This window comes from Candidatus Eremiobacteraceae bacterium (assembly GCA_035295225.1).
In the GTDB taxonomy this organism is placed as follows: Bacteria; Vulcanimicrobiota; Vulcanimicrobiia; order Eremiobacterales; family Eremiobacteraceae; genus JABCYQ01.
The window spans coordinates 1-50,550 of the sequence record DATGJI010000003.1 but is presented as its reverse complement, the minus strand read 5'-3'; the positions used below and the strand labels follow the sequence as shown (position 1 = coordinate 50,550).

The window sequence follows — 50,550 nt, the reverse complement described above, 5'->3', positions numbered from 1 at the left end:
GGACGACCGCATCTTCAATCGTCTCGCCCGCTTCTTGGCGTCCACCGGGCAAGACCCAGAGCGCCTGCGGCTCACCGGCATAGTTGCAGCGGACCAAGAGCAATGACGTATCGCGTATGAGAAGGCCCGAGCACAGCTGCACCTTGACTAGCTCGGGGCGCGCGGTCAATTCCGAGATGGGGTCAGTGGAAGACCCAGTGACGCCACTCCCAGCCGACGGATATCGCAACCGGCGACATCAGAAATCCCACGTAAACCGCGATGGTCATCTGAAGGGCATTTGCGAGGTATCGCTTCACGGATCGCTCCTGATCGGCCGGTCGATCTCATCGCACCTTCGACCGTGATCCCCGTCACACCGTTGGCCGCCGGTCCTATTTCTCGGGGTCAAACGCCCGGGCTATGAGTGCAACGGGAATCGTGCCGAACGAGAGCAGCCGGTCATGGAACGACCGCAGATCGAAACGGGCGCCGAGCAGCGCTGCTTGGCTTTCCCGCAAGTCGAGGATCTGCTGCTTGCCGGTGAGATATGACATGGGCTGCGTCGGCGATTGGGTGTAGCGCCGCACCTCGCCGATGGCATTCGGACGTTCGAGACGCGCGACGTTCACGAGCATGTCGACCGCTTCGTCGAACGTCATGCGCTCCGTGTGCAGCTTGACGTCGATGACGACGCGGCACGCGCGCCATAGCTGGTCTTTGAGTTGGAAGAGCCGGTAACGCGGATCCGTGGTCATGTGCTCGTCGAGCATCATCTGTTCGCAATACAGCGCCCAACCTTCGCAGAAGACCGTACTGTCGAAGAGCGCGCGGATCTCAGACGGTGTGGCATTCGCGCAGACGAGCTGCAGGTGGTGGCCGGGGTAGGCTTCGTGGACGTTGGTCAACAGCATCGCGTAGCGGTTGTGGCCGAGGAGAGCCTCAGCGCGGTCCTCTGCATTCAGTTTGTCGCTCACCGGAGTGACGTAGTAGAGCCCTTCCTGACGCTTGTCAAACGCGCCCGGCGGCATGTACGCGGCATACGGCACGGTGGGCCGCAGAAAAGTGGGCGTCTCCACGACCTGCAGCTGTTCGCCGCTTGGAATCGTCGCCAGGCCGCGCGTCCGCACGAATTCGCGCGCTTCGGCAACGCCCTCGCGATAGTGCGCGAGCAGCGCATCGTGCGGCGGATGATCGGTGCGCAAGGCTTCGACGATCGCGCCCCAGTCGCTGCCGGGATCGATGCGCGTCGCTTCCTGGCGCAGCGCTTCCAGCGTCGTCGCGACCGCGCTTTCACCGAATGCGAGCAGCGACTCGCAATCGTATGGGAGCAGATGTTCGTCGCGGAGTTTGAAATCGAAGAGCTCGCGGCCGAGGGCAAAGCTCATGCCGTTGCGCGGCGCATGCGTTTCGCGCAAGAAGTTCTCGTAGCGCGTGCAAGCGGCGAGCGCGGCCTCGAGCGCTTTGCGCATCTGCGCGCTGTCGTGCGCGAGCGGAGCGACGACGCCGTTCAGAAAATCGGCCGCGCCTTGCGTCTCTTCGATCGCGATCTCCGTCCAGATCGCGGGCGACGATTTCAGATTCTTGATACCTGCGTCGAAGAGCCCCGGAATTTTCTCAAGTCGTGACTGGACGGCAGGCAGGCGATCGGCGAGCGGCGCGAATTCGCGCGCGAGCAGCGAGTAGACGCCGTTCACTGCTGTGTCGGCATAGAGCGACGGATCGTGATGCTGCGGTTCGAGCGCTTCAAGTTCTCGCGCTTCGGTCTCGAAACGCGCGAGCAGCATGCGATGGTCGATTTGGTCTTCCGGTGAGAGCGACTGCGGCGACCACGCCGCGAGGGCGCGCACGTTGTCGCGCGCGCGTTGCGCATCTTCGTCGAATCCGTCGGCGCTGAGGTCGGGCACCTCGTGATCGTGCTCGTGAAGACCGTTCCAGGTGGCGTCGATGGGATTGCGGCGCAGGGCGTCGAGCATCATGGCCCGTGCGGCTTTTTTGAAGTCGTTTTGCTGCATATCTTCCATTATACGGAACAAAAATGGGCCCTTGCAATCGAACGTGTGTTCGATTATACTGACCTCCCTAGCTACAACAACAGCCGTGTTTTTGGTATTTTTGCCCGATGCTCAAGCCGTCGGTCGCCGACCTCCGCACGCTCGTAGAACGCCGTTGGCACGGTGCGGTGGCGCGCGTCGGCGCGGCGCCGTTGCCCGGCGTGCCGACCGGGGACGCCGCTTTGGATGCTGCGCTCGGTTCGAACGGCATTCCGCGCGGACGCGTGACCGAAGTGTTCGGCGCAGCATCGTCGGGCAAGACCACGTTGACATTTGCCATGCTCGCCGCTTGCACGCGTGCGGGTGAGATCGCTGCATTCGTGGACATGCCGCGCGCGTTTTTCGCGCCGGCCGCAGCAGCCGCGGGCATCGATCTGCGGCGCTTGCTCGTCGTGCAGCCGTCGAACGGCGCAGCGGCTCGGCATGCGGTGGATGCGCTCGTGCGCGGCGGCGCGTGCGCGCTCGTCGCGCTGGATTGCGCGGATCGGCCCGATGCGCTTCGCGCCCATCATTGTGCGCGGCTCGTAGGGCAGGCGGAGAAGACGGGCACCGCGCTTGTCGTGCTGTCCGAGGGCCACATCTCCGCCGTCGCGTCGTTCGCGAGCGTGCGTCTGCGCGCCGAAGGGCTTACGCCATGCTGGCAGACGGGCAGCGCGGGCTCCGGCAGACTCGCGGGCTGTATCGTCTCGATCGCCGTGGCGAAATCGCGCACCACAGCGCCGGGAAAACACGTGCGTGTGGCGGCTTTCGTGCCCGACGTCGCCGGCACGTTCTTCGCAGAACCATCGGATCCGCGGCTCGCGCCCGCGATTCTCCATCTCGATGAAACGGACGAACGACATGATCGCTCCTTCGTCACCGCCTGACCGTGCGGCGCGCACCGCGTGCTTGGTCATCCCGCGCTTTTCCCTCGATGTCTGCCTGCGGCGGCATCCGAGTCTGCGCGGCAAACCCATCGCCGTCGCGGACGGCGTGCAACGGCGGGAGATCGCATGCGCATCGCTCGATGCGCTCGGCGTGCACGCGGGCATGACGCCGAAGCAAGCGCGCGCCGCATGTCCAACGCTTGCGGTCATCGCCCGCGATCACGCCGCCGAACGGACCGCCGGCGAAGAGCTGCTCGACGCGCTCGAAACCTGCAGCCCGGATGTGGAAGGCGCTGCTCCCGGACTCTACTATTTCGATGCAAGCGGTCTGCCGGCGGGTGAGGCCGGCGCGTTGGGTGCGGCGCTCGCGCTTGCCGAGGCGCTCGGCTACACCGGTGCTGCAGCGGCTGCAGCCGACGACAAGTTCACCGCGCGCTGCGCCGCGCTGGTGGCCGGCGCCGGCATCAGCATCGTGCCGCCTGGCGGTAACGCAGCATTCTTGGCAGCGCTGCCCGTGTCGCTGCTGCCCCTCGCTCCCGGCGACATCGAGCGCTTCGATCTGCTCGGGCTGCGCACGCTGGGCAGCATCGCGGCGCTGCCCACCGCGCCGTTGGCCGCGCGATTCGGCGAGCGTGCGCGCGCATATGCGCGTCTAGCGCGCGGCGATGATCGTGAAGCGCTTCGTCCGCGCCGCATCCAAGCGCCCTATGAAGAGCGCATCGCGTTCGATGGATCGATCGATAAGCTTGAAGCATTGTTCTTCGCATTGCGCGGCTGCATCGCCGCCGTGGCCACACGCCTCGCCGGCGCAGCCCAAGTCTGCGATCGCGTCGACATCATTCTCGAACGAGACGACGCGCATTCGTTCCCGGCCGCCTCACAGGCCATGCCTGCGGCGGTCATGCCTGCGCCGGGCGTCCGCACGGTGTGCGACGGGGACGCCTCGGCCGCCTCACCGGTCATGCCTGCGCCGGGCGTCCGCACGGTGTGCGACGGGGACGCTCTTTCGCTCGCATCCAGCTCGCTCAGTCGCTCGACTTCCTCGTCGCTCTCGCCATCCATGGCTCCGCTCCTCGTCAGACGCCCCGCTGCACACCGTGCGGACGCCTCGGCTGCAGAACCGGCCGTGCCGAAAGCCGGGGCGTCTGAGGCGGCGAGAGCCGCCAAAGTCGAGCGGCGGAGGGTGGATATCCCGAAGATCCGCCAAGTCCCCGGCGATGGCACGGCGGGTTCTGCAGCAGGTGGAGTCGCAGGTAAAATTATCATTCCGGTGATGCTGGCGGAGCCGACGGCTTCCGCGGCGACGATATTTGATTTGGCGCGGGTCGCGCTCGAGGCGCGCGCGGGTCAGGGCGCGGTGAGCGCAGTGACGGTGCGGGCATTGCCGTGCGCGGATCCTCCGCCGCAATTGAGCATCTTTGATGGCAGCAACGGCTCGCGGCGAGCGGCGCTTGCGGCCACGCTCGCGCGGCTGCAGGCCGCGTTGGATCGCGACGCGGTCGTGACCATGCTGCCCACGCCATCGCGTTCGCGTCTGCCAGAACGCATGCAGCGCGCGCAGCCGATCGCATCGCCGCGCGAGTTCGACAGAGCGGCAAGCGACGTGCGATGCAAAGCGGGCACAGTTGATAGCCGAGCCGCATGGGCGCCGGCGCTGCGCCTGGTGGATCCGCCGGCGCTCATGGAGCCGCCTGCGAGCGGCGTCGCCTGTGCCGGTCCGTTCCGTTTGAGCGAGTCCTGGTGGGAGCGGCCGGTCGAACGCGATTATTATCAACTCGCGGGCGGCAGCGAGCTGCTGCTCGTCTTCCACGACCTGCGCGATGGTCAATGGTACGTGCAGGGCGTCTTTGACTAGCGCGTATGCCGAGCTGCACTGCCGTTCGAATTTCTCATTTCTCGACGGCGGATCGCATCCGGAAGAGCTGATCGAGCGCGCGAAGGAGCTCGAGCTCGCATCGATCGCCATCACCGACCGCGACGGTCTCTACGGCGTGGTGCGCTTTTCACAAGCGGCGCGTGCCGAAGGCATCGAGGCGATCGTCGGCGCGGAACTCTCGCTCGACGACGACACGCGCATCGTCGCGCTCGCGCGCGACGCGCGCGGCTACGCCAACCTCTCACGATTGATCAGCCGCGCGCATCTCGACCACCCGCGCGGTGCGCCGCGCATCTCGTACGCCGAACTTGCGGGCGGCGCACACGGCTTGATCGCGCTCGCCGATTTCGAGAAGGGCCGGCCCGCGCGAGAATGCGCGCGCGGCGACATGGCAGCGGCGATCGCGGCAGCGGCGGCGCTGCGCGACATCTTCGGCCGCGAGAACTGCTTCCTTGAGATCCAGCGCCATCTGCTGCCCGACGACGGCCCGCGTATACGCGCGCTGCTCGAAGTGGCGAAGTCCACGCGGCTCGGCGTCGTGGCTACGGGCGGCGTGGCCTATGCCGTACCCGAACACCGCGACATCGCCGACGTGCTGGCATGCATCCGCGCCAAGACCGACCTCGATGCTGCCGGCACGCTCTTGCGCCCGAATGGCGAGTACTATCTGCGCTCGCCGCACGCGATGGCGGCATTATTCTGCGATCTGCCGCAAGCCATCGCGGCAAGCGCGGAGATCGCGCAGCGCTGCACGTTCCGGCTCGGAAAGTTGCACAACGAATTTCCCGACTTCCCCGTGCCCGCAAGCGAAACGCCGTTCTCGTATCTCTATCAACTCGTCCACGAAGGCGTACGCCGCCGCTATCGACCGGTCTCGCCGGAGGTGAGCAAGCAGATCGCGCACGAGCTGGCGGTGATCGAGAAGCTGAATCTCGCGGGCTATTTCCTCATCGTCTGGGATATCGTGCGCTTTGCCAACGAGCATGGCATCTTGGTGCAAGGCCGCGGTTCGGCCGCCAATTCGGCCGTCTGCTACGCGCTGAACATCACAAGCGTCGATCCGGTCGGACTGAAGCTGCTCTTCGAACGCTTTCTCTCCGAAGAGCGCGATGAGCCGCCCGACATCGATCTGGACACGCCGTCGGGCGACCAGCGCGAGAAGATCATCCAATACGTCTACGACCGCTACGGCCGCGATCATGCGGCGCTCGTCGCCGAGGTCATCACATACCGTGCGCGCATGGCGGTGCGCGATGTCGGCAAGGCGCTCGGCCTGTCGCTCGACCAGGTCGATGCGCTTTCGAAATCGCTCGATAGCCGCGTGCTGCCCGGTGCAGAAGAGACGGCCGAAGCGGGCAACGGCGAGGTCGCCCCGCATGAGGCGCTCGGCGTGACCAAACACGGCGATAAGACGCCGATGTCGGCGGCGGAAGTGGAGGCCGCGGTCGCCGCGCTGCCCGAAGCGCTGCGCGCGGATATCGGCGGCGATGTCGCGCTGCGGCTCCACGCGTTGTGCCGGCGCATCGACGGTTTTCCACGCCATTTGAGCCAGCATTCGGGCGGCATGGTGATCACGCGCAGTCCGCTCATCGAAGTGGCGCCGCTCGAGCAGGCGGCCATGCCGGGGCGCACCATCGTATGTTGGGATAAAGACGACTGCGCGGTGCTCGGGCTCATCAAGATCGACATCTTGGGTCTCGGCATGCTCGACGCGATCGAGCGCTGCATCGCCGAAGTGCGGCGCGTGCGCGGCATCGACGTGGATCTGGCCGACTTGCGCGCCTGCGACGACCAGCGGGTCTACGATATCCTGTGCAAGGCCGACACGGTCGGTCTCTTCCAGGTCGAGTCGCGCGCGCAGATGTCGTCGCTGCCGCGTATGCAGCCGCGCAAGTTCTACGACATCGTCGTGCAGGTGGCGATCATCCGGCCGGGGCCGATCCAGGGCGACATGGTGCATCCGTATTTCCGGCGCAGGCTCGGGCAAGAGCCGGTCACGTATCCGCATCCCGCGCTCGAACCGGTGCTCGCGCGCACGCTCGGCGTGCCGCTGTTCCAGGAGCAGGGCATGCGCATGGCCGTGGTGGCGGCCGGCTTCACCGCCGGACAGGCCGATGAACTCCGTCGCGCGATGGGGCACAAACGATCGCGCGAGAAGATGGAACGCCTGCGCGAGCGGTTGGTCGACGGGATGCGGCGCAACGGTATCGAGGGTGCGCTCGGCGAGCGCCTCTACCACATGCTGAGCGCGTTCGCTGACTACGGTTTTCCGGAATCGCACGCAGCATCGTTCGCGCTCATCGTCTACGTCTCGGGCTATCTCAAAGTGCATTACCCCGCAGAATTCGTCGCGTCACTGCTCAACGCGCAGCCTATGGGGTTCTATTCGCCTTCGACGTTGGTCAGCGATGCGCGCCGCCACGGCGTCACCGTATTGCCGCCGGACGTCAACCTCTCGCACTTCGAATGCACCGCCGAGCCCATCGCCCGCACGGCGGCGGATGAAGGGGCCGACGCCAATGAAGGGGCCGACGCCAATAAAGGGGCCGATGCCAATGAAGGGGCCGACGCCAGTCGGCCCTCTGCAAGACGACGGGAGATCGCGTTACGCATCGGGCTGAACCAGGTACGCGGCATCGGCGAGAAGCATCGCGAGCTGCTCGAAGCCGAACGCGCGAAGGGACCGTATGCGAACGTCCGCGACTTCGTGCTGCGCACCGGTCTTGCCAAAGACATCTTAGAATCGCTTGCGGCGGTCGGGGCGTTCGGCTTTTTCGGCATCAGCCGCCGCGACGCGCTTTGGGAAGTGCAACGCATGGGCGGTCTAGCACGCGCCGGCGGACTGGAGCGGCGCATGACGGTGGACGAACAGGCCGTCGCGCTGCCGGCCATGCTCGCGCAGGAGGAAGCCGCCGCCGACTTTTGGGGTCTTGGGTTATCCACGCGCTATCAGGTGATCCAATTCTGCCGCGAGAGCCTAGATGCGATCCGCGTCCGGCGTGCTGCTGACCTCGCCACCTTGCCGCACCGCCTCATCATCAAAGTCGCAGGCGTGGTGACGTCGCGGCAGCGGCCGGGCACAGCCAAGGGCTTTGTCTTCACCACCATGGAGGATGAGACGGGCTTGATCAACGTGATCATCAGGCCGGATATCTATAAGAAGTATCGGGCGATCGCACGCGAGGAACCTGCGGTGATCGTGGAAGGCGTGGTGCAGAAGCAGGAAGGAACGATCAACCTCCTGGCGCGCAAGTTCTGGAAACTCGACCTGCGAGAGCTCGCCCACGGATTATCTTCGCGCGACTTCCACTAAAACTCGGAGACGAACCGTCGTCGGTCGGCCGGAGTCCGCAGCCCGCCGGACGAAGGTCCTGACGTGACCGAGAACAACCGCATCCACGCAGCCGCTCATCTCGCGGCAGCCAAAGCAAGCCACAAGAACGACGACATCGCCGCCATGCGCGAGGCACTCGACCAGCTCGGCCGCGCATCCGATCGCAATGCCGTCTTGCTCCTCGAAGCGGCGAAGATGTATGCGGCCGCGGGAGCCAACGAGGACGCCGTGCGCGCGTATTTGGAGGCCGGCACAGCCTTCATCGATCCTGAAGCGGAACTCGGCCGCGCGCGCGAGGCCTTCGACGCGGCACACGCCCTCGATCCGGTCAACTTGGATGTCATCTTCCAGATCGGCCGCGTCTACATGATCGAAGGCGACGCGCAGCGGGCGCTCGCGCAGTTCGTGCACGTGCTGCGCCACTCGAAGTACACGCACGCACCCGCGCTCTTCGAAGCAGCTTGCGTCTACGAGCAGCTCGGCCTGCACGATCAAGCCGTGCTGACGTTTCGGAAAGTGCTCGACCGCGATCGGACCAACGTGCCCGCGATCGTCCGGATGGGGCAACGTCTGCACTCCATGGGCATGCTGCCGGAAGCGATCGGCTACTACGTGCAGGCCGCCGAAGCCGCGTACGCTGCCGGGCAGATCGGAACGTGCCGTCACGTGATCAACGTCGTGCTGGGGTTGGATCCGAATAACCACCGTGCGCGGTCGGTGCTGTCGGATCTGAACGACATGCTCGCGGTCGCAAAGCACGAGCCGGAGAAGGTTGACCGCGGCGCAGCTCGAGCAGCCGAAGCGCCGACACCGACGCCCGCACCACCGGCAGACGCGGAAGTGCCGATTGTCGTGCCGACGCCCCCGGAGCCGACACCGGCGCAGCCGACGCCGCCTATCGAATATGCGACCCGCATGGATGTCGCCCGACTCGCCGCAAAATACGATCGGCACAAGAGCAAGCTTGACGAATTGAGCGCGGCGGTCGCCGCGATCGAAGAAGTGCTCGCGCGGCTGGAGATCGCAGCGAAAGCGCCGCCGCCACCGCCGCCGCAAGAGACCTCACGTAAGCAAACAGCTCCGCCTGTGAAATCACCCGCGCCGCCGAAAGCGGCGGCGCCCGCAAAGAAGACGACGGCGAAGCCGCGTAAGCGCACGTCATAGCGGCCTAGCCGAGCTGTGCGGTTCCGTACCAGCAGAGTTGGATCAGGATTCCGCCGAGCAGCGCTAGTGCGACGCTAAGGAACGTCCCTATCAGGAAGTACTCAGCAAACCGCTGGTCCTTCAATTCGGTGAAGCGCGCTATGGACTTGCCGGCGAAGATGAGCCCGATCACCGTGGGCGACTTCATGAGCACAGCGGTCACGATGAGCAGCCGCTCAAGCCACCCGATATAGAGGCCGGCGTTCGGCAAGGCGCTTACGCCGTCGATCGCCGGGATGTGATCGGCTATCGGTCGCGTGACTTGCCGGATGAGTTGGCCGCCTGCGAATATCGAGCCGGCATACACCGTGACACCCACCAGTATCTTGAATTTCAACGGCGCCGCCACGCCGAGCAGTGCCGCGATCGGAGCTGCGCCTGCGCCCGAGACGGTATCGGCGAAAGCGATGATGATACAGAGATGGAGCACTTGGCGGACCACAAATGTCCACGCGACCGGCACGTCTCGAGCGGGACGATCCGAGCGGATGCGGATGAGGTCAACCGCCGCCTGCGCGATGAGATATGCTAAAGTCCACACCGCGAATCGGACCGGCGCGGATAGCGCCGCAGGATCGAAAAGCGCGAGCGAGGCGATAAGGACCACGAGATGCACGAGGCTTCGCACAATCGTCCGTTTTCCGAGCGGCCTCGCTGCGGACGGTTCGTCGCCCCATGCCCACGAGTTGGTCAGCAGATACGCGAGCAGAACGGCGAGAGAAGCGACGAAGAGCGATTGCCCGCTGTCTACGGCGGTCTGCGCCATCAAGGCGAGTGCTGCTTCCAGTAGTGAGCGATAATGGTCTTAGCCGCCTCACGCGTGTTCACGAGTTGCCAGTAATATCCGCGCCGCAGCCGGCGAGAGATCGAAGACTTGTCGAGCCCGAGCCGCCGCGCGGTGGCATCCTGGCTTTTTGCCTTCAACTGAAGGTTGATGGCCTCCCATTGTTTCGCCGAGATCCGCTCGGCGAGAGTGTCATGCAATTGGTACAGGGTGTTCATGATGGTATCAAATTCTGAGCTCTCAGAAAGGAAGAGCGTCGAACGCGCCAAGGTGGTGCGCTCGGCGTTGAGCTGCGTGATCGCCTTGCGCGCGCGCTCGAACGCGCTGCCGCCGGCGAAGACGTTTACGGGTTTCTGCGCAGGATTTGAGACGTCGCCGATGCCGATCGCGACGCGCAGCTGAAAGGGGTGGAAGTATCGCCGCAAGTCCAAGAGCACTTGCGGAATATGTGCGAGTGCGGTCAGCAGCCCCTCGAACTCATCCCATGCGGTGACCGCGTAGTCGGATGCGATAAGCTCGCCCGTCCGGTGAAGCTTCGAAAGCGGCCGGAGCTTCTTGTCTCGCTCGGACGGGAAATCGGCAATCGCCCGCGATCCCGCGATATCTGCGGTCAGCACGGCGTACCGAGAGCTCTGTTTTTTCACGGTAGGTGACTCCCAATAGTTGTCGATATATACGCAACTATAACATGTTGCGTGAAATAATGCAACTACCGGAAGTTGTCGTCATTGAGGAAGAGGACGCCGGACCCCGCGTCCTTTGGCGCTGCCGCGCTACTCGATCGTCAGCGTAACGGTTGCGGTGTGAGTCACACCGTAGCAACATCCGCCCGTGACGTCCTTTGCGGTGATTGTGATTTCATAGCTCCGCCTCGACGTCATCGCGGTCGTGCTATACGTGACCGGTATGCCAGTTTTGCCGTTCGCGTCGAGCGGCAGGTCGTATCGCGCCTGATGGGGCGTTGGCCCACGTCCGTTGCCTGATGGCGATATGCGCGTGGTGCCAACGTTGATGCTTCCCGCAAGTCCGCACAGGCTTGTCAGTCCGATTTCGAAGGTCTTCGACGACCCAGCCGGTATGACCGCGGTCGACGGCGTCACCGATAGCGCGAAGTCGCGGGTGCACTGCGGCACGGCGAGCCGCTGAATTCCGAGCGACGAGACTTGCCGATGCACCGCGTTGGGCGAAACGGCTGAGACCAGGGGGGCGGACGAGCACCCGGCGAGCGCGAGCAACGAGATCGGTGCTATCGCGGCTAAGGTCAACCTTGAGAAACGAGTCACCATACACTCCTTGCAGCAGAGTATTCTGCTGCACGTTCGACGTTAGCGGTATATTCTGAAGGCTCTGTGAAAGCGAACGGTGCCGACGCGTCAACGCTTTGATATCAAGGCATTGCTTCGTGCCCACATTGTGCCATCGGAAAAACGAATTCGACGTCCGTTATGACCCGGAATGTGCTCGCGTCGAGAACGAGGTCGTACTACGGACCCGAGATCTCGCCCGTGAACATATCGATCATCACAGCCGCAGCGTGAGATTGGCCGCCGGTCGCAGTGAGAGTAAAGGGGATGGGCGGTCCGTGCTGATCCACCCAATGCACGCCGTCGAAGTACTGCGCGCTGCCGTTGCTCGCGAAGAGCAGCGGCGTGCTTGCGCTGATCGGGCCATAACCGAGCGCGACTCCCGGAAAGCTTCGCCGGACGATGAGGCCGCCGAGCGTGGTCCGCGGATCGAGGTTCGACGGGCGACCGTGATAGCACGAATAAGCGAAGGGCGACGCTGAGTCGATTTCAAGCGTCGCGCCGGCGCCTTCGTCGTTCTGCGCACTGCGTTCGAGCAGCGCGAGATCTTGGGCTAGGGTGCTCGCAGCGTCGTGGGCCTGCCGTTCGCGGGCGTAGGTCGCATAGCTCGGAATGCCGATAAAAAGCGCGACGAGCGCGATGATACCTGCGACCGCGAGAACTTCCAGCAGCGTCGCGCCGCGCCGCGCCGCTACGGTAAGACGCCGCCGCCGCTCGTGTTGCCGTCCGACCATTGCAATCCTTGGAAGTTGTCGACTTCGTGCGGCGGTCCGCCGCCCGGCGGGAGAACGAAGGCGCGAACCACGAGATCGGTCGTCGCGGGAGCCGCCAACTGCCCGGCCGCATCGCCGGGACTGTCGATCGCGTCCGGTCCTGCGTCGTCCACGACGCCGACGATCTCGGAATAGGGCGGAGCATTTTGAAAGACGCGCAAAAGCGTCGTGGTGGTGCGCTCGGCCGTCTTGACTCCGCTATTCGTGACGACAGCGGTGGACACGACCTGCACCGGCGCTTCGCTCACGTTGTTATTTTGCTCGAGGTTCGCGTCACGATGGTCGCCTTCGCTGCCGCCGCTGGCGAGGATGGGCGTGACCGTCACGCGGATGCTCGTATCCGAATCGACGGCGATCGTCTCGACGCCGCCTTGCTGTTGCAGCGCGACGATCGCGGCGCCGACATCGCCGTTGCTCGCCTGCAGCAACGCGCGAAACCAGCCTGCTCCCGCATCGGCGCCGCCTTGTGCCTGGAGCGCGCGCAAGTCCTCCACACTGCGGCGCAATCCCGCGGTCGAGACATACAGCATGACCGACAACACGGCCGCTAACACGAGGCTCGCGAGAAGCACCGTGATGAGCGCGACTCCTCGACTTCTGCGGCGCATCATCCGGGCCAAGAACTCGGAGACGGTGACGGCGTCGGCGGCGGCGATGGCGGCGGAGAACCGCCCGACGGCATCGGCGTGGGTGTCGCGTCGGGCGGCGGGGGCAACGGCACCGCCGGTCCGACGGTGCTGATCGCGCGCGCGAGCGTTCGCCCCATCTGATCGGTCACGGCGACAGCGATGTCGCTTGCGCCGGCAGCGCCGCTCGCCGAAGGCCCAACGGTGACGGTCAAGGTGAGCTGCCCGATCTGCGAGGTCGTCGTTCCATCGGTCACAGCGCCGTAGGCGGAGGCCGCCTCTTGATCGCCGAGCGCGTTGGCTGCGATACGGACGGCGTCTTCTTGGGTGGCAGCGATCGCATCGCCGCGCGCCATCACGATAAGCGTAGGAAAAACTGCTCCGACCACGATGGCGGCAAAGACCGCGACCGCGACGAGTGTTTCGATGAGGCTGAAGCCGTGCGCAGAACGGGTGTGTTGGGAACGCGCAGATCGCCCGCGCGCATTTGCAGCTGCGGAGAGCGGGCGAAACTTGCGAGCGACGATCACCGAGCGCGGGACGTCGCGCGATCCGATGCGCAAGAAGAGCGGGGACGACTGCACGACCGCCGGTCTATTGTAGAACTGCGGTCCGACGCGATATTCTGATCCGTCGAACAAGAGGCGGCCTTCGGGCGAGACGAAGACCGAAACGCCGCGCGTTGCCCATCCGCGCGGGTCATCCTCAACCCAGAGGCAGAGGCGCTGGAGCAGCGCGTCCCGCCGCGTCCAAGCCACGGCGATGAGCGCAAGCATCAGCAATCCGAACGCGGTGAGGAACAGACGCCATGGGAACTCGATCGCGGCGAGCCGGACAGGTGCCTGTCCGGCAGTCCAACCCACGGAGCCATCCATGATCGCATGACGGATCGGCGATGGGAGCGGGCCTGTGGGAATCGCGCGCAGCACGGTATAGTCGCTCACGGAAAACGACGCCTCGGAGACGCCGCCGCGCAATCGCATGATTCGGCGCGGAAGGAGCATTCCGGAAACGTCGGTCCAGTCGTCGAATGCGAACGAAACGTCGCCGACGCCGGCGGTATCTGCCATGCCGACGACCGAATCGCGAGCGTCGTTGAGATACAAGCGCAGTCGAGCAGTCTTCCAGACGGCGTCGCCCGCTATAGAAGAAACCGGCTCGGTCGCGAGGGTGCCGACCGCGACCGCCCAGGCGTTGGCGATAGATCCCGCCGCGAGCGGGTCGTCCACACCCACGTGAACACCTGGGCTGTCGACAGACGCACCGTGCGAGCCGGCACGCGCGACTTCAGACGGCGCGTGTTCTTCCAGGACCCAGCCGGACCGGTCGACCACGAGTTGGCCGCTCGCGCTCGGAGCGGACGCATCTGACGCATTTCGCACCGTGTACGTGATCCGGCCGCGAAACGCGTGGGCCTGATCCAAAACGGGGTACGCAAACGCCGGCGCCGCCGCGACGGTAAGCGTGCCGGCCAGCGCGAAAAAGCCGGCTAACGAACGCATAGGCGGTTCCTTTAGTCGGTGGCGGGTATAGAGGCCATTGTACTCGATACTGGCCGCGGCGGAAAGCCGAACATTCGTTTCACGAGAACGCCGGACAATGGCAAGAGCGCTCGCCCCGGCGTCGGTACCTCGCCGTCACATCCCGATATTTTCCACCCCGTAGTGCTTGAATTGCGGCCAAACCGCCGGCAGCGGCGGATGCATGCCGCGGCACAGAACGATGGGCCGATCGTGCTCGTACGGCATCTCGTAGGGAGAGGTGCCGAATCGCGCGACCACACGCGCCGAATCGCACATCGCGGCCCAGGCTTGCGGATCGACGTTGACCGCAATGACGACCGAGCCGTCGTATCCGTGCGGACCCCAGAGATAGTATTGATTGTTCCCGCTCAGCGCCGGCGGCAATCCGGCGCCGTAGAAATCGATCGCCGCCGCCTCGCCGTAATTCGAAGCGAAAATCGCCGCTTTCGCCTGATCGGCCGGCGGCAAACCGCGATAGACGTCGCCGACGCCGGCGGCAAGATCGCGCCAGCCGAACTCGTCCGAGAACACCTGCATGAGCGGCGCGCCGATACCTGCCCGCTCAAGCGGCGGCGGCCGGTTGCCTATACGATTGAGCATCTGCTGAAGTTTGGGCGGCGACATGACGGGCAGCACATAGGGCAGAGCAGCAGCGCCGTTCGCGGCAGCAAGCACCGCCCATACTGCGACGAACCAGCGCCACAGGCCGGTACACGCCGCGGCACCGAGCGCGAACATCGTCGGGTATCCGCCGGCAAGGTAGTACGCCTTGCCGTGCGTGATGAGTATCAAGATGGCTGTGACGACGAACGCTATCGAAAGGAACCTGAACGGCGCGAGGCGCGACGCCGCGAACGGAGCGATGATGGCGGTGATCCAAAGCGGCGCAAGAAGAGGACTGACCAAGAATATCTGGCCGATGAAGAAGACGAGCGGCGTTCCGATGAAGTTTCCGCTGTTGTCGTTACGCACGAGTTCGAGGAACGGAAAGCCCTGCGTCGCCTGCCACGCCACGTTCGGCGCCGCGATCAGCACGGCGATCCCGACGCCGATCCACAGATCGCGCGATCGAAAGATCTGACGATGGGAAGTCAACAAGACTCCGACGGCAAGGCCGAATGCCCACAAGAGAATTCCGTACTTGGTCTCAAACGCGAGGCCTGCGATCGCACCGGCCCACCAGAAGGCTCGCTGCTCTCCGCGAATCACAGCACGCGCGACGAGGTAAGCAACGGCGGTGAAGTCGAGCGGCTCAAACGTGGACGTCGTCAACGTCGCGGTCATGGCCGTGACGAGAGGAGCGCTCGCCGCTGCCGCCGCCGCCAGCCACGCGCCGCGCGCGGTCGCACCGAGGAGCCGCGCGAAGGCCACCGTGAGCGGCACGAGGGCCACGGCCGCGATCACGGCGGGCAAGCGCAGCAGCCATACGCTGATGCCGCCGAGCTGCGTCAACGCTGCGAGAATAGGCACGAACGGAGGCTGGTCCACGTAACCGAACGCCGGATGTCGACCGCAGATGATGAAATACAACTCGTTGCGGAACGCGTCGTACTGACCGGCGACCGCGAAGTGGACCGCTGCGACGACAGCGGCAACGCTCCAGGCAGCCCACTTCGTGCCCTTACTCATCGTGAGAGGTGCTACGCTCATCTACGCCTCCGATAACGTCCAATCACTTACATCGGGGTACCGGCGACTGCCTTCCGGCGAGCGCTCGTGCGAGACAAGAGCAAAGCCTGCCGCTACAGAACGTATGGCGCCCAGCCCAATGGAGAAGGCATGAAAGACTTCAACAAACTGACGGAGCGTGCGCAGGCCGCAGTCATCGGAGCACAGCGGCTTGCCGAAGAATACCGCGCGCCGGAGATCGATTCCGTCCACCTCCTCGCAAGTCTGCTCGAGGACCCCGAAGGCGTTCCGGCTGTGGTCCTCCGGCAATTGGGGACAGACGTGGCGCGCTTGGAGAAGAGCGCGCGTTCCGTCCTGGACTCGCGCGCGAAGGTATTCGGGGCCGCAGAGCCCACGCTGGGCCGCGAATTGCGCGACGTGCTCTTGCGGGCCGGCGACGAGGCGCTCTCCTTCAAAGATGAGTTCATTTCGACCGAGCATCTGCTGCTCGCGCTGGTCGACGTCGGAGGACGCACTGAAGCCGGCAGTTTGCTCACCGCAGCCGGGGTCACCAAAGACAAGCTGTTCGCCGCACTTGCCACGATCCGCGGTAACCAGCGGATAACCGATCAGAATCCGGAGGGGAAGTATCAGGCGCTCGAGCGGTACGGCCGCGATCTCACGGCGCTCGCTCGTCAGAACAAAGTGGATCCGGTCATAGGCCGCGACGAGGAGATCCGCCGGGTCATCCAAGTGCTGTCGCGCCGCACGAAGAACAATCCGGTACTGATCGGCGAGCCCGGCGTGGGCAAGACGGCGATCGTGGAAGGTCTTGCGCACCGCATCGTCCGCGCCGACGTTCCCGAGAGCCTGAAAAACCGGCGCATCGTCGCGCTGGATCTCGGCGCGCTCATCGCCGGCGCGAAGTACCGCGGCGAATTCGAAGACCGGCTCAAAGCCGTGCTCAAGGAGATCACGCAGAGCCAAGGCGACGTCATATTGTTCATCGACGAACTGCACACCGTCGTCGGCGCCGGGGCCGCCGAAGGTTCGATGGACGCTTCGAACATGCTCAAGCCGATGCTCGCGCGCGGTGAACTGCACACGATCGGCGCCACCACGCTTGACGAATACCGCAAGTACATCGAAAAGGACGCGGCTCTCGAGCGCCGCTTCCAGCCGGTGATGGTCGGCGAACCGACGGTCGAGGATACGATCTCGATCCTGCGCGGGCTGCGCGAGCGGTATGAAGTCCACCATCGCGTCAAGATCAAAGATTCGGCGCTTGTGGCCGCCGCCGTGCTTTCAAATCGCTACATCGCGGATCGTTTCTTGCCGGACAAAGCCATCGATTTAGTGGACGAAGCCGCGAGCAAACTGCGTATGGAGATGGACTCGATGCCGGTGGAACTCGACGAAGTCGAACGGCGTCTCATGCAGCTCTCCATCGAGCGCGAGGCGCTGAAGAAAGAATCCGATCCGGGCTCCACGACGCGCCTTACGCATCTTGAAGACGAGGTGAAGGATCTGCAAGAGCGGCGCGATGCGCTGCGCGCGCGCTGGGAAGCGGAAAAAGGGGCGCTGGGCGAGGTCAGCAAGATCAAGCAGCAGATCGAAGAGGCGAAGGCCGCACTGCAGCGCGCGAAGGACGCAGTAGATTACGCGAAGGCATCGGAGATCGAATACGGCCTGCTGCCCGATCTTCGCAAGAAAATTGCGACGGCCGAGGCCGCCTCGGCGCACACCGACGGCAAGATGTTCAAGGAAGAAGTGGACGAGCACGACATCGCCGAGATCGTAGGCAAATGGACCGGCATTCCTGTTTCTAAATTGCTCGAAGGCGAAATCGAGAAGCTGCTGCACATGGAAGACCGGCTGCACGAGCGTGTGATCGGCCAGGACGAAGCGGTCACTGCGGTGTCGTCCGCTGTACGCCGCGCCCGCGCAGGTCTCCAAGACCCGAACCGCCCCCTCGGGTCGTTCATCTTTCTCGGCCCGACCGGCGTCGGCAAGACCGAACTTGCGCGGGCTCTTGCCGAGTTTCTCTTCGATGATGAGCGGGCGATGATCCGCATCGACATGTCGGAGTACATGGAGAAGCATACCGTCTCGCGGCTCATCGGCGCGCCGCCCGGGTATGTCGGCTACGACGAAGGCGGCCAACTGACCGAGAGCGTTCGCCGCAGACCTTACTCCGTCGTGCTGTTCGATGAGATCGAGAAGGCGCATCCGGATGTCTTCAACGTGATGCTCCAGATCCTCGACGACGGTCGCCTGACCGACGGTCAAGGCCGCACCGTCGACTTCAAGAATACCGTGCTGATCATGACCAGCAACATCGGTTCCGCGGTCATCACGGAGTTCGCCGGCGACGAGCAAGCGATCCGCACGCGCGTGATGGAGGCGATGCGCGACCACTTCCGCCCAGAATTCCTCAATCGGATCGATGAGATCGTCATCTTCAAGAACCTGCAGCTCGACGACATCAAACGCATCGTCGAGATCCAGGTGCGTGGGTTGGAGCGCCGGCTGGCGGCGCGCGGCATCACGCTTCGATTGACCGACCAGGCAAAAGCGCTGCTCGCTCACCACGGCTTTGACCCGATCTACGGTGCGCGGCCGTTGAAACGCGCGCTGCAGAAAGAGGTCATCGACCCCCTTGCGTTGCGGCTCTTGGACGGTGAGTTCGTCGATGGCGATTCGGTCGACGTCGACGTCGTGGACGGCGAGATCGCGTTCGTAAAAGCGCTCGCCAGGCGTTGAGCACCGCGGCGCGTCTCAGATCGCGGCGGCCCGAACGCGCCCGGCATCCATGGATATTCGCGGGAGAGATCGCAGAGCTGCCCCAGAGCGTCAAGGACGGTGAGGTCGCGACCGTCCTCGACCATCGCGGTGCGTTCCTCGCGCGCGCGTACTGCAACCGCCGCTCCAAGATAGTTCTGCGCGTATTGACGTGGCGCGACGAACCGGTCGATGCATCGTGGTGGAGACGCCGGGTGGGAGAAGCGGTTGCGAGGCGCGGCCAGCAGCCCGAGGCCGGCGCCGTGCGGCTCGTCAACGCCGAAGGCGACGGCTTGCCCGGGCTTGTCGTGGATGCGTACGCGCGCTGGCTCGCCGTGCAGATCTCCACGCTCGGCATCGAATCCGTGCGCGAGACGATCGTGGACGCGCTCAAAGAATCCTATGCGCCCCACGCGATCTTCGAACGAAGCGATGTGCCCGAGCGCGAACTGGAAGGGTTGCAGCAACGCACTGGAGCGCTCTTCGGCGACCCGCCGAAGGACAAGATCGAGATCGGCGAAGGCGCGGCGCGGCTGCTCGTGGACATCGAGCGAGGACAGAAGACCGGGCTCTTCTTAGATCAGCGGCTCAATCGCGCAGCCGCGGCGGCGTATTCGCGGAACCGCTCCGTGTTGAACTGCTTCGCCTACAGCGGCGGATTCAGCGTCCATGCTGCGCTTGCAGGGGCCAGCGCCGTCACGTCTGTCGACATCTCTGCGGATGCCTGCCGCCTCGCGCGCGAGAACATGTCTCTCAATGGCTTTCCGGATTCGGAGGTCGTCGAAGCGAATTGCTTCACATATCTTCGCGACGCAAGTGACACCGGCAAGACGTTCGGACAGATCATCTTGGACCCGCCGGCTTTCGCTCGCGGTAAGGCGACGCTCGAATCAGCGACGCGCGGCTACAAAGAGATCAACCTGCGCGCGATCAAGATGCTCGAACCCGGCGGCGTCCTCGTGACGTGCTCATGCTCGCGGCCGCTGTCGCCGCGCGATTTTCTCGGCGTTCTTTGGAGCGCCGCAGCCGACGCCGGGCGCTCGATGCAGATCGTCGAAGAACGCGGGCACCCGCCCGATCATCCGGTCTCGCTCGATGCGCCGGAGACATCCTATCTGAAGTGCGTGATTCTCCGCGCGCTTTGAACGCGGACGCGCTCCTTCAAGGCGCGGGAGTCGCGGTGTCTATCGAGACGCTGATCGTGATGATGGGTTTGCCGTAGTTGGTGCTGACCGTCACCACCCGGTTTTCACGGCCGTCACCTCGCGTCCACTGATACGACGTTGTCGATTCAGCGCCAACGCTGAGGTGCGATGCTTGCGCATCGCCAGGCAGATGCGCCTTGTACCAGGCGTTGACTTGCGCGTACGAGTCGACGGTCGAGAGCGTGGTGATCTTCGTCGAGCCATCCGCCGCGACGCTCGACGAGCTGCTGCTCGGATCTTGCACGGCATCGGGATAGAGCGGCACGCCGAGCGATGATGGATCGACGGCGCCCTGTCCGATCTTGACCGTACCGCTCTTGTCCGAAAAAGTCAGCGACGAAGGCGTTGCTGCTGAAGTTGCGGCCGCTGCTGCAGGCGATGGGGTACCCGCCGCTTGGGGCGCGCGAGCGGCGGCACCGCTGTTCTCCGATGTCGCGCGGCCGCACGCCGCGCACGAGATGATCGTCGTCGCGGCAAGCGCCGTGACGAATGGTCTCACGATCCGGTCGTGGTCTTATGGCTCAAGACGATCGTGGTCTTTGTGCCGTCGCTTGAGATCTCGACGCTCTGCTGGTCTTTGTCGGTCGTCTTGCCCACCTGGAAGACGGCGGACGAGGTGGACCCGCTCGAGACGTTCATGACCTCGCTGCCCGCCGGGAATTGCGCCTTATACCAAGCTTCGACTTTGCCGAAAGAATCGTTCGTGGTCAGTGAGACGACTTGGCCCGTGCCCTCTTTGGATTGAACGGACCATCCGCCGCCGCCCGCGGCCGTCGCGCCGGGATACACGGGAACGCCGATCTTTGACGCGTCCACGTTTGTACCCATACTGACCGAGCCTTCTTTGGTGTTGATCGTCATCGAGCCGCCGGAGTTCGAAGCGGTGCCGCCGCCGGCATTCGCGTCGGCCGTCGCGGTACCGCTTGCGCTCGTGTCTGCCGGCGCAGTGCTCGTGTCTGTGCTGGCGGTCGATTTTTGCGATGACGAGCACGCGCCGAGTGCGAGCGCAAGCACGAAGACGAAAGCTATTGATCCTAGCCGCATCGGGATAACCTCCTCGTATGCCGGCGCCAAGCGCCGCCGGTCGTTGAGCGCCATGCTTCGTCGCGGCCGCGGCGCCGTCTTGCCTGCCCCACTACGACGCGGCGAGGGGTCCCCTCAATCGTTGCTGGCGGCAATGAAACGGTCGATGACGTCCGCAGGCGGCGGCGCCGTGAGCGTGCTCACCGCGATCGTGACCGCGAAGTTGACGGCGAGCGCGACGATGCCGGGATTCATGCCGTGCATCAGAGCACCGAGCCAATTCGCCGCGATAAGCACACCGATGCCGGCCACGATACCGCTTCCGACACCCCACGCAGTCGTGCGCCGCCAGCCGAATGCCAAAAGCGTACCCGGCAAGAATTGCACGATGCCGTTATACGCATACAGCAGCAGATCCACGAGATACACTTTGAGCGCGAACCACAAACCGTACGCCAGGAGGGCGAGAACGATCACCAAAATGCGCGTCAGCCGCGTGCGCGAGCGATCGTCTGACGGCGCGTGCAGCATATCTCCGGCGATATTCTTGGCGAAGATACTCGCTGCGGCAAGAAGTTGCGCGCTCACGGGCACGAGCGCCGCCAAACAGCCGGCCGCAGCGACAAGACCGAGCAGCCACGCCGGGTAGATCTGTCTGATCGAGAGCATGAACGCTTGGTCGCCGGCAGTGCCCTTCAGGCCGGGCATGATCAGCAGCGCGGCAAATCCGGCGAAGAGCACGAAGACGATCAATAGACTGTACAAGGGGAGAAGCATCGCGTTGCGCCGCAACGCATCGCCGCTCTTTGAACTGAAGATCGCTGCCGTTGAAGGCGGCCACATGAAGAATCCGGCTGCGGAGACGATCACCGATGTGACGAACCAAGCGACACCGTGAGGGGAAGCCCCGGGCGAAAGCGTGAGCCAACCGGGATGCGACGACGTCACAGCACGGAGCATTCCTCCCCATCCGCCCGCCGCATGCAGCGGCAACACGATGCCCGCGAATATCGCCGCGGCCAAGACGAGCGTGTCTTTGAGAACGCTTGCCCACGCCGTGCCCCGTAACCCGGTCGCCCAGACAAATCCGGTGATGAGCGCGACTGCGACCGCGACCGCGACGTAGGGTTCGACGAAACCGTATCCTGCGATGGATAACAAAAGCTGCAGACCGGTCAGCTGCAGCGTGATATACGGTATGAGGAAGAAGAATCCGACGAGCGCGGCAAGCCCGGCCAACGCCTGGCTGCCGTAACGAGCGCGGAAAATATCCGGCTGCGTTATCATGCCGAACGCGGCTCCGACACTTCGGATCTTCGGCGTCAGGAAGTATCCGATGATATACGCGACGGGGCCGTAGCAGAGGATGTAGAACGCGGGCGCCCCGAGGCCATACGCGTATCCGGCGGCGCCGAGAAATGTGAAACTCGTGTAGATCTCGCCGGCCATGAGCAGCCAGAGCAGCACCGAGCCTAGGGACCTGCCGCCCACCACAAAGTCCGTGGGCGAGTTGAGATTCGCGCGCGCCGCGATGACGCCAAGGGTGACCGCCGCGATGATCACGACCGCCACGATGCCGAGCGCGATGAAAGCGCTCGTCACGCGCGCCGCTCCAGCCTCGAGATGCAGAACAGACAGATTGGCGCCGCGACGACCCAGCCCACGATCCAAAGCAGCAGAAACGGCGCGCCGCCGACGCTCGGTTCCATCCGATTTGCAAAGGGAATCGCGAGGGTCAGCGCAATCGCCGGCACCGCCGCGAGCACGATCGCGGCATACCGCTTCATGCGGCTCACAAAATCACGACAGGTATGGTGCCGCCCCGATGCCCGCTTGCGCCGCGTCCATCACCATCTCGCTCACCGTCGGGTGCGCGTGGATGATCGACCCGAGTTCGGCAAGCGTCAGTGCGTCGGCCATTGCGACAGCGACCTCGTGGATCAATTCGACGGCATGTGCGCCCACGATCGTCGCGCCCAAGATGCGCCCCGTTGCCTTGTCGGCGATGATCTGCGCAAAGCCGTCCGGCTGGCCTTCAGCCAGAGCTTTGGCGGATCCCACGAATCGCGCCTGACCGATGACGGTCTCAAGACCTGCTTCCTTCGCCGTGTCGGCGTTGAGACCGACCATCGCGATCTCGGGATGCGTATAGATGCAGCTTGGCACAACGGTGTAGTCCATCGGCATGCGGTCGTGACCGAGCGCATTCTCGGCGGCGCGATGACCTTCCGCCGATCCTTTGTGCGCGAGCTGCAGCCCCCCGATGCAGTCGCCGATCGCGTAGATCTTCGGATTGGCTGTCTGCAGAAATTCGTCGACGACTATGTTGCCGCGCGCGTCAAGGGCGACACCGGCTGCTTCAAGGCCGATCCCCTTCGTCAAGGGTGTGCGGCCAACGGAGACGAGCAGCTTGTCACAATCGAGTTTCGTGCCGTCGTCCAGCTTGATCGTGATGCCGTTCTTGCGATAGTCATCCACGGCGGCCACTTTTCGGCCGGTGAGAAACTTGACGCCCTCTTTTTCGACGATGCGCTGAAAATACGCGGTGGTTTTTGCGTCGACGGCCGCGAGGATGCGCGGCAAGAGCTCGACGACCGTGATATCGGAACCGAGGGCGGCAAAGAGGCTTGCGAATTCGCAGCCGATGATGCCGCCGCCGATGATGACGAGCCGCTTGGGTATCGCGGTCAAACGCAGCACGTCATTTGAGGTCATAACCGCCGGATGGTGCATATCGAGACCCGGCAGACCGACCGGTTCCGTGCCGACCGCCACGATAAGACTGTCGAACGAGTAGCGTTTTCCGTCGACCACGACGGCGTCGCCCTCGATCACGCCTTGGCCGTGGATGACCGCGACCTTCTTGCGTTTGCACGCCGCCTCGACGCCGCCGCGCATTTTGAGTACGATGTCTTCTTTGCGCTGCATCATCCGTCCGAAGTCGATCTTCGGTTCGCCGACCGTGACTCCGAACTCCGCGGCATTGCGCACCGTGCGCAGCACATCGGCGCTCGCAAGAAGCGCCTTCGTCGGAACACAGCCCCAGTTCAAGCACGTGCCGCCGACTTCGGCGCGCTCGATCATCGTGGACGAAGCGCCGAGTTGCGCGGCGCGCAGTGCCGCGACGTCGCCTGCCGGCCCGCCCCCGAGGACGACGACGCGCGCGCTCACGACGGCGATGCGCCTGCGCGGCGCGGTCCGAGCGCTGCCGTGACGATGCGTTCTTGTTCGACTGCATGAGCCCCGGGATAACCTTCGCTTGGGCTAGCCCGGTCCGGGCGGCCCTCGTAGTCAAGGGCGATGCCGAGCGGTGCGAGTCTCTCGCGGATGCGCCGCGAGACGAATGCACGCGCACCCATGTTGCGCGGTTCTTCTTGGACCCACGTGACACGGTCGAGATCCGGATAAGACTTGACGAGCGCCATCACTGCATCGAGCGGGAACGGCTCCAGCATCTCGAGCCGCGCAATCGCGAGACCGCGGGGATTCAACCGCTTGACGCCGGCGATGAGATCGTAGTAGATCTTGCCGCTGCAGAGCAAAAGCCGTTTGACGCCCTTGCGATCCGTGACGAGCGGATCATCGATGATAGGCAGCAGGGAACCGTCGCTCAGATCCGCGGCCTGCGAGGTCGCGAACTTCATGCGCAGCAGACTCTTCGGCGTCATGACGACGAGCGGCCGCGCCTTTGACGTCAGCGCCTGATCGCGCAGGAGATGGAAATACTGCGCCGGCGTCGTGCAGTTGGCGATTCGAATATTGCCGTCGCTGGCCAGTTGCAGAAAACGCTCGAGGCGGGCGCTGGAGTGTTCGGGGCCCGCGCCTTCGTAGCCGTGCGGCAGAAGAAGCGTGAGGCGCGACGTCTGGCCCCACTTCGCGAAGCCCGCCGAGATGAACTGATCGATGATGATCTGCGCGCCGTTCGCGAAATCGCCGAACTGAGCTTCCCACAGGATCAGAGCGTCGGGCGCAGATGTGCTATAGCCGTACTCGAAGCCGAGGCACGCGTACTCGGAAAGCGGGCTATTGTAGACCTCGAATGAAGCGCGCGCGCCGGACAGATGCTGCATCGGCACATAGCGAGCATCGTTCTTCGCGTCGTGCAAGACGAGATGACGGTGGCTGAACGTGCCGCGCTCGGTGTCCTGACCGGTCAGGCGTATCGGCACACCTTGGACGAGCAGCGAAGCAAAGGCGAGCGCCTCCGCGTTGGCCCAATCGATCTCGCCGCCCTGATCGAGCGCCGTATTGCGCCGCTCGAGCTGCTTCGCGAGCTTTGGATGCACGGTGAAGCCGTCCGGCACCGCGACGAGCTGCCGGTTGAGCGAACGCAGCACATCCAAAGCAACACGCGTGTCAGGGCTCGACGCCACCTGCCCGTTGACGGGCCGCTTGGCTGCGTCGGCGCCGCCGTTTTCCTTGAGGCGCTTCTTGACGTTTGCGTGGGCTTCGGCCACGCGCGCATAGGCAGCGTCGAAGCGTTTTTTGACGTCGTCGACGGTCACGAGGCCCTCATCGAAGAGCCGCTTTGCGAAAATCTCTCGGACGGTGATGTGGTGCGCGATCTTGTCGTACATCCGCGGCTGCGTGTACGCGGGCTCGTCGGCTTCGTTATGGCCAAAGCGACGGTAGCCGATGAGGTCGATCAGCACATCGCGGGCGAACTGACGCCGAAACTGTTCGGCCAGGGTGATCGCTCCGATGCATGCCTCGATGTCATCCGCGTTCACATGCACGATCGGCATGTCCACGCTCTTGGCCAAATCGCTTGCATAGCGCGTAGAGCGCTCGTCCGATGGCTCGGTCGTGAAACCGATCTGATTGTTCGCGATGACGTGCACGGTTCCACCCACGGTGTAGCCGCGAAGTCCCTGTAGATTCAGCACCTCGGCTACCACGCCCTGACCCGTGAACGCCGCGTCGCCGTGCACGAGCAGCGCGGCGGACTTGGATCGATCGATCGTGGCGATCGGCGTGCGTCGATCGGTCTGGTCGGCGCGTGTCCTACCCACCACAACGCCGTCCACGGCCTCAAGATGGCTCGGATTGTTGACGAGCACGACGTCGATCGATGCGCCGGACGCCGTGGAATACTTGCCCTGCGCGCCCTGATGATACTTGACGTCGCCGGTCACGTCGCCTTGGCTCTCGCCGCCGCGCAGTTCGGCTTGCTCGAATTCCACGAGAACGTCTTCGTAGGGCCGGTCCACGACATGCGTGATGAGCGAAAGCCGGCCGCGATGCGCTGTGCCGATCTCAAGCTTCTTGACTCCGTCGTCGACAAGCAGGTGGAGCAGCTCCTCGAGCATGGGCACGAGCGCATCGATGCCCTCGATCGAAAACGTCTTCTGGCCGAGGAACGCCTTGCGCAGGTAGCGCTCGAACGCTTCCACGCGCGTGAGACGGTCCAGCAGCTCGAGTTTTCGCTCGCGCGTCAATGGCTTGACATGCGCGCCTGATTCTATCTGCTTGCGCAGCCATGAGCGCAGCTCGTGACTCGTGATGTGCTCCACTTCATAGGCGATGGTGGAGCAGTAGATGGAGCGGAGATTGGCCAGGACTTCGGCGAGCGTGTTTCCGGGCGCATATGTGCGCAACGCGCTGGCGGGCACGCGCGCTGCGAGCGCGTCATCGAGCTGCAGCGACGCAGGATCGAGAACGGGATCGCCGTCCTTCGGTCCTTCCAGCGGGTCGAGCGACGCGGCTGTGTGTCCGTGCGTGCGGATGCGGCTGATAAGCGCCATTCCCGCAGCGGCGGCCGCGATCAGGTCCGGCGACGATTCAGCCGGTTGGGCAGCCAAAGGCTGGGACGGACCGGCGGCAACGGCAGGTTTCGCCGGCGCTTCCATGGTCATAGCGACGTTGAGCGACTGGGCGATATGGTCGTAGAAGTCGTCTGCGCCGGCCAGCAATTGCTCGATGCGTCTCAAGAATTCGCCCGATTCCGCGCCCTGGATCACGCGATGATCGTACGTGCTCGTGAGCGTCATGATCTTGGAGACGTTCAACGCCGCGAGCTGCTCCGGTGACTGCGCCAACCCCGGCGGGTAGCCGATCGCACCGGCTGCGATGATCGCTCCTTGGCCCGCCATGAGACGCGGCACGGAAGCCACCGTTCCGATCGCGCCCGGATTCGTCAGGGTGATCGTCGCGCCGGCGAATTCATCGGGCATGAGCTTTCCGTCGCGCGCCTTTGCGACGAGCTGTTCATATGCTGCGTGAAACGCTGCGAATGTCAGATCGGCTGCATTGCGGATGACCGGGACCACGAGGAGCCGCGTGCCGTCTTTACGTTGCAGATCCACCGCAAGACCGAGCTGCACGCCGCCGGCGACCCGCTCCGGCCCGCGGTCAGAACGATGGAATGAGGCCGTCATCCCCGGCATCTCTCGCGCGGCGCGCGCCAGCGCGAATGCTATGAGATGCGTGAATGAGATCTTCTCGGATCGTCCGGCTTGTCTTAGTGCGCTGTTCAGCGCCGCGCGACGAGATTCGAGCACGCCGACCGCGATGGTCCGGAAACTTGTCGCCGTCGGAATGCTGAGGCTCGTTTCCATCGCCGCGGCGAGCGCCGCAGCAGGCCCTTTGAGCGCGGTTGAATTCGGCGACGGTTGCATGTGAGGCTGAGTCTTACCGTCCGGCGGGGCAGGCGATGCTTGCCCTACTGCGGGATTCGGCGTGGGCGCGGCAAGCGCGGCGTTGATATCGGATTTTCGCGCGGCACCGCCCGGCCCGGATCCGTTGACCGCGGCGATGTCTATTCCGGCGAGCGCGGCGGCGCGCCGCGCAAGCGGCGAGCACTGTGCGACCGGCTGAGATCTCTGCGGGGCCGCAGCCGTAAGCGGCACATCGGCTTTCGGTCGCGATTCTTCTTGCGCCGGAGGACTTGCGATGGTCGCCGCGGGCGTCGCGACGGAGTCCGTCGGTCCGATCTCGCAGAGCGGCGCGCCGATCTCTACGACCGCGCCGTTCTCCGCGATTATCCGCGTCAAGCGTCCGCTGACAGGCGACGGGATCTCGATGAGCGAGCCGTTCGCGTCCACCTCGACGATCACGTCGTCGCGTTCAACCATATCGCCCACCGCCTTGTGCCAATTCTTGACGACGCCGCGCTTGAGCGCTTCGCCGATCGAAGGCATCTCGACGGTGGTCGTGTTCGGAGATGGCGCGGGAGAAGCAGATTCGGCGGCAGGTTTGTCGGCATTCTCCGACCCGGAGACTTGAATCTCGGCCAGCAGTGCGCCGACTTCGACCGTGTCGCCGTCTTTAACGACGATGCGCGCGATCCGGCCTGCTGCGGGGGACGGGATCTCGACATCTACTTTGTCGGTCGTCACGTCGATGATGGTCTCGCCAGCGGCGATCGTGTCGCCGGCGGCCTTGCGAATGCCCGTTACGGTTCCTTGCGTGACAGACTCGCCCATGGATGGGAGGACGACAGGAACCAGCGCGTCCGGCAAATATGACTCCTACTTTTGTTCAAAGCGGTGCGAATCCGGGCGCACTTCACATGCCCGATTGCTCGTCATTGATTTCCCTACACCCGGTGATGCGCCCTTGGCGGCCAGTGCGTTAACGCACGTATGACCCGCCGTTGACGTCGATGGTCGCGCCGTTCAGATACGATCCGAGCGGCGATGCGAGAAAGGCGACGATGGGCGCGACTTGGTCTGGGCGTCCGACGTAGCCGACGGGAATCTCGCCGACGATTTTTGGCCGATCGACGTCCAAGTCGGGAGCCGCCATCTCGGTCTCTATGAAGCCCGGTGCGACGGCAAACGAGAGAATGCCGTCCGGTGCGCATGAGCGAGCGATCGATTTCGTGAGGTTCACGAGCGCCGCTTTGCTCGCGCCGTAATCTGCGTGCTCGAGTTCCCCGCGATGCGCAGCGCGTGAAGCGATGTTGATGATCCGCCCGCCGCCGTGATCGCGCATGTGGCGGATGGCGAGCCATGCGAGATCGGCTGCTCCGAACACATTTATATCGAAGGTACGGCGCCAGCCGGCTCGCCACGCATCGAAGGAGTCGCCGTCGAACGGGTTGGTCGCGAAGATCGCGGCGTTGTTCACGAGCACGTCCAATCGGCCGAATCGTCGCACGCATGCGTCGACCAGACCCGGCATGCCGGCAAAGTCAGCCATGTCGAGACGCTCGGCGGCGGCGCGTTCGCCAAGTTCGGATGTGAGCAGCTCGGCGAGGTCGGATCTTGCGTGATACGTGAAGAAGACGCTCGCTCCCGCGGCGTGGAGATGTCGGACGATGGACTCGCCGATGCCGCGCGATCCGCCGGTGACGAGCACGACGGTTCGGGAGAGGTCGATCGCAAGCGTCATAGATACTCTCGCAGGCGGCGCATCCACTCGGCGAGCTGCGCGTTGTAATGGCTTGCGTACGAGCGATCGGGCAACGGCGGGGGACTTGTGTACAGAACGACGACGTATCGGCGGCCATTCGAGGTCACGAGAATGCCGGCGTCGTGGCTCACCTCGTCCGTCTCGCCGGTTTTGTGCATGAATCGGTCGCCGCGCGAGAGGCCGGCGGCGAGCTTCTCATTGTGGAGACAGCGTGCGAGTATCGCGCGCTGCTCGGCGGCGAAGGGTACGCGGTCCAATGCGATCAGCGCGAGGAGCAATGCGATCTCATCGGGCGGCAGCCGGTTTCGGCCCGTCATTCCGGGATCGTCGATGAGCGGCTCGGACCCGGAGAGTTTGCGACCCGCAAGAAACGTCGTGAGCCCCAGGCCGCGCATCGCTTCTGTCACCGTCTCGCGGCCGAGCAGGTCGTAGAGTTCGTTCGTCGCGATGTTGTCTGAAGCCGTGATCATGAGGTCGATCAACTCGCGCAGCGTCGCGCGATATCCCGGCGCGAGCGGTGTGGTCTCCGCGGTCGTCGTCTGATTGGCCGCGCTCACCGTCACGGCTGTATCGAGATCGAGGCGGCCGTCCGCGATCTGCCGGTACGCCTCGACCATCAGCGCGACTTTGATGACGCTGGCGGGGTAGATGTTCTCCGTCTCGCGATAGCGGCCGCGGCGCATCGTCTGGAGATCGATCACGACGGCATGACCGATCGTATCGAGATCCGTGCTCTTCAGCGCTTCGCGTACGACGATGTCTAGTGCGGCATCCGGCTGCGGCGTCAGCAGAGCGGTCATGGATGCGTCGCCGCGACGGTCCACGCTTTCGCCGCGTACGTGTCGTCGAAATCGATGCCCACCCGCGTGAACATGGGATGGGCCGTCCATTCGACGTGCCCCGTGTACGATTGCGTGCCCGGCAGGCCTGCGGTGACATCGAACTCCGCCGAACCGCTGAGCGTGAACGTCGCCGCTTTGAACCCTTTGGCATCGAGGTCGCTTGCCGGTTGCGCCATGCCGCTCGCGCTGACCCCGATGGTCGCGATCGTATGGCCGGCACGCTGCTCCAACGATTTGAGCGTATCCGTATACGTCATCGTGGCTTGTGCCAGCGATCGGTCGAGCAGCGCCACGCGCGAGAATGACCACGTCGCTCCGACGGCCACTGGCGCCTTCGGCAATTGGTCGAGCGCGCCGTCGCCGGCATCCGCGACGCTGGCTTGGGACGGTGTGCGGGTTCCGTCAGACGCGAGGGCGCCGATATATTTGTCGTGCCGGGTAACCGTAGACGTGTCCTTCGGCGCCGCGCCGCCGAAATGCCGGACGCTCGTGTCGTCGACCGAAACGTGCGTGCCATCCGCACCGACGTCGATGATGGCGCTGCGGTCGTCCACGAGCGTCGTCGGCGCGGCGCGGCTGCCCAGCAGTGACATGAGCGTGTGATTCATCTGATACGAGACGACGTGCGTGATCGTGCGTGCCGCCGTGATTCGTGTGTTTGGCGCAAGATGGAGAACGAGCTGGACGGAGTTCGACGCTTGCACGCTCGGCGAACCGGCCGCGGGCACGATAGCAACGGCGAGACCGATAGCAGCGCAGAGCGGCGTCAACCGATGAGGCCTACGCCGATCGTGCGGCGAACGCGCGGGCGTGTCTATCATTCGCGCGCGCGGCCGGCTGCTTGCAATCATACTATTTCTCTACGTTGCGCCGGCCGCACCGGCCGCTGCGTTGGATGCGTTTCCGCCTGTGGCCGGGTTGCAAATCGTTTCGTCCGTGCGCCAGGTGAGCGAGATCATCGGGCCTGGCGTGACGTACGATCGTTGGTCGCTCGCCACCGTGCCGGGCCCCCTTTCGGTTTCGATTCTCGCCGTAGATCTGACCAATCCGCTCGTGTCGTTTGCCGCAGTCGCCGCAAATGGCGAGATCGGCGGCCCCGGCGAACGCCTTTCCGTGATGGCGGATGCGGTTCATGCAGAAGCTGGGATCAACTCGGACTATTTCGATATCAATGGTTCGGGCTCGCCGCTGAACGCGCTCGTCGTCGGCGGGCAATTTCTGCACGCGCCGGATGGCGCCGCGACGTTCTCTGTGGATTCGCAAGGGAAGATCGCGATCGGGCCGATGGTGTGGACCGCGCAAGTGCAAGGCGCCCGCGGAGCCTCGCTGACTATCAACACCCTCAACGACTGGTCAGCGTCGACGCCGCTCACGCTCTTGACCGCGCAGTTAGCCTCGACCGCCGGCTACGACGCAACCGAAGTCGTGCTCAGTCCTGCCGCCGGCGGCGCGTACACGGTTCGGATGGCCGCGGCAAATCTCGCGGCACTCACGCAGCTTGCACCGGGTGAGTTCGCCATCGCCGCGCACGGCGCACAGGCGGCCGCACTCGCGCAGAATTTTGTCACTGGCGATACCGTCGACGTGACATTCAACGGAACGCCGCCGCCGGCAACGATCGCAACGGCGATCGGCGGGGGACCGCGGCTGCTTCGGGGCGGCATGCCGTACGCAGACCCCGTCACACCGGCGCCGCTTGAAGCGGACGTCCGCTACCCGCTGTCCGGCGCGGGGATCTCAGGCGATAGCCGGACGCTCTGGCTCGTCGTAGTAGACGGAAGGCATCCTGGCTCGTCGATCGGCATAACGCGCGCGATGCTCGGTCAGTTGTTCGTCGCCCTTGGCGCTTCGGATGCGATGGCGTTCGACAGCGGGGGGTCGAGTGAAATGGTCGTCCGCGCGCTCGGCGATCCGACCGCTCAGGTAGCGACGTCGCCGTCGGACGGTCGCGAGCGAGCGATCGCGGACGGACTTGCGTTGATCAACACGGCGCCTCCGGGGCAGGCCGACCGGTTATTGGTGAGCGCTGCCGCGCCGGCCGTGCTTGTCGGCAGCCGCGACCAGCTGACGTTCAAAGCGGTGGATGCGAACTTGCAGCCCGTTGCCGCACCCGCCGGATGCTCCGATGTGTCCATCGCGCCGGCCGGGCTTGCGACGGTGAACGCCGATTGCGCTCTCGTGCCGACCGCCCCCGGCGTCGTCACCGTCACGGCGGCCGATGGTGTTGCGCGCGGCGAGTTGAATCTTTCGGTGGTCGCAAACGTGAGCGCGCTGACCGTCACGGGTTTCGAACCCGACGTTCCCCTTGGTTCGACGGTGCAACTTGCAGTGTCGGCTCTTGACTCGAACTCCGAGCAGACCGCAGTCGATCCAAGCGCGGTCGCATGGACGGCCACGGGCGACGCGCGCATTGATGCGGCAGGCCGGCTTACCGCAGGCGACCACTCAGGTGTTGCCCGCGTCTCGGCGACGGCCGGCGGAGTCACCGCTTTCACCGACGTCGATGTCGGCGACCACGTGGCGGCGCTGGCATCCGATCTGCCTGTGGGCGACTCACCCCAAGCGTGGGCATTCGCTTCGTCATCGCCGCTCGTGACGGGTTCGGTCGCGAACTCTTCAGCACCGGACGGCTCGATCGCGACCAGGCTCTCGTACGACATCGCTGCAGGGGCCGGCGTTCGCGCAGCATACGCGAACGGTTCGATGGCCATTGCCGGCGAGCCGCTCGCGCTGACGTTCGACGTGTACGGCGATGGACAAGGCGAGTGGCTCCGCGCCGCCTATGCGGAGCCGGGCGGCATCGTGGACACGATCACGCTTGCGCGCCGCGTCGATTGGCTCGGTTGGCGATCGCTTCGCATAGCACTGCCGGCGCAAGCGCACACATCATTGACATTGACGCGAATATACGTGGCGCAGACATCGGCAGATACGATGGCCGGCTCCATCTGGCTCCGCAACATCGGCGCGGTCTATCCCGGCCCTGCGATGTGAGCGTAGGGCGGACCTTTACGGTCCGCCGGCGGGCCATAAAGGCCCGCCCTACATGCGATAGGCGGGCCATAAAGGCCCGCCCCACATGCGATAGGCGGGCCATAAAGGCCCGCGATACCGTTTACGGATCAACGACGGTCGTGATCGCGACGTTTTCGTGCTCGTCGAAGCCGATGTGCTCGTCACGATCGGGTTTGATCAGCGAATTGTGCAGCGCGTATGTTTCACGCACGAACGTTCCGCTGACGCGATCGAATACCGCGGTGCCCGAAATGAACATCTTCCCGGGCAGCAAGTGCGGCAGATCGTATTCGACGCCGGTGATCGATCCAAAACCTTTGACGTCGATCGTCGCACTTGCGTCGGACAAAGCAGTCACGGTATGGACGATTTCCATCTCACCGCTGCCGAGCTTGGTCAGGACGAGCTCATGTGTCGTCCATCGCGCCCCGAGGCTGAGATCCGCGTGAGGCAGGTCGGCCAAAACCGCGTCGACCGGTGAAAGGCTCGAAGCGGAATGGCCGCCGTCGGTTCGATAGGCCGCTGCGGCATTCGACCGCGTCGTCGCGCTTGTTCGCCTCGGAACGTCGAGCGTCACGGTCCTCGCGATTGAATGGATCGTTGCAGTCGCCGCATCGGCGCTCACGACCGAGAGCGCGGCGATCGTCACGCTCACGGTGTCTTCCACAATGACGATACCGTTGCGGCGCGCCGCCTCGAGCTTGACCTTCGGCAACACCCACGCGACGCGGTCGCTCGAGCTCACCGTCTCTGCCAGGTGCTCGCCGCGCGCGAAGTGCATGAGCAAGGTCAGGGCTGCCGGGTGCATTGCTTTGTTATCGGCTCGGCCGACCCCGAACAAAGACAAGAGCGGCCGACCCGGCCGCTCTCGGTTGCAGTTGGTTCCGTTCTAGTTGGCTGGACTTGCCGGCTTGACGGGCGCCGTCGCGGCCGGATGTTTTGCCTTCGTGACGATCTCACGCAGCACGCCGCCTTGCGAGATCTGCACCGTCTGCCCGGCGATCACGTTGAACGTCCGGCCCGGCATGTAGACCGCGACGCTGCCCTTGACGACGCCGAGATGCGTGACGTTCTTGCTTTCGCGGACCGTGAACGTCGTGCCGGTCGGCACCATCGTGGCCTGATTCGTCGCGACGTAGATCGGCGAGTCGCCGTGATGGAGATCTTCCGTGACACCGAACGTGCCGCGGTCGATGTGGACGTCGACCGTGTCGAGTGCGCCGTCGCCGGCGACGTGAAGTTTGTTGACGTGCACGACTGTCGCGCTGCCGATCGTCACCGCGAGGTGCGGTGAGAATGCCACGGTCGCGGACCGGGTCGTGTAATTGGTGAGGGTCTCACCGGAGCTCAACGGCGTGCTTGCGCCGTCCACTTCGGTCTGTTTGTTGTTCGGCGCGAGATCTTGCAGTTGGCCCGAGACCATCGCGGTCACGGTTTCGTCCTTCGGCCGGTGGGTGAAGAGCGCGCTCAGCGGATCTTGCAGGACGAAGAACAGACCGTAGGCCGCGGCAAGAACGCCGCCCGTCGTCGCCATCGCGCGCCAGTACTGGCTTGCAGCGCTCGCGATGGATCGGACCTTCTCGCCCGCCGGCGCACCGGCCGTTGCGCGCTGTGTGACGCGGTTGATGATACGCTGCTCGAGACCGCGCGGCACCGAGAGCTGCGGCACATGGCGGATCAGTTCTTGAAAGCGTTCAGCCTTGATGAGGGACGTCGCGCACGCGAAGCAGACGCGACGATGGCCGTCGAGTAAGGCTTGCTGCGTCGGCGTGATCTGCCCGTCAAATGCCGAGTAGAGCAGGTCGAGCGCTTCGGAACATTCCATCTGCGTTCTCCTTCCTTGCTCAGCAGATCAGCGGGTCGAGCCACACTTGCAGCCGCCGCTTTGCGCGACAGAGGTTCGTGCGGGCCGCCTGCTCATTGATACCCAGTATGTCCGCGATCTCCCCGTAAGAGAGGCCTTGCAATTCGCGCAGGATGAAGACCATGCGCTGCTGGCTCGGCAACGCACGCAGACCATCTTCAAGAGCGCGGAACGTCTCGCCGCGCTCAGCCGTCGCCTCCGGCCGTTCGTCGTGACGGCCTTGCAGTTCGGCTTCGTTCACGTCGTCGATGTCCGTCATCGGGAGGCCGGCCTTACCTTGGTGGGTCAGGCAGACGTTCACGCAGATGCGATACAACCACGACGACACTTTGCTTCGTCCGGAGAACGTGTTCGCGTGCTGAAAAGCACGTAGAAAGGACTCCTGCACGAGGTCCTCGGCAGAAGATGCGTTGTAGCGGTAGGCCACGTTGTAGAGCATCCTTGTGTATCGCCTCACCAGCTCAGCGAACGCTTCGCCGTCCCCCGCGGCGATTTTCTGCATGAGGGCCATGTCTCGACCAGTCGAGACCGGCTCTAGGTGATACGACCGCACTGCCCCCGGTATCGTTACACCGAAAAAGATTGGCAGCATTGGTTATCCGTCATCCCGAGATACATGAGAGCTGTCGTTTTCGGGACAGTTCCCGATGAGTAGAATATCGGGCCGGTACCCAGAGAACATTACCTGTAGGGTCATAGTTTGAGCGGCGACACTCAAAATGCGATCTCCCGCCCGCCAGGGCCGCCTGGGACAGCCGAGCGAACTCCAGACGGACCGTCCGGCTTCCTACGTTTCTACATTATAGTAACACGTCAGACGTCCCCGATTCGATTCGCCAGAGGCATTGTGCGCACTTTCACCTATTTCATACGGCGTACGACACCCGATCGCCGCGTGATTCGGCTCACCCTACCGTGATCAAAACGGCTCGCCGCCGAGCGGCCCTTGCCGCAGCGCTCGCAGAACATGCCTCACCCGCGCACGAATCGCTGCTTCTTGACGCCTCGCGAATTGACGGTTATGTGGCGCTATTCAGTGCCGCGGAGATCCAGTTTGTTGATACGCCCTCGCTCGCGCTCGCGGCCGCAGAAGGCGATGATTCGACGAGCATGATCGCGCGCGTCTTTTTGACAGCCCGCGCGTGGCTCGGTGATGAGGAGCGCGTCGAGCCCTTCGACGTCGCTGCGGACGAATCGGTTGTCGTGCTCATGCGCCTCATCGAGGCAGCGATTTCTATCGATGATGAAGTCGTCACCAGGTTCTTGGCCTCGGCAGACGTCGGCCTCGATATCGCGCATGTCCGAGCCGCGCGTCGCTTGCGCAGCGGCGAATCACTCCCCGCGGCGCTCGGTCAGGCGCTGGACGCCTTCCCCGGGGTTTCGCAGCGAGAGATCGCGGCGCGAGCCGCGACTGCGCTGCGCATGATCGGGAGTGCGGCTCAAGACGAAAACGCGACGCTGGAATCTTTGCTTCGCGCTGGGATGCGCGCGTGCAGCCCGGCTCGCATCCCCGGTCCATTGGCCGACGAGACAGCGCGTGCGCTCTGCGCTGCGGCCGAAGGCGCGGATGCGATATGGCGCAGCGCAGCGCGGCGGGTAGCGTTGCGCGATCGCGCGCGCAACCTACTCGATGCCTTGCTCCGGCCGGCAGCGCCATCGGCTCCGTGGCCGATCGCGTCACCGAGCTTTATGAGCGCTGAGGCGGCGCCGCCGCAAACGGACGGCCGTCCGACGATTGGGTCGGTCGAATCCGCGAGTCCATGGGTTTGGCCGGTCGCGGAAATAGATCGTCCGGTCGTGGCGCCGCCGATGACTTTTTCCGCGTCACGACTGAACGCGTTTGTGAAGTGCAACAGGCGCTGGTTCTACGAATACCTCTGCGACGCCGTGGCAGACGAAGGATCGATTCAGGCGACGTACGGCCGCGTGCTGCACGAAGCGCTCGAAGCGCTTCATCAGCGCGAGTCCGAGTTCTCGGAAGACCGTGCGCCGGCGACGTTGGAGGCGCTGCTCTACGAGATCGATGCGGCGTTCTTCAAGTCGCGCCGCGCATTCGCGACCCCTTGGGAGCACGCCGTATCCCGACTGCAGGCGCGCCGGATCGCGCCGCACTACGTCGACTGGCTCGTCGCGCAAGCGAAGACGTCGCCCGCGACGATCGTGGCGCTCGAAGCCGTCCATCGCTTGCGCGCAGGCGGCCACGAGTTCGTCGGATATATCGACCGCATCGACCAGCCCGTCGGCGGCGGACCGGTGACGATCTACGACTACAAGACGGGAAGGATCGCGTCGAGCGCGGCCGAGTATCTCGCCGACGTGCGCAGCGGCGACGAATCGCAGTTGCCGCTCTACTATTTCATGTGTCGAGCGACTGGGTCCGAGGTGGGCAGGGTGGCGCTGGTCTCCGTGCGAGATCCCGAATCGGGCGTTCGCGTGTTAGCGCTGGATATCGTCGACGATCAGGCCCTTGCGGCTGCGCCGGCCGCGGGAGCTGCTGTCTGCTCCACCGCCGACCTCGATGCTGCCTTATCGGCCATCCTCGCGCGCTGCGACCTCCTGACCCAACGCGGACTCGAACACTTCGCCCCCGGAGACGATCCGCCGTGCGGCTACTGCGCGTACGCGGCCGCCTGCCGCGAGCGGCCGCTGCCGCAGGAGCGGATCTTTGCGCGCTAGCACGCTGCCGTTGGATTCGCTCAGGGGCGCGGGGATGACCGCGTCGCTCGCGTTGGTCGCGACTGAGCACGCGCGGCGCGGGAGCGTCTTCGTCATCTGCTCGCATGGTTCGTCATGTCAGGCGTTTCGGCGGGCCTGCGGTGAACGAGATGCTCCGGCGGCGCTCGTCGTGGGCACATTGAGCGGACATCTTGCGCGGCTCATGCGCGCGGATTCGGCGAGTTCCGGTGTCTCCCCGAATTTCATCGTGGGAGGACAAGCGGCCGCCCGCGCGATCGTTACGCAAGCCGCGCGCGGCATGCTCGATCTGCGCTGGCCCGAACTGCGCGACGGTTCTGTCGACATCGAGGTGCCGTATGCGCGCCGCGTCGACACGCTCTTGGATGAAAGCGCAGCGCTCATCGAATGGCTCCGGCGCAACCGCGTCACGCCCGCGGCGTTTCGCGCCTCGTGCGACAGCGGCGTGCGCGAGTTCTACGGCGCTGATGTCGAAGATGCGCGCGTCAGACTTGCCGATCCGGAGACCGTGCGTCGCGCAAGCCGCCGTGCGCGCGAGGCGCTTCGCGTCGACGAGGACGTTCTGCGCATGCAGCGCCGCGCTGAGCGCGATCTTGGGATATTGCTCGCGCGGATGTACGAAGAGTACCTCGCCATCGAGCGGCACGCAGCGGTCAAATCCGAGGCGGACGTCATCGACTCCGGGATCGCGTGGTTGACCTCCGACAAAGCGGCTGCACGGCGTGCGTTCCGCGGCGTCGCCGCGATGGTCGTCGACGATGCGGAAGACGCCGAGCCGGCGTTACCGGAAATGCTCGCGGTCGCGCGCGCCGCGGGCGTGGATGAAGTGATTGTCGCCGGGCGCGACTCGTCGGCCATCGATCACTTGGGCGGACGCCGCTCGTGCTCGGCGACGGATGCCGTGCAGCCGCCGTTCGCTCGCGCTCTTTCGCCCCACCCGAGTGCGTGGCGATTTCATGATGAGTCCGCAGAAGCCGACTTCATCGCGCGAGCGACATTGGACCTGATCGAAAGCGGCGTGCGATCAGACGACATAGTCGTGCTCGCCCGCGACGACGACGCGGCGGCCGCCTACGCGACGCTGCTGGCGGAGCGCGGCGTGCCGGTGCTGCCGCCTTCTGCCCGGTTCGCCGCAGCAGCAGACATCGCCGACCTTTTCGCGCTCGCCCGCGTCTGCGACGATCCATTCGATCAAGCACATCTGCTGCGCGTTCTCGCATCGCCGCTCGCCGGTCTGAGCGACGCGTCGCTGTTTGCGTTGTGTTCGGATCCTGCGCCGCAGCGACAGTTGACGCTCGAGATCGGTGTAGGTCCGCCGGCGCGGGGCGGCGCGGGCAGCGCCAACGTCACGCGCCTTGCAGACAACGTCTTGAGCGGTGCGGCGGATATCGCGCTGCCCGAGGAGACACGGCGGACCATGAGCGCGCTGCGCGAGCAGATGGCGACATGGCGGAACGCCTGTGCCAGGCTTGCGCCGCCGGACGCACTGCGCTACCTCATCGCAGCTGCAGGGTTCGACGCGCGCTGGCGCCTGGCGCAGCCGCATATGGCCGCGCGATTGGCGGCGGACGCGTCGCGGCTCGTGCGCGCGTTCGAGGCGGCCTGGGCGAGCGGCGCGTGCCGGAATCTATCTCAGACCGTGGCGCTGATCGAGGATGAGGTTGTGGCTCCGGAACTCGCAGCGCGCGTGGAAGGAGCTGTCGCATGCGAAGGCGTGATCGCGGTGAAAGGCACACGCTTTGCCCACGTCTTCGTCGCGGGCGTGTCGCGCGAGCGGTTTCCGCGAGTCTACATACCGCGGTCGCTCGCATTTTCGCGGACGTTCGGCATCGTCGTGCGCGAAAACGTCGCGCTGGGCCCGAAGCAGGCGGCGAAATTTGCGTGGTACTATGCGAAATTCGGCGCGAAGCGGCGCTATCTCGAAGGTGAGCGACGCGTGCTCAATTACGCGGCGTCACGCGCTACAGTCTCGGTGACCATCACCGGATTCGGAACAGCGCCGTTTTGGGCCGCGGACGAAGACCTCTTGGCGAGATTTATCCGTGACGCGGGTTGACGTGACTGCGTTGCTCGCATCGTTGGGCGCCGCGCTGCTGATCGCGGCGGCTTCGCCCGCGACGAACAGCGCGATGCAGTCGCCGGCGCAGGCCGCATCGCTGCCGCCGGCTGCATCGCCGTCGCCGCAGATTCTCTCGCTCGGCGGCGTGGTGATCGGGCACTCGGTACTCGACGTCGTGAAATGGATCGGTCCTCCGGACGTCTTGCGCACGACGGATGTCGGCCACGAATGGCAATGGGTTGATGCGGGCGGTCTCGATCGTGAGGTGCTCGCCGACGACGACATGATCGTGCGGCAGGTCTTGGTCGCAGAGCCGGCGTCGATTCCGGGCAGCAAGCCCCCGCCGATCGTCCAGCCTGCGGAGTTCGCAGCGCTGCACGTGAGCGCCGACGAAGCGGGCGCCGCGATCGCGAAAGCAGGCGGTGAGATGATCGCGGAACCGGATCCGTCCGTCAGAGCATGGTCGCTTTCGGGCGGCGTCGTGGTCGAAGAACTGGAGTCGGGTCGGGTTGGGCAGCTGCTTGCTCTCGACGACCTTTCCGCCCGCAATCTCGGATATCTGTCGCCCGCTCCATTCGCCTCTGTGCCGCTTGCCCGGAGAGCGCCGGTCATGACGAACGAATTCATCGTGCCGTATCCCGACGACGCAGCGCGCGATGGTATCGAGGGGACAGTCGTCCTGCGCGTCGTCATCGGAGCGAATGCCGGCGTCGAGCGTGCGGACATCGTCGTCTCTTCCCGCAACGATGAGATCGATGCGGCTGCGGTGCAAAGCGCGAAGAAGTCCACCTACCGGCCGGCGCAATGCGACGGCACGCCTTGCCGCGGCGTGTACTTCGATCTGCAGAGTTACACGCTGATCCGCTGACGTTCGCCGGGCCGACTGACGTCGGCCCCTTCGATAAGATTGTAGCGGTCAGATTTTAGCGGTCTTGGATGGCGCGCCAGATCCGTTCAGGCGTCATCGGCGCGGTGTGCGGCACCGTGCCGCACGCTGCACGTATCGCGTTGCCGATCGCCGCCGCCGGCGTCGTCACCGGGGGTTCACCGGCGCCTTTCATGCCGCGCGGCCCCGCGTCGGAAGGCCGCTCGACGATGATCGCAGTGATGCGCGGCGCGTCGAGCGCGGTTGGCAGAAGATAGTGCTTGAGGTCAGGATTGAGCAGAGCGCCATCCTCGTACTTCAATTCCTCGCAGAGCGCCCAACCCATCGCCTGGACGGCTCCGCCTTCGATCTGGCCCTTCACGCCGGCCGGATTGAACGCAAAACCCACGTCTTGCGCGGTCGCGATATGCAGCACGTGGACGCCGCCCGTTTCCGGGTCCACTTCGACCTCCGCAGCCGTCGCGATGAACGACGGCGCCGGCCACGCTGCAAACGCATGACCCTGCAAGAGCGACTCATCGATCTCCGGATCGGGAAGACCGCTGCTCGCGCCCTGGCCTTGGATCGACCCGCCGGCTGCGCGAGCCAATTCAGCGAAGGACGCGCCGACCGACGGCACTTCCGAATTGACCACTCGACCGTCGCGGAGTTCGAGATCTTCGCGGCGCGCTTCGAGCATGGACTCAGCATGCGCGAGCAGCTGGTCGCGCGCGTCCGCGGCGGCCATCGCGACCGCTTGGCCTGCGGAGAACGTGGAAATGCTTCCGTGAGCGCCGTCATCCGGCGTTTCATCGCCGGTATCGGCGAGCGCGAACTCGATGCTGGCCGGGTCGATCCCGAGCGCATCGGCCGCGATGATCGGCAGCCCCTGCGCCGCTGCGCCCGTGCCCATTTCGGGATTTCCGGAAACGACTCGCACGCGGCCATCCGCATTGACGAGCACGCGCGCCTGCGAGGTGCCGCACGCCGAAAACCACCAGCCGGCGGCGATGCCTCGGCCGTGATTCGAGTCCGCGGATCCGCCCCAGCCGATCGCGGCGGCGGTTTTTTCGAGCGTTTCACGGACGCTGACCGATGTGAGCCGCTGACCGGCAGGACTGAGGTCGCCGTCTTGCCAGACATTCATGAGCCGAAATGCGAGCGGGTCGACTCCAACGGCCTGCGCGAGTTCGTCCAGATGCATTTCCTTTGCGAAGTTGGCTTGGGGACCGCCGGGCGCGCGCACCGGTCCGGCGATGTGCTTGTTCGTGTAGACGATCGTGCCTTCCAAATCCAACGCTGGGATGCGATACGGCGCAGACGCCAACATGGTCGCGATCAGCGCACAGCCGGAGCCGTAGCCGATGTACGCTCCCGTATCGAAGACGAATGACGCGCGCATCGCGAGCAATCTGCCGTCGGCGTCGGCTCCCGACGTGAACGCAGCAGATCCGCCCGCGCGAGGAAACGCATGCATGCAATCCTCGTGACGCGACCACGCGACCCGCACCGGACGATCGCACTGCAACGCGAGCGCCGCCGCGTACCACTCAGGTGCCATGAGGATCTTGCCGCCGAACGCGCCGCCGACATATTGATTGATGAAGCGGACTTTTGACGGATCGAGTTCGAAGAACGCTGCCAGCTCATCGCGATTTCCATACGGTGACTGCGACCCGCACCAGACCGTCAGCGCGCCGTCTGCGCCGGCCAGCGCTACCGCGCAGCGCGGTTCGATATAGCCTGGCAGACCTGCCGAGAACGAGAACTCCGACGTCACCACGTGGGCCGAGCGGGCGAGAGCATCATCGACGTCGCCGCGCCGGATGCGGTTGTGGCCGCAGACGTTGCCGTCCAAGTACGCGCTCTCGCGGCGCTCGTACGACCGCCAATCCGGGTGCACGAGCGGCGCGCCATGAGCCCGCGCCTGTTCGATCGTCAGCACCGGCGTGCGCGGATCGTAGTCCACGACGATCGCCGCAGCGGCATCGCGTGCCTGCGCTTCGGTTTCGGCAGCGACTGCCGCGACCGGCTCGCCGAGATAGCGCGCGTAGTCCGACGGAAATAGATGTTGGTCCTTTATGCTGAAATCGAGCGGCTTCGAAGGCACGTTGCCGGCGTATGCGATCGCGTGCACTCCCGGAAGCCGGCGCGCTTTGGTTATGTCAATGCTGCGAATCCGCGCGAACGCATGCGGCGAGCGCAACACGACACCGCTGAGCGCTGCGTCGAACGGCACATCCGCCGTGTAGCGCGCCGATCCGGTCGCCTTTGCGGGTCCGTCGCCGCGCGGCCATGTCGCGCCGATGACGGATCCGGGCGCGCTCATGCACGACTCCTGATCACCGGACGCGGCTGCGGCGTGTCGTGCGCGTCGCCTGCGGCGCGAATTTTCTGCCCCGCTTCACGCACCGAGGCGACGATCGACTGATATCCCGTGCAGCGGCAGATGTTGCCGGCGATTGCGGCGCGGATCGCGGCTTCAGAAGGATCACGATCCACCGCAAGCAGCGCACTGGCGGACAAGATCATGCCCGGCGTGCAGTAGCCGCATTGCAATCCGCTATTGGCGACAAACGCGGCCTGAACGGCAGCGAGCACGCCGTCGCGCGCGAGACCTTCGATCGTCGTGATCGCGTGCCGGTCTGCGTCGACCGTTAGGAGCAAGCACGCGTTGACTGGGCTGCCGTCGAGCAGCACCGTGCAGGCGCCGCAATAGCCGGTGCTGCAGCCTTCCTTTGTGCCTGCCATGCGAAGCCGCACGCGCAACGTCTCGAGCAGCGGCTCAAGCGGATGCACGAGCAGATCGTGTGGTTCGCCGTTGACGACACAGTGGATGGATTGCATCATGAGGGCACCGCCCGCACGTCGTCCAGGCAGCGCCGTGTCAGAACGCGGATCAGCTGCCTGCGATAGAGCGCGCTTGCACGAAGGTCGGACTGCGGCGCGCTGTCGTGATCGGCGGCCAGCGCTGCCACGGCGTCGAGGTCGGAAGGACCCGCCAACGCGTCGAGCGCCCGTCGTTCGGAGCGCGGTGCGCGCAGGCACGTTGGCCCGGCCCCGGCGAGCGCGATCCGAACGCGCTCGACGCGTGTGCCGGCGCGCTCGAGCGCGACCGCGACCGCGACCAGCGCCATTTCGAATCCGCGACGCGTCGCCATCTTGCGATACGCGAAGACCGCGCGACTGATCGGGACGAGGATGCGCGTCAAGACCTCGCCTGCTCGCAGGTCGGCTCCGCCGGGGACCAGGAGATCTTCCAGCGCGATCCGCCGTTCGCCGGACGCGAGCGACGCCACGCAGCACGTCGCGTCAAGGGCGAGCAATGCCGTCGTGAGATCAGAGGCGGGGTCGCCGCAGCAGATATTGCCGCCGAGCGTCGCAAGCGTGCGGACTTGAACGGACCCAAGGGTCGAAGCCGCATAGGCGAGCAACGGTGCGTCCTTGAGGACTGCAGCATCGGCGCAAAGTCCGGCGGCCGTCGTGAGCGCGCCGATGGAGAGCGTGCCATTTTCCGCCGTCACCGCGTGCAGTTCAGCAATGCGCTTGAGGTTGACGAGTGCCTCGACGTCGCCGAGACCCGTGCGCAGCTCGGGCACGAGTCGCGTGCCGCCGGCCAGCGCTCGCGCGCGTCCGTCAAAGCGGTCGAGAACGACGAGAGCCTCTTCCAGGAAATGCGGCTCGAAATACTCGAGCGGGCGCGCGATCATTGCGCGGTGATTACAGCGCAGCGGGATTTCTCCTAGCGCGCGAGAAAAGCGGCGCTGTCAACGGTCCGAGGCGTCAGGGAAGCCGGTGGGAATCCGGCACGGACGCGCCACTGTAACCGGGGAGCCGCCGACAGCGCCACTGTCCTTGCGATGGGAAGGCGCCGGCACTACGGCCATGATCCGGAAGTCAGGAGACCTGTCTCGGACTCCTAGTCAACGAATAGGCACGGCCTCTTCGCGAGAGAGAGACGGAGCTCAGGCAGCATGACTTCGCGGCGCATCGGCGCCAACTACCCATTTCGTCTCTTTGCGCTTGCGCTTTTCGCGCTCGGCCTTGCTGCGGCCGGACTGTTCTACGGTCCGGTGGCGCTCGATCCGGCGCAAGTCATCGGCGCGTTGCTGCACCCGGGCCGCACGGACCTCGCTGCGACGATCGTGTGGGAGATCAGATTACCGCGCGTTCTGATCGGCATATGTGTCGGCGCCGGGCTCGGAGTCGCAGGCGCGATGTTGCAGATGCTCTTCCGCAATGCGCTCGTCGACCCGTACATCAGCGGCGTGTCGGCCGGCGCGGCGCTCGCCGCGGTCGCCGCCCTCTCGCTCTCCGCGTCCTTCGCGATGATTCCAGCCTATGCGTTCGCGGGCGGCATCGCATGCGCGATAGTCGTCGCCTTCGTCGGCGCGAGCGGCGGCGCGGACGGCAATCTGCGGCTCGTGCTAGCCGGGGTGGCCATCTCCGCGCTATGCGCAGCGATCGTGACGCTCGTGCTCCTCGCAGCCGGGGAAGCGGGCGGACGATCGGTGATTGGCTGGCTCGCCGGCGGGATCGGCGGTCGGGGCTGGCCCGAGCTGAGCTGGGTCGCCATCTATCTCGCCGTGGGATTTGCGGCATCGGTTTTTGCGTTGCGCGATCTCAATGCGCTCCGGTTAGGGACGGTCGCCGCCGCAGGCTTCGGGCTGAACGTCGATGCGGCGCGGTTACGCGTCCTTGCCATTGCGGCGCTCATAACCGCCGCATGCGTGGCGGTGAGCGGCGTCGTCGGATTCGTCGGGCTCATGGTTCCCCACACGATGCGCCGCCTTGTCGGCGGCGACGCGCGCCGCTTGCTGCCGGCGTGCGCAGCAGGCGGCGCGTGCATCGTGCTGCTCGCCGACGCGCTCGCGCGCACGATCGCCGCGCCGGCAGAGGTACCGCTCGGCGTGGTGCTCGCGTTTGCCGGCGTGCCTTTCTTTCTGATCGTCGCGCGCCGGCCGGTGGAGATATGAGCGTCGTGGTGGCCGGCCGGTCGCTCGGCGTGCGCTACGGCGAGCGGCTCGTTTTCGATGACGTCGATCTCGACTTGACGGCGGGGAAACTCGTCGTCCTCGTCGGCCCGAACGGATCCGGCAAATCGAGTCTCTTGCGAGCGCTCGCCGGCATTCAAAGACCGACGTCCGGTACCGTGCATCGCGATGCGGCGACGCTGCTCATCGGCTCCCAAGCCGCGCCGCCGCCGGACGTCACACCGCGAGATCTCGCCGGATACGGTCTCGCGCTTCGGCGGCCGTGGTACCGGTTTGCACCCTCGATCGAAGAAGATGATGCTGTCGACGCGGCGCTCGCGCGGACCGGATTGACCGACCGCGCGAGCGATGCCATCGGCGAGATGAGCGCCGGCGAGGTTCAGCGCGCGTGGATCGCCGCCGCGCTCGCGACGAAGGTCGGTGCGCTGCTCGTCGACGAGCCGACGTCGCATCTCGATCTGCGCTATCAGATCGACGTGCTGAACACACTGCGCGCGTTGACGGCTGACGGCGTCGCTGTCGCAGCCGCCGTGCACGACCTTTCACTCGCCGCTCGCTTCGGCGACATCGTCTGCATCCTCGCCGGCGGCACTTTGATCGCTGGAACGCCTGAATCTGTTTTGACACCGGAAATCCTTTCGCGTGCCTACGACGTCGAAGTGAGCGTCCACCGTCATCCGGTATGGGGTTTTCTGTTGTGCACGCCATCCTCAGATGTAAGGAGCCGAACATGAGCCGATCGATCGCCGTCTTGCTCTGCACGCTTTTCGTCTGGTTCTGCGCCGCGCAAGCGAGCGCGTCGCCGGCGCCGTCGCCGTCACCGAGCGCATCGCCGCGGTCGAAGCCGCTCGATACCGTTGTCGTCACGGCGCAGCGGCATCCGGGGACGATCGGTGCGACGTCGCGCGAGACGTGGGTGCTCGACGCGAAGGACCTCGACAGGCTCGGCGTGAGTTCCGTCGCCGATGCGCTGCGCTTTGTCCCTGGCATCACCGTCAAAGACGCGGGGACCGCCGGCTCGCTGCAGTCGGTATTTCTACGCGGCGCTTCGTCGACCCAGACGCTCGTGCTCGTGGATGGCCGCCCGATCAACGATCCCGATACGGGCCAAGTGGATTTCTCGTCGCTGCCCGTGGCTGGAATCAGCCGCATCGAGATCGTCGAAGGCGGCGCCTCGACGCTTTACGGTTCGAGCGCGATCGGCGGCGTCATCAACATCATCACGCAGCGCCCTTCTTCGCCGGCGGCAAGCGCCTTCGGACAAGCGGGATTCGAAGGCAGAGTTGATCAGGGCATCGACGCGTCGGGCGGCGATGCGCGGTCGATCGCCTACGCGTTTGACGCGCGCAGCACGCACGCGCGCGACGAATTCGACTATCCCGCCTTCGGGTCGCTGCCGGCTGGAACGCGATCGAATTCCGACGCCGATCTGCAAGACGAATCGGTTGCGTTGACGCACGATGCCGGAAGCGTATCGACCAGGCTGCATCTGAGCGACGACGCGCAATCGATCGGCATTCCCGGCGATCTATCGTTCCAGTCCACACCGCTTGCGCGGCAGCAGCGGATCTACGAGCGCAGCGACCTCACGCTTGAGGCGCCCGCGGGCCGCAGCGCCTGGACGCTGCAGCTTTTCGCCGACGGACGGCGCCAACACATCGGCGATCCGGATCTGCCGTTCCCGTATGACGCGCTCGACGATGCGGTATCGCGAGGATTTGCGTTATCCGATTCGATGCAGGCGAGTGCAAGTCAGATCGTGACGTTCGGATATGACTCGCACGGCGATCGCGCGTATTTCGGTTCCGGCGTCGGGCAGCCGTCCGTGCCCGCGTCGGACTCCACGACAGCCATCTTCGCGGCCGATGATATGCACGCGGCGAATTCGCCGTTCTCGGCAAGCGTCGGACTGCGCGAAGAACGGCCGCAAGGGACGAAGCATACGGGCGTGCCGTCGGTGGGAATCTTGGAGAAACTTTCCGGCGCGCTGACCCTGCGCGCGAACTACGCTCGGGCGTTTCGCACGCCGGATCTGGATGACCGATACTTCCCGTTTGCGGGAAACCCCGCGCTCCAGCCCGAGTACGCGGCGACGTTCGACGCTGGGTTAAGCGCTTCGAATGACGGCGGCAGCTATAGCCTCACGTGGTTCGGCGCGGACACGAACAACCTTATCGTCTTCGACCCGATCACGTTTCTGCCGATAAACGTCAGCCGGGCAAGCGTGCGCGGTTTGAACGGCGCCGTCGCACTGCAGGCTGCCGATGATTGGCACGTCCGATTTGGATACACGGATTATCCGCGCGCGGCGGATCTCGGCGGTGCGCCCAACATCAGGCTCTTGTATCGGCCGACCGCGACCGGTTCTGCCGACATCGAACGAGATCTGCGATCGGGTTCGACAGGACTGAACATTTCGTTCACCGGCCGCCGCTATGCGAACGAGACCAACACGATCGTGCTTCCTGGATACGCGAGCGTCGGCGCATTCATCGAACGGCCGATCGGTCGGGGCCTCGGCCTTACGCTTCGCGCCGATAATCTCACGGGCGAGCGAGTGCAGGATACCTACGGATATCCGGTGCTGGGCACGACGTTCAGTGTCCGTCTGACGGCGGCGCAACCGTAATGCGGGCACTGGCGCTCTGTCTTGCCATGTGCTCGCTGTGCACGGTGCTCGCGTCGTGTGCTCCGCATACCAAGACACGTGTGTCCCCAAGCACCGGTCCGCGCATCATCTCGCTTGCTCCCTCCCTCACGGAGATCGCGTTTGCGATCGGCTGCGGGAACCGCCTCGTGGCCGACACCGTGTTCGACGACTACCCCGCCGCATCGCGCACCTTGCCGCACGTGGCGGACACGCGAACGGCGAATCTCGAGCTTGTCGCGGCGCTGAAGCCCACCACCGTCGTCGCGTTGCACGACCAGGAGCTGGAAGGGTCGCCGATCGCACGGCAACTCGGAATTCCAGTCTTGTATCTGCCGAACCGTGATCTCGGCGATCTCAACGCGGATATAGAAGGCGTAGGGCGCGCGTGCAGCCGGACGACGCAAGCGGCTGCGCTCGCAAGGTCCCTCGACCGGAGGATAGCGGCGATCGCAGACGCAGCACGCGCAAAGCGGCGGCCGCGCGTGCTCTATCTTCTTGGGCTGCCGGGGTTTGCGGCCGGCCGGCATTCGTTCTTGGGCGATATGATCGAGGCGGCAGGAGGAGAGAACGTCGCGGCTTCGAGCGGCGAGCCGTATCCGGATCTCAACGCCGAGGCGATCGTGCGCGCCGATCCCGACATCATCGTCGTGGCGGCCGACACGCCGTTCGACAAAGATGTCCAAGCGCAGATGCCGTGGCGAGCGTTACGAGCGGTGCGCGACGGCGCAGTGCTCCGGCCGCCGTCCGACGACATCATGGAACGCAACGGACCGCGCATCGTCGACGGGCTTGCGTGGCTTCACACCGCCTTAGCGCATCGTTCGTATAATCGTTCGTATAATGAAGGGGCCGACGCTCGTCGGCCCTCGCATTCGTAAGCCGGGCCGACTAGCGTCGGCCCTCGCATTCGTAAGCCGGGCCGACTAGCGTCGGCCCCTTCAGATCGTGTCGGCCCCTTCAGAGCGTAGCGATCATGCGATCCATTTCACCATGTCCACGAAATGCGCTTGGAAGAAGTGGCGCTCGAGAACGGCTGTCACCCGAAAACGAAGACGTTCGAGCAGCGTCTGCTCCGCGCCGGCCTGCTTGACCCGAGCCACGAGCTTGTGACAATTGTTGTATGACGCCGCTTCCTCGAAGCGCCGGACGAGCGCGTCGCCGGCATCAGGATGAGCAGCATCGATCGCGATTGATTCGATTTCTGCGACCCCGCCGCAAAGTGTATATACAAGTGCTCCGACGATCGACTCCGCAGGCCGGCCGGCGTCGGCTGTTCCGACATCCGTCGCGGCAAGCGCGTGGATCGATGGAGCGGTGACGAACGGTGCGCCATAAAGTCTTCGAGCATCAGCACTCTCGCGCGATGCGCAAAATGCCTGCGCGCTTGCGACCGGATACGATTTGATTTCGGCGGTCACGAACCGCCGGGTAGATGACTGCCGCGCTTTCCGTGTTTCACCGGAGCGGCCGATTCGGCTTCGCGGTCGACGATGAGGTCCGAGAGGCGGAAGAACGCGATCTTAGAGCCGTCGTCGAAGCCGACTTTGATGAGCGGGTTCTCGCGCGGTTCGGCTGGAACCACGGCATGGACGCGGCCCGTCTTTCCGGCGAATCGGCGATGCACGGCCGTGAAGTACTCGGGTTCGGGTCCGCCCGCGCGAATCGTGACGGACTTTCCGACGAGCACGCCGGGGCGATCGTTCATGATGTGCGGTCCGGACCGGTTGGCAACGATCGCGGCTCGTACTATAGAGGTTAGGTGCGGTAACAGATGGACCTGCCGTTGGGGCGTGCGACGGTTGCCGGTCTCGCGACGGATGAGTCCGCCGCCGAGCGCATCGTTGCGGCGCTGACCGCAACGGGCATCGACCCTACCTGTCTGAGTCTCTGCGCTCAGGATGATGCGCGCGCGCGTTCGCTCGCCGCGCGTCTAGCGATCAGCGCCGATCGCAAACCCGATGATCCGCTTGCCGGTGCGCCGGGACTTGAAGGCCCGGTCGCGCAGCGCGCGCGCGCGGATCGCGGCGCGCTCTGGGGTGCTTTCGTCGGGATCATCGCGGGCATCGCACTTGGGCTGTCGCCTATCGGCCAGATCGCACACGTGGCGCCCGAATTCTCGGTCGTCGCCGACGTGTTGTTCTTCTTCGTGATCGGCATAATCGGCGGCGCGGTTCTCGGAACGGCGATCGGGCCGCGACTCTCGACGCACGTCGGGTATCGCCTGATCGACGGCATGCAAGAAGGCAGCATCGCGATCGTCGTATCGTGCGGTA

General features: G+C 65.0%; 40 protein-coding genes and 1 riboswitch. Of the genes, 15 read left to right on the top strand and 25 right to left on the bottom strand.

Going from position 1 to position 50,550, the window contains the following annotated elements; translation table 11 throughout:
* Positions 1–374 precede the first annotated feature (374 nt).
* A complete protein-coding gene (locus tag VKT51_00440) occupies positions 375–1,994 on the bottom strand; it encodes a DUF885 domain-containing protein (GenBank protein HLJ82624.1) in 1,620 nt (539 codons plus the stop codon).
* 107 nt (positions 1,995–2,101) lie between these two features.
* Here VKT51_00440 and VKT51_00435 point away from each other — a divergent pair, with 107 nt between their 5' ends.
* From VKT51_00435 to VKT51_00420, 4 genes are all read left to right on the top strand, one after another.
* Positions 2,102–2,899 carry a hypothetical protein gene (locus VKT51_00435; protein ID HLJ82623.1) on the top strand — a complete coding sequence of 266 codons (798 nt, stop codon included), beginning with the start codon at positions 2,102–2,104 and terminating at the stop codon, positions 2,897–2,899.
* On the top strand, positions 2,874–4,754 hold the full coding sequence (locus VKT51_00430) for a hypothetical protein (GenBank protein HLJ82622.1): 1,881 nt from the start codon (positions 2,874–2,876) through the stop codon (positions 4,752–4,754). The genes VKT51_00435 and VKT51_00430 overlap by 26 nt, the downstream gene beginning before the upstream one ends.
* Positions 4,747–8,088 carry a DNA polymerase III subunit alpha gene (gene dnaE / locus VKT51_00425; GenBank protein HLJ82621.1) on the top strand — a complete coding sequence of 1,114 codons (3,342 nt, stop codon included), beginning with the start codon at positions 4,747–4,749 and terminating at the stop codon, positions 8,086–8,088. The genes VKT51_00430 and dnaE overlap by 8 nt, the downstream gene beginning before the upstream one ends.
* Positions 8,089–8,151: 63 nt before the next feature.
* Positions 8,152–9,273, top strand: a complete 1,122-nt coding sequence (locus tag VKT51_00420) for a tetratricopeptide repeat protein (protein ID HLJ82620.1) — start codon at positions 8,152–8,154, stop codon at positions 9,271–9,273.
* Between the two features lie 4 nt (positions 9,274–9,277).
* Here VKT51_00420 and VKT51_00415 read toward each other — a convergent pair whose 3' ends face one another.
* The 7 genes from VKT51_00415 to VKT51_00385 all read right to left on the bottom strand — a co-directional run bounded on the left by VKT51_00415 (position 9,278) and on the right by VKT51_00385 (position 15,972).
* On the bottom strand, positions 9,278–10,078 hold the full coding sequence (locus VKT51_00415) for a hypothetical protein (GenBank protein HLJ82619.1): 801 nt from the start codon (positions 10,076–10,078) through the stop codon (positions 9,278–9,280).
* Positions 10,078–10,740, bottom strand: a complete 663-nt coding sequence (locus VKT51_00410) for a SatD family protein (GenBank protein ID HLJ82618.1) — start codon at positions 10,738–10,740, stop codon at positions 10,078–10,080. Before VKT51_00410 ends, VKT51_00415 begins: the two co-directional genes overlap by 1 nt.
* Before the next feature lie 129 nt (positions 10,741–10,869).
* Positions 10,870–11,379: a hypothetical protein gene (locus VKT51_00405; protein ID HLJ82617.1), complete on the bottom strand. Its 510-nt coding sequence runs from the start codon at positions 11,377–11,379 to the stop codon at positions 10,870–10,872.
* Between the two features lie 200 nt (positions 11,380–11,579).
* Complete coding sequence (locus VKT51_00400) at positions 11,580–12,134, bottom strand: hypothetical protein (protein ID HLJ82616.1); 555 nt, start codon at positions 12,132–12,134, stop codon at positions 11,580–11,582.
* Positions 12,092–12,784 carry a hypothetical protein gene (locus VKT51_00395; GenBank protein HLJ82615.1) on the bottom strand — a complete coding sequence of 231 codons (693 nt, stop codon included), beginning with the start codon at positions 12,782–12,784 and terminating at the stop codon, positions 12,092–12,094. Before VKT51_00395 ends, VKT51_00400 begins: the two co-directional genes overlap by 43 nt.
* Entirely contained in the window at positions 12,781–14,301 is a 1,521-nt protein-coding gene (locus VKT51_00390; protein ID HLJ82614.1) for a prepilin-type N-terminal cleavage/methylation domain-containing protein, read from the bottom strand. The genes VKT51_00395 and VKT51_00390 overlap by 4 nt, the downstream gene beginning before the upstream one ends.
* 135 nt (positions 14,302–14,436) lie before the next feature.
* Entirely contained in the window at positions 14,437–15,972 is a 1,536-nt protein-coding gene (locus VKT51_00385; GenBank protein ID HLJ82613.1) for a glycosyltransferase family 39 protein, read from the bottom strand.
* Between the two features lie 129 nt (positions 15,973–16,101).
* On the opposite strand from VKT51_00385, the gene clpB reads away from it, so the two are divergent.
* Positions 16,102–18,693 carry an ATP-dependent chaperone ClpB gene (gene clpB, locus VKT51_00380; GenBank protein ID HLJ82612.1) on the top strand — a complete coding sequence of 864 codons (2,592 nt, stop codon included), beginning with the start codon at positions 16,102–16,104 and terminating at the stop codon, positions 18,691–18,693.
* Positions 18,690–19,856, top strand: coding sequence for a class I SAM-dependent rRNA methyltransferase (locus VKT51_00375; protein HLJ82611.1), 1,167 nt, complete (start codon positions 18,690–18,692; stop codon positions 19,854–19,856). The genes clpB and VKT51_00375 overlap by 4 nt, the downstream gene beginning before the upstream one ends.
* Positions 19,857–19,872: 16 nt before the next feature.
* Here VKT51_00375 and VKT51_00370 read toward each other — a convergent pair whose 3' ends face one another.
* The 9 genes from VKT51_00370 to VKT51_00330 form a co-directional block, all read right to left on the bottom strand.
* The gene (locus tag VKT51_00370; protein HLJ82610.1) at positions 19,873–20,415 is read right to left on the bottom strand and encodes a hypothetical protein; all 543 of its coding nucleotides are present in this window, start codon (positions 20,413–20,415) and stop codon (positions 19,873–19,875) included.
* Complete coding sequence (locus tag VKT51_00365; protein ID HLJ82609.1) at positions 20,412–20,960, bottom strand: hypothetical protein; 549 nt, start codon at positions 20,958–20,960, stop codon at positions 20,412–20,414. The genes VKT51_00370 and VKT51_00365 overlap by 4 nt, the downstream gene beginning before the upstream one ends.
* A gap of 114 nt (positions 20,961–21,074) precedes the next feature.
* On the bottom strand, positions 21,075–22,541 hold the full coding sequence (locus tag VKT51_00360) for a hypothetical protein (GenBank protein HLJ82608.1): 1,467 nt from the start codon (positions 22,539–22,541) through the stop codon (positions 21,075–21,077).
* Positions 22,538–22,726: a DUF3311 domain-containing protein gene (locus VKT51_00355; protein HLJ82607.1), complete on the bottom strand. Its 189-nt coding sequence runs from the start codon at positions 22,724–22,726 to the stop codon at positions 22,538–22,540. Before VKT51_00355 ends, VKT51_00360 begins: the two co-directional genes overlap by 4 nt.
* A 13-nt stretch (positions 22,727–22,739) precedes the next feature.
* Entirely contained in the window at positions 22,740–24,110 is a 1,371-nt protein-coding gene (lpdA, locus tag VKT51_00350) for a dihydrolipoyl dehydrogenase (GenBank protein ID HLJ82606.1), read from the bottom strand.
* Positions 24,107–28,399: a multifunctional oxoglutarate decarboxylase/oxoglutarate dehydrogenase thiamine pyrophosphate-binding subunit/dihydrolipoyllysine-residue succinyltransferase subunit gene (locus VKT51_00345; GenBank protein HLJ82605.1), complete on the bottom strand. Its 4,293-nt coding sequence runs from the start codon at positions 28,397–28,399 to the stop codon at positions 24,107–24,109. The genes lpdA and VKT51_00345 overlap by 4 nt, the downstream gene beginning before the upstream one ends.
* A gap of 112 nt (positions 28,400–28,511) precedes the next feature.
* The gene (locus VKT51_00340; GenBank protein HLJ82604.1) at positions 28,512–29,273 is read right to left on the bottom strand and encodes an SDR family NAD(P)-dependent oxidoreductase; all 762 of its coding nucleotides are present in this window, start codon (positions 29,271–29,273) and stop codon (positions 28,512–28,514) included.
* Entirely contained in the window at positions 29,270–30,094 is an 825-nt protein-coding gene (locus VKT51_00335; GenBank protein ID HLJ82603.1) for a serine hydrolase, read from the bottom strand. Before VKT51_00335 ends, VKT51_00340 begins: the two co-directional genes overlap by 4 nt.
* Complete coding sequence (locus VKT51_00330; protein ID HLJ82602.1) at positions 30,091–30,906, bottom strand: hypothetical protein; 816 nt, start codon at positions 30,904–30,906, stop codon at positions 30,091–30,093. Before VKT51_00330 ends, VKT51_00335 begins: the two co-directional genes overlap by 4 nt.
* A gap of 40 nt (positions 30,907–30,946) precedes the next feature.
* On the opposite strand from VKT51_00330, the gene VKT51_00325 reads away from it, so the two are divergent.
* A complete protein-coding gene (locus tag VKT51_00325) occupies positions 30,947–33,130 on the top strand; it encodes a phosphodiester glycosidase family protein (protein ID HLJ82601.1) in 2,184 nt (727 codons plus the stop codon).
* Between the two features lie 121 nt (positions 33,131–33,251).
* Here the strand turns inward: VKT51_00325 and VKT51_00320 are convergent, their stop codons facing one another.
* The 3 genes from VKT51_00320 to VKT51_00310 form a co-directional block, all read right to left on the bottom strand.
* Positions 33,252–33,959, bottom strand: a complete 708-nt coding sequence (locus VKT51_00320) for a hypothetical protein (protein ID HLJ82600.1) — start codon at positions 33,957–33,959, stop codon at positions 33,252–33,254.
* Positions 33,960–34,040: 81 nt separating this feature from the next.
* Positions 34,041–34,976 (bottom strand): FecR domain-containing protein, encoded by a 936-nt coding sequence (locus tag VKT51_00315; protein HLJ82599.1) that lies wholly within the window; start codon positions 34,974–34,976, stop codon positions 34,041–34,043.
* A 19-nt stretch (positions 34,977–34,995) separates the two neighbouring features.
* Positions 34,996–35,517, bottom strand: a complete 522-nt coding sequence (locus tag VKT51_00310) for an RNA polymerase sigma factor (GenBank protein ID HLJ82598.1) — start codon at positions 35,515–35,517, stop codon at positions 34,996–34,998.
* Between the two features lie 521 nt (positions 35,518–36,038).
* On the opposite strand from VKT51_00310, the gene VKT51_00305 reads away from it, so the two are divergent.
* The 3 genes from VKT51_00305 to VKT51_00295 are packed head-to-tail and all read left to right on the top strand — an operon-like array spanning position 36,039 to position 40,636.
* The gene (locus tag VKT51_00305; protein ID HLJ82597.1) at positions 36,039–37,691 is read left to right on the top strand and encodes a PD-(D/E)XK nuclease family protein; all 1,653 of its coding nucleotides are present in this window, start codon (positions 36,039–36,041) and stop codon (positions 37,689–37,691) included.
* On the top strand, positions 37,681–39,765 hold the full coding sequence (locus tag VKT51_00300) for a hypothetical protein (GenBank protein HLJ82596.1): 2,085 nt from the start codon (positions 37,681–37,683) through the stop codon (positions 39,763–39,765). The genes VKT51_00305 and VKT51_00300 overlap by 11 nt, the downstream gene beginning before the upstream one ends.
* Positions 39,752–40,636: an energy transducer TonB gene (locus tag VKT51_00295; GenBank protein HLJ82595.1), complete on the top strand. Its 885-nt coding sequence runs from the start codon at positions 39,752–39,754 to the stop codon at positions 40,634–40,636. Before VKT51_00300 ends, VKT51_00295 begins: the two co-directional genes overlap by 14 nt.
* Positions 40,637–40,691: 55 nt before the next feature.
* Here VKT51_00295 and VKT51_00290 read toward each other — a convergent pair whose 3' ends face one another.
* The 3 genes from VKT51_00290 to VKT51_00280 are packed head-to-tail and all read right to left on the bottom strand — an operon-like array spanning position 40,692 to position 44,343.
* Positions 40,692–42,962 carry a xanthine dehydrogenase family protein molybdopterin-binding subunit gene (locus VKT51_00290; protein HLJ82594.1) on the bottom strand — a complete coding sequence of 757 codons (2,271 nt, stop codon included), beginning with the start codon at positions 42,960–42,962 and terminating at the stop codon, positions 40,692–40,694.
* Entirely contained in the window at positions 42,959–43,483 is a 525-nt protein-coding gene (locus tag VKT51_00285) for a (2Fe-2S)-binding protein (GenBank protein ID HLJ82593.1), read from the bottom strand. The genes VKT51_00290 and VKT51_00285 overlap by 4 nt, the downstream gene beginning before the upstream one ends.
* Entirely contained in the window at positions 43,480–44,343 is an 864-nt protein-coding gene (locus VKT51_00280; GenBank protein HLJ82592.1) for an FAD binding domain-containing protein, read from the bottom strand. Before VKT51_00280 ends, VKT51_00285 begins: the two co-directional genes overlap by 4 nt.
* A 51-nt stretch (positions 44,344–44,394) precedes the next feature.
* A riboswitch (cobalamin riboswitch) is annotated at positions 44,395–44,562 on the top strand.
* A gap of 45 nt (positions 44,563–44,607) precedes the next feature.
* Between VKT51_00280 and VKT51_00275 the strand changes: the two genes are divergently transcribed.
* Genes VKT51_00275 through VKT51_00260 form a run of 4 tightly spaced genes read left to right on the top strand, consistent with a single transcriptional unit; the run spans position 44,608 to position 49,155 of the window.
* Positions 44,608–45,609 carry an iron ABC transporter permease gene (locus VKT51_00275; protein ID HLJ82591.1) on the top strand — a complete coding sequence of 334 codons (1,002 nt, stop codon included), beginning with the start codon at positions 44,608–44,610 and terminating at the stop codon, positions 45,607–45,609.
* The gene (locus VKT51_00270) at positions 45,606–46,361 is read left to right on the top strand and encodes an ABC transporter ATP-binding protein (protein ID HLJ82590.1); all 756 of its coding nucleotides are present in this window, start codon (positions 45,606–45,608) and stop codon (positions 46,359–46,361) included. Before VKT51_00275 ends, VKT51_00270 begins: the two co-directional genes overlap by 4 nt.
* Positions 46,358–48,256, top strand: a complete 1,899-nt coding sequence (locus VKT51_00265) for a TonB-dependent receptor (GenBank protein ID HLJ82589.1) — start codon at positions 46,358–46,360, stop codon at positions 48,254–48,256. The genes VKT51_00270 and VKT51_00265 overlap by 4 nt, the downstream gene beginning before the upstream one ends.
* Positions 48,256–49,155, top strand: a complete 900-nt coding sequence (locus tag VKT51_00260; GenBank protein HLJ82588.1) for a helical backbone metal receptor — start codon at positions 48,256–48,258, stop codon at positions 49,153–49,155. Before VKT51_00265 ends, VKT51_00260 begins: the two co-directional genes overlap by 1 nt.
* A gap of 93 nt (positions 49,156–49,248) precedes the next feature.
* On the opposite strand, the gene VKT51_00255 is transcribed toward VKT51_00260, so the two are convergent.
* The gene (locus VKT51_00255; protein ID HLJ82587.1) at positions 49,249–49,695 is read right to left on the bottom strand and encodes a hypothetical protein; all 447 of its coding nucleotides are present in this window, start codon (positions 49,693–49,695) and stop codon (positions 49,249–49,251) included.
* Positions 49,692–49,982, bottom strand: coding sequence for a hypothetical protein (locus VKT51_00250; protein ID HLJ82586.1), 291 nt, complete (start codon positions 49,980–49,982; stop codon positions 49,692–49,694). The genes VKT51_00255 and VKT51_00250 overlap by 4 nt, the downstream gene beginning before the upstream one ends.
* A 66-nt stretch (positions 49,983–50,048) precedes the next feature.
* On the opposite strand from VKT51_00250, the gene VKT51_00245 reads away from it, so the two are divergent.
* A partial coding sequence (locus VKT51_00245) for a hypothetical protein (protein HLJ82585.1) occupies positions 50,049–50,550 on the top strand: 502 nt, incomplete at its 3' end.

Bases quoted from the DNA above. Each gene is read 5' to 3' on its own strand.
- VKT51_00315 (HLJ82599.1), bottom strand. From the start codon at position 34,976: ATGGAATGTTCCGAAGCGCTCGACCTGCTCTACTCGGCATTTGACGGG.
- VKT51_00440 (HLJ82624.1), bottom strand. From the start codon at position 1,994: ATGCAGCAAAACGACTTCAAAAAAGCCGCACGGGCCATGATGCTCGAC.
- VKT51_00390 (HLJ82614.1), bottom strand. From the start codon at position 14,301: ATGCGTTCGTTAGCCGGCTTTTTCGCGCTGGCCGGCACGCTTACCGTC.
- VKT51_00270 (HLJ82590.1), top strand. From the start codon at position 45,606: ATGAGCGTCGTGGTGGCCGGCCGGTCGCTCGGCGTGCGCTACGGCGAG.
- VKT51_00335 (HLJ82603.1), bottom strand. From the start codon at position 30,094: ATGACCGCTCTGCTGACGCCGCAGCCGGATGCCGCACTAGACATCGTC.
- VKT51_00250 (HLJ82586.1), bottom strand. From the start codon at position 49,982: ATGAACGATCGCCCCGGCGTGCTCGTCGGAAAGTCCGTCACGATTCGC.
- VKT51_00430 (HLJ82622.1), top strand. From the start codon at position 2,874: ATGATCGCTCCTTCGTCACCGCCTGACCGTGCGGCGCGCACCGCGTGC.
- clpB (HLJ82612.1), top strand. From the start codon at position 16,102: ATGAAAGACTTCAACAAACTGACGGAGCGTGCGCAGGCCGCAGTCATC.
- VKT51_00285 (HLJ82593.1), bottom strand. From the start codon at position 43,483: ATGATGCAATCCATCCACTGTGTCGTCAACGGCGAACCACACGATCTG.
- VKT51_00400 (HLJ82616.1), bottom strand. From the start codon at position 12,134: ATGGTCGGACGGCAACACGAGCGGCGGCGGCGTCTTACCGTAGCGGCG.
- VKT51_00365 (HLJ82609.1), bottom strand. From the start codon at position 20,960: ATGCGGCTAGGATCAATAGCTTTCGTCTTCGTGCTTGCGCTCGCACTC.
- VKT51_00355 (HLJ82607.1), bottom strand. From the start codon at position 22,726: ATGAAGCGGTATGCCGCGATCGTGCTCGCGGCGGTGCCGGCGATTGCG.
- VKT51_00260 (HLJ82588.1), top strand. From the start codon at position 48,256: ATGCGGGCACTGGCGCTCTGTCTTGCCATGTGCTCGCTGTGCACGGTG.
- VKT51_00415 (HLJ82619.1), bottom strand. From the start codon at position 10,078: ATGGCGCAGACCGCCGTAGACAGCGGGCAATCGCTCTTCGTCGCTTCT.
- VKT51_00290 (HLJ82594.1), bottom strand. From the start codon at position 42,962: ATGAGCGCGCCCGGATCCGTCATCGGCGCGACATGGCCGCGCGGCGAC.
- VKT51_00435 (HLJ82623.1), top strand. From the start codon at position 2,102: ATGCTCAAGCCGTCGGTCGCCGACCTCCGCACGCTCGTAGAACGCCGT.
- VKT51_00340 (HLJ82604.1), bottom strand. From the start codon at position 29,273: ATGACGCTTGCGATCGACCTCTCCCGAACCGTCGTGCTCGTCACCGGC.
- VKT51_00395 (HLJ82615.1), bottom strand. From the start codon at position 12,784: ATGATGCGCCGCAGAAGTCGAGGAGTCGCGCTCATCACGGTGCTTCTC.
- VKT51_00265 (HLJ82589.1), top strand. From the start codon at position 46,358: ATGAGCCGATCGATCGCCGTCTTGCTCTGCACGCTTTTCGTCTGGTTC.
- VKT51_00320 (HLJ82600.1), bottom strand. From the start codon at position 33,959: ATGCACCCGGCAGCCCTGACCTTGCTCATGCACTTCGCGCGCGGCGAG.
- VKT51_00275 (HLJ82591.1), top strand. From the start codon at position 44,608: ATGACTTCGCGGCGCATCGGCGCCAACTACCCATTTCGTCTCTTTGCG.
- VKT51_00280 (HLJ82592.1), bottom strand. From the start codon at position 44,343: ATGATCGCGCGCCCGCTCGAGTATTTCGAGCCGCATTTCCTGGAAGAG.
- VKT51_00310 (HLJ82598.1), bottom strand. From the start codon at position 35,517: ATGCAGAAAATCGCCGCGGGGGACGGCGAAGCGTTCGCTGAGCTGGTG.
- VKT51_00385 (HLJ82613.1), bottom strand. From the start codon at position 15,972: ATGAGCGTAGCACCTCTCACGATGAGTAAGGGCACGAAGTGGGCTGCC.